Here is a 56264-nt window from a genome sequence, read left to right as displayed (position 1 = left end):
GCGGCAACATCGTCGGCTCGCCATTGACCGGACGTGTCCTGATCGTCGATGACGTTATTTCCGCCGGAACTTCCGTGCGCGAATCAGTCGAACTGATCCGCGCCGCCGGCGCCACCCCGGCAGGCGTATTGATTGCGCTGGATCGCCAGGAGCGCGGACAGGGCGAACTCTCGGCAGTGCAGGAAGTCCAGCGCGACTATGGCATCCCCGTCGTCGCCGTTGCCGGGCTCAAGGACCTGATGACCTTCCTAGCCGAGCGCCCGGATTTTGCCAACCATCGCGAGGCCGTTGCCCACTACCGTGAGCAGTACGGGGTCGATGCCTAAGCGGGCACTCCTTACCCTTCTCCTGTTGCTGGCCACTTCAGCACAGGCAGCCGGAGAGTTCTACTGCTGCCACGATCCGGTCAGCGGTCGCCGGGTCTGTGGCGACACGCTGCCCGAACAATGTCGTGGCCGTGCCTATCGGGTCCTCGACAGCGGCGGCAATATCATCAAGGAAGTGGGGCCACCGCTCACGCCTGAGCAAAAGGCCGAGCAAATCGTTGAAAACCGTCGCAAGAAACAGCTTGAAGATGCCAGCCGCGAGCAACGCCGCCGGGACCAGGCGCTGCTCGATACCTACACGACGCCTGAAGATATCGACCTGGCGCAACAAAAAGCCGAGGCCGACGTGAACTTCGCCATTCTGTCGACCATTGCCCGCATTGATGCTGCCCGCACCAAGCGCAAAAAGTTTGCTGATGAAGCCGAGTTTTACAAGAAAAAGGCACTCCCCGCCGAACTCGACAAGGAACTGCGCGCCATTGACCACGAAATCAGGCTGCAGCAGGAACTGCTCGATATCAAGAAGAAGGACTTCGAGTCAATCAAAGCCAAGTACGATGCGGACCGCAAGCGCTACTTCGAATTGACCCGCCGACCGCCGGCTGCGCCTTACAGTGGCGCGGCGCCAGCAACTCGCTGATTAACCCGCCAGTTTCTGCTTCAGCAGGTCATTGACCTGCTGCGGGTTGGCCTTGCCCTTGGCTGCTTTCATCACTTGGCCAACCAGCGCATTGAACGCCTTTTCCTTGCCAGCCTTGAATTCAGCCACGTTGGCAGCATTGGCAGCGAGCACTTCGTCCACCAAAGCTTCGATGGCGCCAGTATCGGTAATCTGCTTCAAGCCTTGCTTGTCGATGACCTCATCTGCCGTCGCCCCTTCGCCATTCCACAAGGCTTCGAAAACCTTCTTGGCGATGTTGTTGGAAATGGTGCTATCGGCAATCCGCTGGATCAGACCGGCCAGTTGAGCCGCTGAAACCGGCGAATCGGCAATATCCTTGCCATCCTTGTTGAGACGGGCCGCCAGATCGACCATCACCCAGTTGGCACAGGGCTTCGCATTGGCCTTGCCGGCAATCGCGACGACAGCCTCGAAATAATCGGCAATTTCCTGACTTGCCGTCAGCGCGCTGGCATCGTAGGCGGAAAGACCCAAGTCGCCGGCAAAACGCTCGCGTCTCTGCACTGGCAACTCTGGCATTTCACCTTGAACGCGGGCGATCCATTCGGCCGGAATCATCAACGGCAATAGATCGGGGTCTGGGAAGTAGCGGTAATCGTGCGCGTCTTCCTTGCTCCGCATCATGCGCGTCTCGCCGGTATCCGGGTCGAACAGCACTGTGGCCTGCTGAATCTTGCGGCCTTCCTCGATTTCATTGATTTGCCACTGGACTTCGAAATCGATGGCTTCCTTCATGAACCGGAAGGAGTTGAGATTCTTGATCTCGCGGCGAGTGCCAAATTCGGCCTGGCCTTTCGGGCGCACCGAAACATTGGCGTCACAGCGGAAGGAGCCTTCCTGCATGTTTCCGTCGCAGATGCCGATCCAGCGGACCAGCGCATGCAATGCCCGGGCATAGGCGACCGCTTCGTCGGACGAACGCATGTCCGGTTCGGAAACGATTTCGAGCAATGGCGTACCAGCCCGATTCAGGTCGATACCCGACTTGCCATGAAAATCTTCATGCAGCGACTTGCCGGCATCTTCTTCAAGATGGGCACGGGTCAGACGAACGATTTTTTCGTATGCCTTGTCGCCCTGCCCGACCTGCAGCGTGATGTTGCCGCCAACCACCACCGGCAGGTCCATCTGGCTGATCTGGTAGCCCTTGGGCAGATCCGGATAAAAGTAGTTTTTGCGGGCAAAAACGGACTTCTGCGCCACCTCGGCACCAATCGCCAAGCCAAAGCGGATGGCGCACTCGACTGCTTTCTTGTTCAACACTGGAAGAACGCCGGGCAGCGCGAGATCAACCGCGCAAGCCTGGGTATTCGGTTCGGCACCAAACGCCGTCGAGGCGCCGGAAAAAATCTTCGAAACCGTCGAGAGCTGCGCATGCGTCTCGATGCCGATTACCACTTCCCACTGAGTCATAGCTTCATCCGTTTTAGAAACATTGCCCGCTCTTCGCCTCGACCATGATCGGCCAGAGGTAGTCGAAAGCCTTTCCCTCGCAGGACTTGGGGCAACTGTTGAATGCAATCGTTACTTTGGGACCCTGCTCCCACATGCGAACCAGGCAATCCGACTGCTTCTTGTGGCGCAGCAGCGCCTGCGGCAGCTTCTCGACCTGCTCGAAGTCGTCCAAGTTGAAGCGACAGGTGCCGTAGCCCTTCATGCTGACCTGGGCATCGAATTTCTTGACATCGGCCTCCTTGACCAGCAGATCGAGCCGGGTCTGGGTGCCGATCGCGTCCTTGTGCGAGCAGCGCGAACGAACGTTGAGCGGGCGCGTCGGTTGCGGCTTGAGGTTGCGGTTAGCCAGGTACTTCAGGGTCGAATTCTTGAATTTCGGTGTCTCTTCGGCAGCCGCCGGCTTTTCGGCACTCGATTGCGCCGCAGGCTCCTCCGGAGTTTTGGGCGTTTCTGCGCAACTGACCAACATCAGCGCAGCCAGCAGAGTCCAAAGGAGGCGCATCTTATTCAATGCCACCCGGGCGACGTTGATGCCAATCGGTCGCCTGTTGATAGCGATGAGCGACATTGAGCAAGCGGTTCTCGGCAAAATAATTGCCGATCAGTTGCAGGCCAACCGGCAAACCACCGACAAAACCACAGGGAATCGACATGCCGGGCAGGCCAGCCAGATTAACCGCAATCGTATAGATGTCCGACAGGTACATCTGTACTGGATCAGCAGCCTTTTCACCGAGCTTGAAGGCGGTCGAAGGTGAGGTTGGGCTCATGATCACATCGCAATGCTTGAAAGCCTCGACGAAATCGTTGGCGATCAGACGGCGAATGCGCTGAGCCTGCAGATAATAGGCGTCGTAGTAGCCATGCGACAGCACATAGGCACCGATCAGGATGCGGCGCTTCACTTCTGCACCGAAGCCCTGGGCTCGGGTTTTCATGTACATGTCGTCCAGATTGCCGTACTCCGGGGCACGATAGCCATAGCGCACACCGTCGAAACGCGACAGGTTGGAACTGGCCTCGGCCGGTGCGATCACATAGTAGGCTGGCACCGACAAGTGGGAATTGGGCAGAGAAATTTCGACGCAGGTCGCACCGAGCTTCTCGTATTCGGCAATCGCAGCACGCACGGCGGCCATCACCTCGGCATCACAACCTTCGCCAAAGAATTCCTTGGGCAAACCGATGCGCAAACCATCAAGCGGCTTGTCGAGATCGCGGGCATAGTCTTCGACCGGACGCTCAAGCGAGGTCGAATCACGTTCGTCGAAACCGACCATCGTGTTGAGCAGCAGGGCGCAATCCTCAGCGCTGGCCGCCATCGGACCGCCCTGATCAAGCGACGAGGCAAAAGCGATCATCCCATAGCGGGAAACCACGCCATAAGTCGGCTTCAGACCGGTCAAGTTGCACAGCGCGGCTGGCTGGCGGATCGAGCCGCCAGTGTCGGTGCCGGTGGCCGCCGGAGCCAGACGGGCGGCAACTGCCGCGGCCGAACCACCAGACGAACCGCCCGGTACGCGTTGGGTATCCCAGGGGTTACGCACTGAACCGAAGAAAGAGGTTTCATTCGACGAACCCATGGCGAATTCGTCCATGTTCGTCTTGCCGAGCGACACCAATCCGGCTTCGGCGTGCATCTTGCGGATGACCGTCGCATCGTAGGGCGAGACGAAGTTGGCCAGCATTTTGGAGCCGCAGGTGCTCAGCCAGCCCTCGGCGCAGAAGATATCCTTCTGGGCGATGGGAATGCCGGTCAATGGGCCGGCCGTGCCGGCAGCGATGCGCGCATCCGCGTCGCGGGCCATTTGCAGGCTTTTCTCGCGATCAACCGTCACGAAGGCATTCAGAGTCGGATTCAGACGCTCGATGCGATCGAGGAACAACGACGACAATTCGACGCTGGAAACCTTCTTCGCGGCCAAGGCCAGCGACAATTCTTTCAGGCTGGCGTTGATCATTCGATCACCTTCGGCACAAGGTAGAGCCCTGCTTCGATTTCCGGGGCGACGGCCTGATAGGCGGCACGGCGATCACCCTCGGAAACTGCATCTTCACGCAGGCGCTGGCTGACATCCTGGGCATGCGCCATCGGCTCGATACCAGTGGTATCAACCGCCTGCATTTGTTCGATCAACTGGAAGATGCCGTTGAGGTGGCCCTGGGTGGTCAAGGCCTCGTCATCACTGATCTCGATTCGGGCGAGATGGGCGATGCGCTTAACCTGTTCTAATGTGAGCGACATGGGTGCCAAAGACTTTTTTGCAGTGCACAAAGTCTTAAAATGGAAAGCGTTATAAGGTATCATAAAAGTTTTCCCTACCGCACCCCCCAAGCGGAGCATACATGTTTGGTTTCCTCAGCAAATACTTCTCGAACGACCTCGCCATTGACCTTGGTACTGCCAACACGCTGATCTATGTGCGTGCTCGCGGCATCGTTCTGGACGAGCCGTCGGTCGTCGCCATCCGCCTCGAAGGCGGCCCCAATGCCAAAAAGACCATCCAGGCCGTCGGCCGGGAAGCCAAGGATATGCTTGGCAAGGCACCGGGTACCATCACTGTTATCCGCCCGATGAAGGACGGCGTGATTGCCGACTTCACCGTCACCGAGCAAATGCTCAAGCAATTCATCAAAAAGGTGCACGACTCGAAGCTGTTCAGCCCGAGCCCGCGCATCATCATCTGCGTTCCGTCCGGCTCGACCCAGGTCGAACGCCGCGCCATCCGCGAATCCGCCCTCGGCGCCGGTGCCAGCCAGGTTTACCTGATTGAGGAGCCGATGGCGGCTGCGATCGGTGCCGGCCTGCCGGTTTCCGATGCAACGGGCTCCATGGTCGTCGACATCGGCGGCGGCACCACCGAAGTTGGTGTCATCTCGCTCGGCGGCATGGTCTATGCCGGTTCCGTGCGCGTCGGCGGCGACAAGCTGGACGAAGCGATCATCAATTACATCAGCCGCAACTACGGCATGATGATCGGCGAGAACACCGCCGAAAACATCAAGAAGAACATCGGTTCCGCCTTCCCGGGCGCCGAGGTCAAGGAAATGGAAGTTTCCGGCATCAACAAGGCCGAAGGCATCCCGCGCAAGTTCACGATTTCGTCCAACGAAATCCTTGAGGCGCTGACCGACCCGCTGAACCAGATCGTTTCCGCCGTGAAGTCCGCGCTGGAAAAGACTCCGCCCGAACTCGGTGCCGACATTGCCGAAAAGGGCATGGTATTGACTGGCGGCGGCGCCCTGCTCCGCGACCTCGACCGTCTGCTGATGGAAGAAACCGGCCTCCCTGTGATCGTTGCCGATGAGCCCCTGACCTGTGTTGCCCGCGGTTGCGGCATGGCACTGGAAAAGATGGACAAGCTGGGCAGCATTTTTGCCTCGGACTAAACCTTGATCGCAGCAAGGCAGGATTGAACGATGGCCGGCCTCGACCACGCGCCTCCACCGTTCTTCAAGCGAGGGCCAGCACCGCTGGCCCTTCTGACTTTCTACATCGCCGTTTCATTGGCGATTTTTGTGCTCGACCTGCGCTTCAAGAGCCTTGAATTACTGCGCCAGAGCATCGCTCTGGTCATCGACCCGGTGCAGCGCGTTGCCCAGACACCGGGTAGCCTGGTCGACTACGCGGCCAGTTATCTGCAAGGCCTGCGCGCCCTGCAACTAGAAAATGGCGAGCTAAAACACAATCAGCTGACAACCGCGCCCAATCTGCAGCGCTTGGCCCAACTCGAAGTTGAGAATGAGCGGTTGCGCAAGCTGCTGGCGGTCAAGGAACGCGAAAAGGCCAACGGTCAGGTTACCCAGATTCTGTACACTGCCCGCGACCCGTTCTCGCGCAAGGTCATTGTGGACAAAGGCCAGCAGGCTGGTATTGTCGCCGGGCAACCCGCCATTGATGAGGCCGGGGTAGTCGGTCAGGTTACCCGCGTTTTCCCGTTCTCGGCTGAAATCACCCTGATTACCGACAAGGATCAGGTCGTGCCGGTCCAGGTTGTGCGTAGTGGCCAGCGCTCAGTCGTTTTCGGCCTCGGCAACGGCCAGCTGGAATTGCGTTACATGCCCGCCAACGCCGACATCCAGATTGGCGATATTCTGGTCACCTCCGGACTGGACGGCATCTACCTGGCCGGCTTCCCGGTCGCCAAGGTCGTCGATATCGAGCGCGACAGCGCCTATTCCTTCGCCCGTATCTTCTGCGTACCCATTGCTGGCGTCGAAAATTTTGGCGAAGTGATGGTGCTTGACCCGCGCAAGGCGCTGCCGCCGGCACCGCCAGAGTCATCCGGACGTCCGGGCAGTTCCGACAAACCAAGCCTGCGCAAGAAAAAGAAAACCGCTGGAAAAGAACACTGATGCAACCAACCTTTTCCTCATCCCGCATTCTGTTGCCGGTCCGGCCTTGGTTCATATTCTTCAGCCTGATCGCCGCCGCGCTCCTCAACTTCCTGCCAACGGCACACTGGCCAGGGATGCCGGACTGGATTGCACTGGTCCTGTGTTTCTGGAGCGTTCGAGAGTTCCGCAAGGTCGGCATGGGCTGGGGCTTCGCACTCGGTCTGCTGATGGATGTCGCCGATGGCGCGGTGCTTGGCCAGCATTGCTTCGCCTACGTGATACTGGCCTACACCGCGGCCTCGCTGTCACGGCGCATCCTCTGGTTCCCGCTCGTCCAGCAGGCCCTGCAAATCATGCCGCTCTTACTCGCGGCGCAGGTATTGCAGGCCTTGATGCGCCTTGCCGTGGGCGCCGACTTCCCCGGCTGGGGCTATTTCGTGGGCCCGTTGATCGCTACGCTGCTCTGGATTCCCGCCACCTTCATCCTGCTCCTGCCGCAGTACCGGCCGGTCGAGCAAGACCCCAACCGCCCGATTTGATGCTAAGGCAGGCTGCACGTGGGTGATTTCAATAATCCGGAAGCCGATCTCGACCGTTTTCGGTTTCGGATCGGTTTTGCGGCGGTAACCGTCCTGCTGGCCTTTGGCGTGCTGATTGGCCGCTTCGTCTGGCTACAGGTCATCCAGCACGATTTTTACCAGACCCGCGCCGAAGACAACCGTATTGCGCTGATCCCCATTGTGCCCAACCGTGGCGTCATCACCGACCGCAACGGTGTAGTGCTGGCCCACAACTATTCAGCCTTCACACTGGAAATCACGCCATCCCAAGCCGGTGACCTCGAGGCAACCATTGATTCGTTGGCAGAAGTCATCGATATCCAGCCCAAGGACCGCAAGCGCTTCAAGCGCCTGCTCGACGAAGCCAAGAATTTCGAATCGATCCCCATCCGCACCCGCCTGACCGATGGCGAAGTCGCCAAGTTTGCGGCACACCGCTATCGTTTCCCCGGTGTCGAGGTCAAAGCCCGACTGTTCCGGCAATACCCGTTGGCCAACATCGCCTCGCACGCCATTGGCTACATTGGGCGAATCACCGAACGCGACCTGAAATGGATCGAGGAGTCGGAAAAGCAGGCCAATTACAAGGGCACCGATCACGTCGGCAAGACAGGCCTCGAACAGCATTACGAATTTGAACTGCACGGCGAGACCGGCTACGAGGAAGTCGAAATCGATGCCGGTGGCCGGGCCCTGCGCAGCCTGAAACGAATTCCCCCGGTTTCCGGCAATAACCTGGCACTGACGCTCGATGCCAAATTGCAGGAAATCACCGAGCTAGCCTTCGGCGAGCGCAAAGGCTCTCTTGTGGCCATCGACCCGTCAACCGGCGGCATTCTCGCGCTCGTCTCCAATCCGACCTACGACCCCAACCTGTTCGTCGACGGTATTACACCGGACAACTGGAAGGAACTGAACGAGCACCCCAGCAAGCCAATGGTCAATCGAGCGATCAACGGAGCCTATCCGCCAGGCTCGACTTTCAAGCCCTTCCTTGCACTGGCTGCGCTGGAAATGGGCAAGCGCACGCCGAATCAAACAATCAACGACCCCGGCTATTTCAACTTCGGCAATCACCAGTTCCGCGACGACAAGAAGGGCGGCCACGGGAGCGTGGACATGTACAAATCCATCGTCCATTCCTGCGACACCTACTATTACATGCTGGCCAACGACATGGGGATCGACAACATCGCCAAGTTCATGGGCTCGCTCGGCCTCGGCCAGCGCACCGGCGTCGATCTCGGCAAGGATGATTCCGGTGAATCCAAAGGCGTCCTGCCCTCGCAGGAGTGGAAGAAGCAACGTTTCAAAAAGCCTGAACAGCAGAGATGGTATGCCGGCGAGACGATCTCGATCGGCATCGGCCAAGGCTACAACGCTTACACGCCGATCCAGCTGGCCCAGGCCACCGCGACTATCGCCAATAATGGCGTAATGTTCCGGCCGCACCTGGTGCATTACATCATAGACACCAAGACGGGCGAAAAGCGGCAGGTCGAACCAAAGCCGATCCGCGACCTCAATCTCAGGCCGCAGAATATCGATGTCATCCGCCGCGCCATGGTTGGCGTAAACAAGGAAGGCACGGGCGCCCGGGCCTTTGCCGGCGCACCTTACGAATCAGCCGGCAAGACCGGCACCGCGCAGGTCTTCTCGCTAAAGGGTGCCCAGTACAAAGAAGGCGGCATGAAAAAAGAACTGCGCGACCACGCGCTGTTCATCGCCTATGCCCCGGCCGACAAACCGAAAATCGCCTTGGCTGTACTGGTTGAGAACGGCGGCTTCGGCGCCCAGTCAGCCGCGCCTATCGCCCGCATGGTCATTGACTACTATCTGCTCGGCAAGTTGCCGGGCGGTGCCGCCAAAGATGACCCAGCCGCCATCGAAGAGGATAGCGAGGAATGATCGACATCGTTGGCACCCTCCGCCGCAGTTGGCAGCAGTTGATCGCCCACATCGATTTTCCGCTGCTCTTCATCACGCTGACCATCATGGCGGTCGGCCTCGCCACCGTCTATTCCGCGACCTTCGACGGCAACCAGCGAGTGCTCTCCCAGTTGGGCAACATGGGCGTGGCCATGACCATCATGTGGTTCGTTTCCCGACTACCGCCCCAGAAACTGATGCGCTTTGCCATTCCGCTCTACGTCCTGGGCGTTGTGCTGCTTGTCGCCGTCTTCCTGTTCGGGATCAAGGTCAATGGCGCCAAGCGCTGGCTACCACTTGGCTTCACACGCATCCAGCCATCCGAGATCATGAAGATCGCCATGCCGCTGATGCTGGCCTGGTATTTCCAGAAATATGAAGCAACCCTCAGGTTCAAGCACTACATTGGCGCAGGTCTTTTGCTGCTCATCCCTTTTGCCCTGATCGCCAAGCAACCCGACCTCGGCACGGCCTTACTCGTCGGTGCTGCCGGCTTCTACGTGATCTTCTTTGCCGGCCTGCCATGGAAGGTCATCGCCGGCCTGGTCATCGCCGCCGGGTCTGCCGCTCCCCTGATCTGGAGCATGATGCACGACTATCAACGTAAACGCATCCTGACCCTACTCGACCCGACCACCGACCCACTGGGTGCTGGCTATCACATCATCCAGGCCACCATCGCCATCGGTTCGGGCGGCGCCATTGGCAAAGGCTACTTGAATGGTACGCAGACGCATCTCGAATTCATCCCGGAAAAGCATACCGACTTCATCTTCGCCGTCTATTCCGAGGAATGGGGGCTGATCGGCAACGCGACGCTGGTTTTCCTCTACACCCTGCTCATCGGCCGCGGCCTGATCATCGCCTCGGCGGCCCCGACGCTATTCACACGCCTTCTGGCCGGCGCCATCACCCTTGGCTTCTTTACCTACGCCTTTATCAACATGGGCATGGTCAGCGGCATCCTGCCCGTCGTCGGTGTCCCGCTGCCCTTCATGAGCTACGGTGGCACGGCTTTGGTTACACTCTTCCTTGGCATTGGGATTCTGATGTCGATCCATACCCACCGGATGCTGGTCAAGAAATGAGTCGTTTTGTCGCCCCGTTGAGTCTTGCGCTGCTGCTTGCCGCCTGTGGCGGCCCCAGTCCGATTCGCGACACAACGGTTGACGGGCAAAAAGGATCTGTTTCAAAGTCGCCGACGCCGACCAGGAAGCCGACAGCCGTCCTCAAACGGGGTGGTGGTTTCTACAAGGATGACGGCCCGGCGGAAGACATTCCGGACGGCCTCGATGACATTCCCGACGCCGAACCGAAGTGGGAACCACTGCACAAGCCGGCGACCAAGCCCTATGTCGTGCTTGGCAAGGAATATGTTCCGAACACCACCGTCAAGCCCTACAAGGCACGCGGTATCGCCAGCTGGTATGGCAAGAAGTTCCATGGCCAGAAAACCTCGATCGGCGAACCTTATGACATGTTCGCGATGACCGCCGCCCACCCCTCGCTGGCCCTGCCGTCCTACGTGCGGGTAACCAGCGTACAGAGCGGCAAATCAGTGGTCGTCCGCATTACCGACCGCGGCCCTTTTCATGCCGACCGTGTCATCGACCTTTCCTACACTGCCGCCTACAAACTTGGATTGATCAACGGCGGCAGCGGCCAGGTCGAAGTCGAAGCGATTATTCCAGGCGACCTGGCCGGCACGACCTATGCCCAGACCACATCACCGCCCCGCGTCACCAGTACCACGAACGGGGACGATATCGAACAGCTGGCCAAACGCATGGCGCTCGAAGAACGGCCGGTCCAAACCGCAGTAATGGCTGGCATGAGTGGCGATACGGGCATACAAAAAGGGATTTATCTGCAGCTTGGCGCCTTCTCAAATGTCGAGAACGCCGAAAATCTGAAAAATCACCTGCTGCGCGAACTCGACTGGCTGACCGAAACGATGCGCGTCAATCCAGGCAGCGGCATACATCGCCTGCATCTCGGCCCTTATGCCAACCGCGGTGACGCTGACCGGGTGGCCGAAAAAATCAGCGCCGTACTAGGCTTCCGACCAACCGTCATTACCCGTTAAACGTCAGCAATTGACCTTGGCAACGACGATGTTGCCGCGCCCCTGGTAGTCGAGCGCCGAGAAACTCATCATCTTGGCCATGGCAATACCTCGACCGTTCGGGTCGAAGGCACGATCCGGGTCGAAGCTCAGGAATTTGTTCCATTCAAACCCATCGCCCTGATCGGTAATGGTAAACGCGACACTGTCGGCATTACGCTCGACCCTGACCGTGGCAAAACGATCACGGAACTGTGGCAGGGCAAGGCGACGTCTGATTTCCTCCTCCCAGTCCCCCTCCCACTTCAGCAGTGACTTTTCCTGATAGGTCACCCCCAGATTGCCGTGCTCGACCGCATTGACCATCAAATCGGACAAACCGGGTGCAGCGACATCCGGCACCGGGCACATGCTGGCCAGCACCGGAACCAGGCAACTGACATCCTCCAGCGTCACAAAGCGGTATTCGACACTCTGAATCAGCTTCTGGGTCTCTTCCAGACGAGCTGCACGGGTGCGTAGCTGACTGCGTCCCCGCCTATCCTCCATGGCGGCCCGGACGATGGAAATCAGCGCTTCGGGCTCGTAAGGCTTGGTCAAATAATAGTATGCCCCCGCCTCCAGACCTTCCCGAACCTGATCGGGAGAAGAAGCGGCCGTCTGCATGATGACCGGAATGTCGGCAAAGCGAGCTTCCCGCTTCATCCGGCGCAACAATTCCATGCCATCCAGTTCGGGCATCATCCGGTCGAGCACGACCAAGGAGAAATCACTGTCCGCTGCACTCAGGCTGGCCCAAGCCTCAAGCGGATTGCTGTGCATTTCCAGTTCGATGTCTTCCTGCTCGAGAAACTCCTCGATGATGAAGAGATTCAATTGCTCATCATCAACAACGAGGACACGTTCCTTGTTCATTCCTCAACCTTTCTCAATGGCCAGACACACGACTGGCGGGGCGCTTTTGGCGAAAGAGCAGTAAAACATGCCCCTCACTGTGGCCGATTACTGGCCACAATAATACCGTAATGAAGGCCAATGTAGCCTGGCACGAGCGATGGCTTTGACTAGGATCAATGGCGTTCCTGCAACGCTGGCTATACTCCGGCACTTGCTATTCAGGATGCCTCCCATGAGCTCCTTGCCCGATCTCGTTTGTCCGGCCGGCAGCCTGCCGGCACTCAAAGCCGCCGTCGATAACGGCGCCGACACTGTCTACCTCGGCTACAAAAACGACACCAATGCGCGCAACTTCGCTGGCCTGAACTTCGACACCAAGACCATGGCCGAAGGCATACGCTACGCCCATGCCAAGGGTCGCGAAGTACTGATGGCGATCAACACCTTCCCGCAGACCGGCCGGGTCGCCGATTGGCACAAGGCCGTCGACGGTGCCGTTGACCAGGGCGTGGACGCCATCATCCTGGCCGACATCGGCCTGCTCGACTACGCCCGCCAGCGCCATCCGCAACAGCGCCTGCATCTTTCCGTGCAGGGCTCGGCGACCAGCTACGAAGCGATCAACTTCTGCCAGCGTGAATTCGGCATTCGTCGCGCCGTATTGCCGCGCGTGCTGACGCTGGCCCAGGTCGAACATGTGATCAAGAACACCACAGTCGAAATCGAAGTCTTCGGCTTCGGCAGCCTGTGCGTGATGAATGAAGGCCGCTGCTGGCTGTCTTCCTACGCCTGCGGTGAATCCCCCAATACCGTCGGCGCCTGCTCGCCGGCCAAGTACGTCAAATGGGACAAGAAGCCGGGCACCATGGAAACCCGTCTCAACGGTGTCCTGATCGACCGTTTCGGCGACGACGAGCCAGCCGGCTACCCAACGCTGTGCAAAGGTCGCTTCGACGTGCAGGGAGACACCTATTACGCGCTGGAAGAACCGACCAGCCTGAACGTGCTGGAAATACTGCCGGACATCATCAAGATCGGGGTCAAGGCCATCAAGGTTGAAGGCCGGCAGCGTAGCCCGACTTATGTTGCACAAGTCACCCGTACGCTGCGTGCCGCGCTCGATTCGCTCCGCGATGGCAGCGAACGCTTCCACGTAAAACCAGCCTGGCAGGCGGAGCTGTCCAAGGTTTCCGAAGGCAGCCAGGCGACGCTCGGCGCCTACAGCCGGCCATGGCGCTAAAGGACAAAGCAGCATGAAACTTTCGCTTGGCCCCCTGCTCTATTTCTGGCCCAAGGGCGAGGTCATGGAGTTCTACGCCGAGATGGCTCAGAACCCCGCGCTCGACATCATCTACGTTGGCGAAGTGGTCTGCTCGCGTCGCCAGCAATTGCGCACCACTGACTGGATCGGCCTGGCCCGCGACCTGACCGATGCCGGCAAGCAGGTCGTCGTCTCGGCACAAGCCCTGCTCGAATCGGAAAGCGACCTCAAGGCCCTGCGCCGGCTGATCGACGACGCAGGCTGCTGGCTCGAAGCCAATGACCTTGGCGCCGTCAACCTCGTGCACGGCCAGGATTTCGTGGCCGGCCCGCATCTGAATATCTACAACGAGGCAACGCTGGCTTCCTTCGCCCGCTTTGGCCTGAAGCGCTGGGTGCCGCCACTGGAAGGCTCACGGAGCATGATCGAGGCGCTACACCGGAAAAAGCCGGCCGATGTCGAGACCGAGGTTTTCGCCTTCGGCAAGATTCCGCTCGCCTTCTCGGCCCGCTGCTTCACCGCCCGCCATTACGACCTGAACAAGGACGACTGCCAGTTCAAATGCCTTGATCATGCCGAAGGTTTGACGCTGAAAACCCGCGAAGGGCAAGATTTCCTGACCATCAACGGCATTCAGACCATGTCGGCGCAGAGTTACAATCTGCTGCACGAAATGCCAGAAATGCTGAAGATGGGTATCGACATCGTGCGCATCAGCCCGCAGAAGCAACACATCAACGAAATCATCGCGGCCTTCGATGCTGCCCGACTTGGCGAGGCGGTGCAGGTCGACAGTCGGGACTGGAGTACCAGCGGCCTGGTGGACGGCTACTGGTTTGGCGATGCCGGCATCGTCCAGCGCCATACGCAGGCCCTTGCCCAGTTGGGCGCATGAAACACGGAGCATGAACATGACCGGCAACTTCACCATTCCAAAATTCAAGCTGCCTGACTTCGTTGCCAACCTCGGCCAGAAGCTGCCGCAATGGCCCCACGCGCTGGTACTGGTGGGCGGCTTGAACGCAGCACTGAAAATGAAGTTGCTACCGGAAAGCGAGTTGGCGCTGCTGGAGGACAAGCTGTTCCGCGTTCGTGTGCTGGATACTGGCGGCGAAGCCTCCTATACCTACCGGGATGGCCTGTTCCGCCCGGTTTTCCGTCCTGAGCGCGAACCCGACCTGGCCTTTGCGGCCAATCTGTCGGCCTACCTGCAGTTGCTGGCCCGTCAGGAAGACCCGGATACGTTGTTCTTCAACCGCGAACTGGAGATCACTGGCGATACGGAGCTCGGACTGATCATCAAGAACATGCTGGATGCCGTGGAGTGGCCGAAGTTTTCAAGCCGGCTGCCACTCCTTCGCCACTAGTCACTTCCTGCCGGACAGTCGATGACCAGCATCGACATGTCGTCATGGGCGTTACTGCCCTTCAAATGCTGCTGCAAGGCCTGTTGCAATGCATCGGTCAATTCAACACCGGGTAGCCGCTGCTCGACGACCCGTATCAATTGCTTGTCACCAAAAGCGACGTCATCTGAGTTACAGGCCTCGACAATGCCATCCGAGACCAGCAGCAGCTGGCAGGCGTGAATCCAGTTGAAGCGCTCGATACCCTGAACACCGTCACTGGTCTTGACGATACCCAATGGCAAATTGCTCGACGCGATGCGCCGCTCCAGCCGACCGGCGCGGTCGAACATCAACACATCCGGCACCCCACCCACCCATATTTCCCCTTCTTTGGCAGCTTCGTCCAAAGTGACGAAGGCAGCGGCGACGAAGCGGCCGAGCGGCAAGGAATTGGCCAGCAGAAAATTGATCGACTCGATCAGCGTACTCAGCGGTGATGACAGTTCGACCAGACGATAAAATTCCTGGACCATAGGCAGGACGCTGACCGCAGCCGAAAGGCCATGGCCGGTCGCATCGGCCAGGATGGCGTACATGCGGCCGGATGGTGAGCGAGCAGCAAGGACCATGTCCCCCGAAAAATTGCTGGCAGGAATGACCGAATACTTGACCCCGGCCTGTTGCATCAGATCGCCACGAATCTGGTGGTCAAGAATACGTCGCGCCAGTTCCGTCTCGCGTTCCTGTTCGTCGAAATGGGCCTTCAGGATGCTGGCCTGCTCCTGCACCTTGATCTGGGCAATATGTCTTTCAGTGGTATCGCGCAGGGTCTCGACGACAGCAATCAGTTTGCCGGACTCGTCAAACACCGGCCCGGCATCAATTGCCAGATAAAGGTGCTGACGACGACGCGGCATCCAGCACCAATTCTCGGCATGCACGCCAAACGACGGGTGGCTCGGGTCGTCGGACGCAGTATATAGATCGGAAATCTGCTCAAGGCTGGAAGTGGCGAGCAGATCGGCCAGACAGGGCCTGGGCTCTTCATAGAAAGCGCGCCAGTGGTTACGTGTGCCAAGCACCTCCGCAGCGGGAATATCGGTCAGGCGCTCACAAGCCCGGTTCCAGATCAGTACATTTTGATCCGCATCGAGCACGAAGGTGGGAACCACCAAGTGTTCCATCAGCGTAATCGCAAATGAAATAGGGTTTTCGTTGTGCGCAAGCGCCTTGCTGATCTGGGAAACGATTTCTTCGGACATAAAACTCTCCCCACCTGGCGCCTATGGCCAACTATTTCGAAGAGAGCATACCCCAATGCCGTCCAATTCTGATTCCCGTGGCGCAGCGAAGCCTTTTCCGCTCACGGACGGAATCCCCGGGGCAAATAAGCAGAAACCCGCTTACTCCCCACCGATCGGCACGATACTAAGGACTTCCTCCAACTCGATCGGTGTCGCTAAGCCCTGCAATTCACCAATGCTGCGAGGACCAAGAAATACGGCCACACCAGGCAGTAAATCTCCACCCGACGACATCAGATAATCACGTATCGCCGGAAATTCATGGCCAACAGCGGCAAGAACCTCACCGACGGTGTCGCCACTGGCGGTAATTTCATCATGACCACCGGAAAAACTGCGGAGTGCCAACGGAATATGAACGGAAACAACGGGAGAGTCGAACATGGCAGGTCTCCTTTCTGTCTGTGTCCGTAAGACAGACGGAGTCAGGCATGGTTCAGGAAACGGGGTGACAGGAATCGGCCGATCCAGCGTATCCGTCGTTCCCCTAAAAAAACAGTCAATTCGTTCGTCAAATAAAAAAGGAGGCCGTAGCCTCCCTTTCTCCTTCAAGCAGAATCGCCTTTAGGCTTTCTTCTGGGTATCCAGACGGAACTTGACGTAAGAACCCGGTGCATCTTCGATGACCGCCAGCTTGCCGTCTTCCGGCTTGCGGGCCTTGACCTTGGCCGAGCCACCCGGCAGGCTGGTAACCCACTGATTCCAATGGGTCCACCACGAACCGGCGTTCTGCGTGGCACCGGCCAGGAAGTCTTCCGGGCTTTCCGGCAGGTTGCCATCGGTGGCGTCATTGGTCCAGAAACCGTACTTGTTGGCGGCCGGCGGATTGACGATACCGGCGATGTGGCCGGAACCACCCAGCACGAACTTGGTCGGGCCGGACGGCAGGCGGGCGCCCATGTAGGTGCTCTTCCACGGTGCGATGTGGTCTTCGATCGTGGAGATGAAGTAGCACGGCGTCTTGACCTTGCTGATGTCGATCTTGACGCCGCCCAGCGTGATGCCGCCCGGTTCCTTGAGCAGGTTGCCGAGGTACATGTTGCGCAGGTAGAAGCTGTGCATCGCGGCCGGCATGCGGGTGGAGTCGGAGTTCCAGTAGAGCAGGTCGAACGGGAACGGATCCTTGCCCATCAGGTAGTTGTTGACCACGAAGGACCAGATCAGGTCGTTGGCACGCAGCATGTTGAAGGTGCCGGCCATTTCCGAACCTTCGAGGAAGCCGCGTTCGGCCATCTTCTTTTCCAGACCGGCGACGGCGCCTTCATCGAGGAAGATGCCCAGTTCGCCCGGCTCGGAGAAATCGAGCATGGTGGTGAAGAAGGTGGCAGAAGCAGCACGCTTGTCCTTCTTGGCAGCCATGTAGGCCAGCGTGGTCATGGTCAGCGTGCCGCCCAGGCAGTAGCCGGCCAGATTGACGCTGTCTTCGCCGGTGTGGGCGCAGACCTGGTTGATGGCTTCCAGCGAACCTTCGAGCAGGTAGTTCTCGAAGGACTTCTTGGCCAGCTTTTCGTCCGGGTTGATCCAGGACATGATGAAGGTGGTGTGACCTTGGTCGGTCGCCCACTTGACCATGGAATTCTTCTCGCGCAGGTCGAGGATGTAGTACTTGTTGATCCACGGCGGGACGATCAGGAAGGGCTTCTTGTTCTGATCCGGGGTCGTCGGGTTGTACTGGATCAGCTGGAACAGTTCGTTCTGGAAGATCACCTTACCCGGCGTCGTGGCAACGTTCTTGCCCATTTCGAAGGCCGAGGTGTCGGTCATCCGGATGCGCAGCTGGCCATCGCCGGATTCGACGTCGTGCAGCAGGTTGTTCAGGCCCTTGATCAGGTTCTGGCCGTGGCTCTTGACGGTTTCGCGGAAGACTTCCGGATTGGTCAGGGCAAAATTGGACGGCGACAGCGCATCGATGTACTGGCGGGTGAAGAAGTTGACCTTCTGCTGGGTCGCTTCATCCAGACCTTCGGTACCGGCGACGGTGTCATGCAGGTGACGGGCGGTGATCAGGTAGGATTGCTTGACGAAGTCGAACAGGAAATGCTGTTCCCAGTCTTCGTCCCTGAAACGATTATCACCCTTTTTCGGGGCAGCGACGGGGCCAGAACCAGGCACGCCCATCATCTTCATCATGGAGCCCTGCCACAGGGAGAAGTAATCCCACATCATGTTCATCTGGGTCTGGGCCAGCTTGTACGGATTGGCCATCAGACGGGCGGAAAGGTCCATGAAGGCTTTGGCAACGCCCAACTCGTCGGCCGGCGCGTCAACGCCGTCCTTTGCCTTCTTTTCCATGAACTGGGTGATCAGCCGGGAGGCGCGCTGGGCGACTTCGGCATAGGTCTTAGCAATTTCGGCCGGGTTCGGCAGATTCATGCTCTGGTCTTCGGTTTGCTGCGACATCTTCAAACTCCCTCTGTCAGTGCGCGGCGGGTCAATACCGCAACCGCGAATAGCGAATTACCCCATCGGCGTCCATGCTACGCGACAACCGACCAGCTTGTTCAAGGTAGTTCAGATGGGCGATCGCTTCGCCCATCGCGAACATGGTTTGGTGTGTGTCGAGCGCCCGATTGAACAGGACATCCAGCAACTCGGCGGCGCTCTGTGGCGCTTGTTCACAGCTATTTTCCAGTGCTTGCAGTCGCTCTTCGTGATGCGCATGCAATGCCTGAACCCTCTCTTGCACCCCGGTGAAGGGCAACCCGTGCGAAGGCAGCACGAGCGTCTCTGCCGGAATATCTCTCGCCATTTCGTCCAGCGAATCCAGATACCAACGCAAAGCATCAGCTTCCGGGGTCGCCGCGAAAACGCTGACGTTAGTCGAAATTCTTGGCAATAGCATGTCGCCCGAAATTAACACGCCGAGTTCGGCGCAGTAAAGTGCCAAATGTTCGGGGGCATGACCATGACCAATTAGAATTTGCCATTTTTTACCATCAATGCGCACGATGCCCCCGGCCATCAGCCGATGGTAATACTCCGGCAAGGCTGGCACCGCGCGCCGATAGCCAGATCCGCGCTGCTCGAATTTGGCCAGATGCTCGGCATCCAAGCCATGCTGGCGGAATTGTTCGACCATGAAACGCGCCCCATGACCGCCAACTTCATGCCAGACGACATGGGCGGTCAGGAACTCCCCGGTCGTCATCGACAGCGGCGCACCGGTTTTTTCCATCAACCAGGTGGCCAGACCAAGATGATCGGGATGGAAATGGGTGACGATCAGGCGCGTCACCGGGCCATCGAGCCAGTCAAGAATCTGTGTCCACATCGCCCGAACTGCATCATCGGGAAAGCCCGTGTCGATGATCGTCCAGCCCTCGCCATCACGCAGCAGCCAGAGATTGATGTGATCGAGCTGGAAAGGCAACGGCATGCGCAGCCAGTAAACACCGGGCGCAACTTCGGTCAGCTCGCCAGCGGCGGGCGGATGGGCATGGGGAAAATGCAGGGACATGGGAAAACCCGGAAATAGGGGCAATCAACTTACCATACGGTAGCGGATTGAAAAAAGCCCCCGCTTCTGATTTACTCTGCCGCACTATCAGGAGACAAAATGAGCCAGACGGCCATCACCTTCGCTATTTCCGACCTGGCTCGGGAATTCGGCATCACGCCACGTACCATCCGCTTTTGGGAAGACCAGGGCATCCTGTCGCCGGAGCGTGAAGGCAGCAAACGCATCTTCAACCGCCGCGACCGGGCTCGCCTGAAGATGGCCCTGCGCGGCAAGCGTCTCGGCCTGTCGCTGGCCGAGATCAAGGATTTGATCGGCATGTACGCGTCGACCGAGGACGAAACGCCCCAATTGCTCGAATGCCTGCGCGTCATGGAAAAGCGCCGCGCCGCACTGGAACAGCAACGCGAGGACATCGAAGCGATGCTGGCCGAAATCAGCCAGTTCGAAAACCAGTGTCAAAAGGAACTGGCTCGCCGCAGTGGCAGCTGATAATTTTTGACGAGCCAGTTGACGTTAACGTAAACGTAAATACAATCCGCAACAGGAGGATTTTCCCAATGAGCATCCACGCCCACGATCCCGATTTCGCCGAACGCGTCCACGCCAGCTTCGCCAAGCAGCACGCCATGGACCTGATCCAGGCCACGCTGCCGGTGGTGGAACCGGGGCGCACGGAAATCCACCTGCCGCACTGGACCGGTGTCGAGCAGCAACACGGCTTCGTGCATGGCGGCGTGGTCGGCATGATCGCCGACTCGGCGGCGGGCTATGCGGCAATGACCCTGGTTTCGGCCAGCGCTTCGGTGCTGACGGTCGAATACAAGATGAACCTGGTCGCCCCGGCCGATGGCGAGAAGCTGATCGCCCGCGGCAAGGTGGTGCGCCCCGGCCGCACGCTGGTCGTCACGCAGGCGGAGGTTTTCGCGGTGAAAGACGGCAAGGAAACGCTTTGTGCGCTGATGCAGCAGACCATCATGGTCATGCATGGCAAAACCGAAAAGTAGTTCAAAAAATAAACCTGGAACGGAGACAAACCACATGAATATTCCCAGCCTCGACTTCGGCCTCGGCGAAGACATCAACCTGCTGCGCGATGCGGTGAAGGCCTTTGCCGATGCAGAAATCGCGCCGCGCGCCGCGGAAATCGACCGCGCTAACGAATTCCCGGCCGACCTCTGGAAGAAATTCGGCGATATGGGCCTGCTCGGCATGACGGCCGGCGAAGAGTACGGTGGCACCAACATGGGCTACCTGGCCCACATCGTGGCGCTGGAGGAAATCTCCCGCGCCTCGGCCTCGGTCGGTCTGTCCTACGGCGCCCACTCGAATCTGTGCGTTAACCAGATCCGCCGCAACGGCACCGAAGCCCAGCGCCAGAAATACCTGCCCAAGCTGATCTCCGGCGAACATGTCGGCGCCTTGGCCATGTCCGAACCAAATGCCGGCTCCGACGTCGTCTCGATGAAGCTGAAGGCCGAGAAGAAGGGCGACCGTTACGTCCTGAACGGTTCCAAGATGTGGATTACCAACGGCGGCGATGCCGACACACTGGTCGTCTACGCCAAGACCGACCTCAACGCCGGGGCCAAGGGCATGACTGCCTTCATCGTCGAAAAGGGCATGAAAGGCTTCACCCACGGCACGCACCTCGACAAGCTGGGCATGCGCGGCTCCAACACCTTCCCGTTGTTCTTCGACGATTGCGAAGTGCCGGAAGAAAACGTGCTGGGCGGTGTCGGCAACGGCACCAAGGTGCTGATGTCCGGCCTCGACTACGAACGTGCGGTCCTCTGCGGAGGCCCGCTCGGCATCATGGCCGCCTGCATGGACGTCGTCGTACCTTACCTGCACGAGCGCAAGCAGTTCGGCCAGGCGATCGGCGAATTCCAGCTGATGCAGGGCAAGGTCGCCGACCTCTATTCGACCTGGCAGGCTACCCGCGCCTACGTCTATGCCGTCGGCCGGGCCTGTGATGCGACGGACCATTCCCGCACCCTGCGCAAGGATGCCGCCGGCGCCATTCTCTACTCGGCTGAAAAGGCAACCTGGATGGCCGGCGAAGCGATCCAGACGCTGGGTGGCGTCGGCTACACCAACGAGTATCCAACCGGCCGCTTGTGGCGAGATGCCAAGCTCTATGAGATCGGGGCAGGCACCTCGGAAATCCGTAGAATGCTGATTGGTCGCGAACTCTTCGCTGAAACCGCATAACACGCTCCTGCCGGCGCTCCGGACAGGAGCGCCGCAACATGGAGCTAAACAGCATGACCGTTACCCTACGCACCCTCACCGCCAACGATAGCGAAGCCCTGGAGCAGGTTCGCCAGTACTTCCGCAACTATGCGGCCTGGCTGGGCGTCGACCTGTCGTACCAGAACTTCGATCAGGAAATGGCCTCGCTGCCCGGCACCTATGTCGCACCGCAGGGCCGCCTGTTCTTTGCCGAGGTTGATGGTCGCCCGGCCGGCTGTGTCGGCGTTCGCCCGCTGCCGGACAGCGATGGTGTCTGCGAAATGAAGCGCCTCTATGTCGATCCGGCCGAACGCGGCCACGGGATCGGTGCCGCGCTGGCGCTGGCCGCGATCAAGGCGGCCAAGGAAATCGGTTTCCGCAAGCTGATGATCGACACCCTGCCCAACATGCGTATGGCCGTGAAGCTCTACCGCGAACTGGGCTTCACCGAAGCACCGAACTATTACCAGACGCCAGTCGAAGGCACGATGTTCCTCGCCCTCGATCTGGAAAACTGGTCGGAAGAGGAAATCCGCAGCGAAAACCTGTCGCACCTGTTCGACTTCAACCGCGCCTGGGCCCGCCAGATGCAGGAAGTTGACCCAACCTACTTCGACCGCCTGTCCCACCTGCAGACACCGGAATTCCTGTGGATCGGCTGCTCCGATTCGCGCGTCCCGGCCAACCAGATCGTCGGCCTGCTACCGGGCGAGGTCTTCGTCCATCGCAACGTTGCCAATGTCGTCGTCCATACCGACCTCAACTGCCTGTCGGTCATCCAGTACGCAGTCGATGTGCTGAAGGTCAAGCACATCATGGTCGTCGGCCATTACGGCTGCGGCGGCGTCGGCGCAGCATTGCAACGGGACCGGGTCGGCATCGTCGACCTCTGGCTGCGTCACGTTCATGACGTGCATAACAAGCATCTGGCCAACGTCAACAGCCTGCCGGAAGCGCAACGCCACGACCGCCTTTGCGAGCTGAACGTACTGGAGCAGGTGGTCAATGTCTGCCACAACCCGGTCGTCCAGGATGCCTGGAGCCGCGGCCAGCAACTGACCGTCCACGGCTGGGTTTACGGCCTGAAGGACGGCCTGATCCACGACCTCGGCATCACGATCGATTGCCCACAGGATTTGCCTTCCCGCTACGACGCCGCACTCAAAGCGTTGGACGCCTAGTTACAACAACCACTCAGGAGAAATCAGCATGAATGACCCGATCGTTATCGTTTCCGCCGCCCGTACCGCCATGGGCGCCTTTCAGGGCGGCTTTGCCGGCCTGACCGCCGCCAATCTCGGCGCCGTGGCCATCAAGGCCGCTGTCGAGCGCGCCGGCATCGACGCCAACCTGATCGAAGAAGTGCTGATGGGCTGCGTGCTGCAAGCCGGCCAGGGCCAGGCTCCGGCCCGCCAGTCCGCGCTGCAGGCCGGCCTGCCCCTCTCCGCCGGTTGCGCCACCATCCACAAGGTTTGCGGCTCAGCCATGAAGGCGACCATGCTCGGCCACGACGGCATCCTGGCCGGTTCCTACGGTGCGGCCGTGGTGGGCGGCATGGAGTCGATGACCAATGCCCCCTACCTGCTGCCCAAGGCCCGCGGTGGTTACCGCCTCGGCCACGGCCAGCTGATGGACCACATGTTCCTCGATGGCCTGGAAGATTCTTACGGCAAGGAAACCCGCGGCCGCCTGATGGGCACCTTTGCCGAAGAATGCGCTGCCAGCTACGGCTTCACCCGTGAAGCGCAGGACGAATTTGCTGTCCGCTCGACCACCCGTGCCATCGAAGCCAGCAACAACGGCAGCTTCGCCTGGGAAATCGCCCCGACCACCGTCGCCGGCCGCAAAGGCGACGTCGTGATCGACAAGGACGAAGGCCCGTTTGCCGTCAATGTCGAAAAAATCCCGACCCTGAAGCCGGCTTTCAAGAAAGATGGCACGGTCACCGCCGCCAACTCCTCGTCGATTTCCGACGGCGCCGCCGCGATGGTCCTGATGCGCGCCTCGCAAGCCGCCAAGCTCGGCCTGCAACCGATTGCCCGCATCGTCGGCCATACGACGCATGCCGGTACGCCCGCCCTGTTCCCGTCGGCCCCGGTCGGCGCCATGCAGAAGCTGTTCGCCAAGACCGGCTGGACCGCTGAGTCGGTCGATCTGTATGAAATCAACGAAGCCTTCGCCGTCGTCACCATGGCCTCGCTGCATGACCTCAAGCTCGACCCGGCCAAGGTCAACATCCACGGTGGCGCCTGCGCGCTGGGCCACCCGATCGGCGCCTCCGGTGCCCGCATCGTCGTCACGCTGTTGGGCGCCCTGAAGAAGTACGGCAAGAAGCGCGGCGTGGCCAGCCTGTGCATCGGCGGTGGCGAAGCAACGGCTCTCGCGGTGGAAATGCTGTAATTGCCGCAAAAGGCCCTTTCGCTCACTTACGCCAAACTGGTCGCTGCGATGTTCATGTGGGGAGGCACCTGGATCGCCGGGCGCATCATCGCGCAGGAGCTATCGGCGCCGCTGGCTGTTGCCTCGATTCGCTTCGTGGTGACGGCGCTGGCGCTGGCCGGTTTCGCGCTACTCACGGGTAAAGGCGCTCCGGCGCCGAAAACTACCCGTGAGTGGGGCGTGGTGAGCGGTTTGGGCTTTTTCGGCATCTTCCTTTACGGCCTGTGCTTCTTCTTCGGCCTGCAGCACATCACGGCCGGACGCGGCGCGCTGGTCGTGGCGCTCAACCCGGTCGTCATCGTGCTGGCCGCCTGGCTGTTCGGGCATGAACGGATGAACCGGCGCAAGGCGCTGGGTAGCGCCATTGCCCTGGCCGGCTGCCTGACGGTGATCGGCAATGGCAATCCGCTGGCGCTGGTCGAAGGCACGGTCGGCATTGGCGAGTGGCTGATCGTCGGTTGCGTGATGAGCTGGACGGCCTACACCTTCATCGGCCGGATGGCGACCAGGACGCTGTCACCGCTGGCCACGACGCTCTACGCCAGCCTGATCGGCGCCCTGCTGCTCGGCCTCGCCGCCCTGGTCCAGGGCGATATCGCGCCGGCCAGCTGGTCATGGCGGGTGTGGACCGGCCTGTTTTTCCTCGCTATTTTCGGCACGGCCATCGCCTACACCTGGTTCACCGAAGCGGTGCACACGCTGGGCGCGGGGCATGCCTCGGTATTCATCAATCTGGTCCCCGTCTTTGCCGTGCTGCAGGCGGCGCTGCTGCTCGACGAGCGCCTTGGCCTGCCCGTGCTGTTCGGCGGCCTGCTGGTCATCGCCGGTGTCTGGCTGACCACGAAACAAAAGATTTCTTTGGAGATAAGCAAATGATTCTGACCCAAGAACAAGAAATGATCCGTGACTCGATGCGCGCCTTCGCGCAGGAGCGCCTCGCCCCCTTCGCCGCCGAATGGGACAAGAACCATACCTTTCCGGCCGAGGCCCTGAAGGAACTCGGCGAACTGGGCGCCATGGGCATGGTTGTGCCCGAGGAATGGGGCGGTGCCGGCATGGATTACATGTCGCTGGTGCTGACGCTGGAAGAAATCGCGGCTGGCGACGGCGCCACCTCGACCATCGTCTCGGTCCAGAATTCGCTGGCCTGCGGCATTACTGCCAAGTACGGCACCGACGCGCAGAAGGAAGAATGGCTGAAGCCGCTGGCCCGTGGCGAAAAACTGGGCTGTTTCTGCCTGACCGAGCCGCATACCGGCTCCGACGCCGCCGCGATCACCACGCGCGCCGACCGCGATGGCGACCATTTCGTGCTGAATGGCGTCAAGCAGTTCATCACCACTGGCAAGTACGCCCACATGGCCATCGTCTTTGCCGTCACCGACAAGGCCGCGGGCAAAAAGGGCATCTCCTGCTTCCTGATCCCGACCGATACCAAGGGCTTCATCGTCGGTCGCACCGAGGACAAGATGGGCCAGCACGCCTCCGACACCGTACAGATCATTTTTGAAGACTGTCGTGTGCCGGCTTCCGCCCTGCTCGGCAAGGAAGGCGAAGGCTACAAGATCGCCCTGTCCAATCTCGAAGCCGGCCGCATCGGCATCGCTTCGCAAAGCATCGGCATGGCCCGCGCCGCCTTCGAAGCAGCGGTGCGTTACGCCAAGGAACGGGTCACCTTCGGCGTGCCGATCATCGAGCACCAGGCCGTCAATTTCCGTTTGGCCGACATGAACACCTTGCTCGACGCGGCCCGCCTGATGGTCTGGCGCGCCGCCATGCTCAAGGATGCCGGCAAGCCCTGCCTGAAGGAAGCCTCGATGGCCAAGATGTTCGCCTCCGAAGCTGCCGAGAAGATCGCCTCCGACGCCATCCAGATCCACGGCGGCGTCGGCTACACCAGCGATTTCCCGGTCGAACGCATCTATCGTGATGTCCGCATCTGCCAGATCTATGAGGGCGCCAACGACATCCAGCGGCTGGTCATTGGCCGCAGCATCGCCAGCGAGTAACAAATTTGGGCGCTGGAGAATGGGCTCAGCACCCAATCTCCAGCGCTAGCACCTTCAGAAAATTCCGGAGAGCCAATGGCCAAATACGAAACAAACGATACCTCGCCCCGCCGACTCGCTGTATTAATCGATGCAGACAACGCGCAAGCTACCGTTATCGAAGGCTTATTGGCTGAGGTCGCCCGTTTTGGTGAGGCGACGGTTAAACGTATATATGGCGACTTCACTTCGCCTAGCAGTTCCCAATGGAAGAAGGTTCTGAACCAGCATGCGATCAAGCCAGTTCAGCAATTTGCCTATACAACAGGGAAAAATGCGACGGATAGCACGATGATTATCGATGCGATGGATTTGCTATATACGCGCCGATTCGATGGTTTTTGTCTTGTATCAAGCGATAGTGATTTTACCGGACTCGCACTGCGTATCCGCGAAGAAGGGCTGACTGTCCTGGGTTTTGGTGAGGAGAAAACCCCTGATGCTTTCCGCAACGCGTGCCACAAATTCATTTTCACCGAAATATTACGCCCACTTCCTGCTGTCGAGACCGTAGAGTCTTCAAGGCCAGCAGCCATCGAAAAACTCGACCCGCAAATCCCCCACCCACCATCGACTCCGGTCAAAAACAGTGCGGCCAAGAAGCCACTGCCTATCCAGTTCGTCGTACAGGCACTTGATCAGGCTGAAGATGATGATGGCTGGGCCAATTTGGGCGCTTTCGGCAGCTACCTGACAAAGCTGCAACCGGATTTCGATCCGCGACTATATGGCTTCAAAAAATTGAGCGATTTGGTTAAGTCCAAACCACACGTCTTCACGGTTGAAGAACGCCCCGTTGCCGGAAGCAACATCAAGGTTGTCTACGTTCGTCGAACACCAAGCAAATCAGGTCACTGATCCCAACAAAACAAACACTGTGAGACAAAGATATGTCAGAACCTATTGATTTCTACTTCGATTTTTCCAGCCCCTACGGCTACCTGATGAGCGAGAAGATCGATGCCGTGGCAGCAAAGCATGGCCGCAAGGTGCGCTGGCATCCTGTACTGCTCGGCGTGATTTTCCAGGCCACCGGCTCCCGCCCCCCGGCTGACGGTGTCAGCAGCAAGAGCACCTACATGTTCCACGATTTCCACCGCTCGGCCCGCCACATGGGCATCCCCTACAACCCGCCGAGCCGCTTCCCGCTGCCGACGCAGAACGCCGCCCGCGCCTACTACTGGCTGCACGGCCAGGACTGCGCGCTGGCCCGTCAGTTTGCCCACGCCGTCTATCGTGGCTTCTTCGTCGACGACCTCGATGTGTCCTCGCCGGACACCGTGCTCGACATTGCAGCCAAGCTCGGCATCGACCGTGCCCAACTGGCTACCGCGCTGCAGGCGCCCGAGATCAAGGCCCGCCTCAAGGACGAATGCGACAAGGCACTGGCCGCCGGCGTCTTCGGTTCGCCGCACGTGATCATCGACGGCGAAGCCTTCTTCGGCGCCGACCGTCTGCCGCAGATCGAACACTGGCTGGAAACAGGCGGTTTTTAAGCGGCAATTGTCCGAGACAACCATGAAACGAATCTGCGTCTTCTGTGGCTCCAACGCCGGCCACAACCCGCTCTACCGTACCGAGGCGGAAAAGCTCGGCCGCTTGCTGGCCGCGCGCGGCATCGAACTGGTCTATGGCGCCGGCAACATCGGCCTGATGGGCGCGGTGGCGGATGCCTGCCTGGAAGCCGGCGGCACGGTCATCGGCATCATTCCGGAAGCCCTGATGGGCAAGGAAGTGGCCGGGCGCGCTGTCGATCACCGGGCGCTGACGCGGATCGAAGTCGTCGATTCGATGCACACGCGCAAGGCCCGGATGGCCGAGTTGTCCGATGGCTTCATCGCCCTGCCCGGCGGCTTCGGCACCTTCGAGGAATTCTGCGAAATCCTGACCTGGGGCCAGCTCGGCTTCCACGTCAAGCCGATGGGCCTGCTCAACGTCAATGGCTTCTACGACCCGCTGCTCGGCCTGTTCGACCACGCGGTGCAGGAAGGCTTCCTGCGCGCCCAGAACCGGGCGATGGCGTTGGCCGATACCGATATCGAACACCTGCTCGACGCGATGGCCGCCTACCAGCCGGAGCCAGTCAGCAAATGGCTCAAAGAGGAAAAGCAGTTGTAGCGCTTTTCAGGAATTCAGAAATTCAGGCAAACGGAAACAAATAAAAGCGAGGAGACATGACCGTACTGAAAACCCAACTCAACCCGCGCTCAGCCGATTTTCAGGCCAACGCGGACGCCATGCGGACGGTGGTTGCCGACCTGCATGAAAAGGTCGACAAGATCGCCCTCGGTGGTCCGGAAGCTGCCCGCCAAAAACACCTGGCGCGCGGCAAGTTGCTGCCCCGCGAACGGGTCAGCGGCCTGCTCGATCCCGGCACGCCCTTCCTCGAAATCGGCCAGTTCGCTGCCTACGGCATGTACGGTGGCGATGTGCCGGCCGCCTCGGTGATCGCCGGCATTGGCCGCGTGCATGGGGTCGAATGCATGGTCGTCGCCAACGATGCGACCGTGAAGGGTGGCACCTACTATCCGCTGACGGTGAAAAAGCACTTGCGGGCGCAGGAAATTGCGCTCGAAAACCACCTGCCCTGCGTCTATCTGGTCGATTCCGGCGGTGCCTTCCTGCCGATGCAGGACGAGGTCTTCCCGGACAAGGAGCACTTCGGCCGCATCTTCTTCAACCAGGCCAATTTGTCGGCCAAGGGCATCCCGCAGATCGCCGCAGTGATGGGTTCCTGCACCGCCGGTGGCGCCTACGTGCCGGCCATGTGCGACGAGTCGATCATCGTCAAGAACCAGGGCACGATCTTTTTGGGCGGCCCGCCGCTAGTGAAGGCTGCGACCGGCGAAGTAGTGTCGGCCGAAGACCTCGGCGGCGCTGACGTGCATACGCGCATTTCCGGCGTCGTCGACCATCTGGCCGAGAACGATGCCCATGCGCTGGCCATCGCCCGCCGCATCATCAAGGACCTGAACTGGAAGAAGCAGCCACCAGTCACCCTGACCGCACCGGCCGAGCCGCTCTATTCGGCCGAGGAACTGTACGGCGTAATCCCGACCGACAGCAAGAAGCCTTTCGACGTGCGCGAAATCATCGGTCGCATCGTCGATGGCTCCGATTTCGACGAATTCAAGGCCCGTTACGGCACGACCTTGGTCTGCGGCTTTGCCCGCATCTACGGCTATCCGGTCGGCATCGTCGCCAACAACGGCATCCTGTTCAGCGAATCCGCCCTCAAAGGCGCGCATTTCATTGAACTCTGCGCTCAGCGCGGCATTCCGCTCGTTTTCCTGCAGAACATCACCGGTTTCATGGTTGGCCGCAAGTACGAAAATGGCGGCATCGCCCGTGACGGCGCCAAGATGGTGACGGCCGTCGCCACCGCCAAGGTGCCGAAATTCACCGTCGTCATCGGCGGCTCGTTCGGCGCCGGCAACTACGGCATGTGCGGCCGCGCCTACTCGCCGCGCTTTTTGTGGATGTGGCCGAACGCCCGCATCTCGGTGATGGGCGGCGAACAGGCGGCCGGCGTGCTGGCCACCGTCAAGCGCGACGGCATGGAAGCGACCGGCAAGACCTGGAGCGCCGAGGAAGAGGCCGCCTTCAAGGCACCGATCCGCGAACAGTACGAGACGCAGGGCCACCCCTACTACGCCTCGGCCCGCCTGTGGGACGACGGCATCATCGATCCGGCCGATACCCGCCGGGTGCTTGGCCTCGGTCTTTCCGCCTCGATGAATGCGCCAGCCGAAGAAACGAAGTTCGGCATTTTCCGGATGTAAGCGATGTACCTGCCCAAGCACTTCGCGGAAACCGACATTGGCACCCTGCACGCGCTGATGCGCGAGTATCCGCTCGCCACGCTGGTCAGTCATGGCCCGGACGGTCTGAACGCCAATCACATCCCGCTGCATCTGGATGCTGGCGCCAGCCCGAACGGAACCCTGCAAGGCCATATCGCCCGAGCCAATCCGCTGGCCAAGGCGTCGGCCGTCGACGGTGAAGTCCTGGTCATCTTCCAGGGACCCGAGGGTTATATCAGCCCTTCCGGCTACGCGACCAAGGCCGAGCACGGCAAGGTGGTGCCGACCTGGAACTACACGGCGGTCCATGCCTATGGCCAGTTGCGCCTGATCGACGATGCCGACTGGGTGCTGGCTCAGGTTTCAGCCCTGACCGCCGCCCACGAAGCCAGCCTGCCGCAGCCCTGGTCAGTCAGCGATGCGCCAGCCGATTACATCGAAAAAATGCTGGGTGCCATCGTTGGCATCGAAATCACGATTGACCGCCTGGTCGGCAAATGGAAAGTCAGCCAGAACCAGCCGGCGACCAATCAGGCCAGCCTGATCGCGGCAATGGAAGGCCAGCCGATGGCCGATCTGATCCGGCAACGACAACAATAATTGGAGCGAGACATGTTCACCGCACTAGAAATCGAACTGAACGGCCCGGTCGCCACGATCTGGATGAACCGGCCCGACCTGCACAACGCCTTTGACGAAACCCTGATCGCCGAACTGACCGCCGCCTGCGTCGCGCTGGATCAGGATGACGACGTCCGCGTCGTCGTCCTCGCCGGTCGCGGCAAGAGCTTCTCGGCCGGGGCCGACCTCAACTGGATGAAACGGGCCGCCAACAATGGTCTCGACGACAACCTGAACGATGCCCGGGCGCTGGCCAAGATGCTGCGCACGCTGGCTGAATTGAAGAAACCGACCATCGCCCGCATCCAGGGCGCCGCCCTCGGCGGCGGGATGGGACTGGCCGCCGCCTGCGACATTGCTGTCGCTTCGAGCAAAGCGGTTTTCGCTACCTCGGAGGTCAAGTTCGGCATCATCCCTTCGGCCATTTCGCCCTACGTGTTGCGCGCCATCGGCGCCCGCCAGGCAACCCGCTACTTCCAGTCGGCCGAGCGCATCGACGCTTTCCGTGCCCGTGAGCTGGGGCTGGTCCATGAAGCCGTCAGCCCGGAAGACCTGGATGCCAAGATTCAGGAAATCGTCGCCACGCTGCTGCAAGGCGGCCCGCTCGCCCAGGCTGCCGCCAAGGACCTGATCCGCGCCGTCGATAGCCGACCGATCAACGACAACCTGGTCGAGGACACCGCCCACCGCATCGCCCACCTGCGCGCCACGCCGGAAGCCCGCGAAGGCATCGCCGCCTTCCTCGACAAACGTCAGCCCAACTGGATTGGGGAATAAGCCATGTTCACCAAGATTCTGATCGCCAACCGCGGGGAAATCGCCTGCCGCGTCATCAAGACCGCCCACCGCATGGGCATCCGCACCGTCGCCGTCTATTCCGAAGCCGATGCCAATGCCCGCCACGTCCGCCTCGCTGACGAAGCTGTGCTGCTCGGCCCGGCCGCTGCCCGCGAGTCCTACCTCGTGGCCGACAAGATCATCGACGCCTGCAAGCGCACTGGTGCCCAGGCCGTGCATCCGGGTTACGGCTTCCTGTCCGAAAATGCCGACTTTGCCGATGCGCTGGCTGCCAGCGGCATCGCCTTCATCGGCCCGCCGGCTTCGGCCATCCGCGCCATGGGCTCCAAGTCAGAAGCCAAGAAACTGATGGGCAGTGCCGCCGTGCCGCTGACGCCGGGCTATCACGGCGATGATCAAACCCCCGCCCTGCTCCACAAGGAAGCCGACGCCATCGGCTACCCGGTGCTGATCAAGGCGGCCGCCGGCGGTGGCGGCAAGGGCATGCGCCTGGTCGAGAAATCGGAAGATTTCCCCGATGCGCTGGCCTCCTGCAAGCGCGAGGCGATTTCCAGCTTCGGCGACGACCATGTGCTGATCGAGAAGTACATCACCAAGCCGCGCCACATCGAAATCCAGGTCTTCGCCGACACGCTGGGTAACTGTGTTTACCTGTTTGAGCGCGACTGCTCGGTGCAGCGCCGTCACCAGAAGGTGTTGGAAGAAGCCCCAGCCCCGGGTATGCCGGAAGAACGCCGCCGCCAGATGGGCGAAGCCGCGGTCGCCGCAGCCAAGGCGGTCGGTTACGTTGGTGCCGGTACAGTCGAGTTCATTGCCAACCAGGATGGCTCGTTCTATTTCATGGAAATGAACACCCGCCTGCAGGTCGAACACCCGGTCACCGAAATGATCACCGGGCAGGATCTGGTCGAATGGCAGTTGCGCGTCGCTTCGGGCGAGCCGCTGCCGCTGCGCCAGGAACAACTGCAGATTCGCGGCCATGCGCTGGAAGCACGTATCTACGCCGAAGACGCCAGCAAGGGTTTCCTGCCCGCTACCGGCAAGCTGGTTCGCCTTGCCCCACCGGCCGAATCGCTGAATGTCCGCGTCGACACCGGCGTCGAAGAGGACGACGAGATCACGCCCTTCTACGACCCGATGATCGCCAAGCTGATCGTCTGGGACGAGCATCGCGACGCCGCGCTGGCCCGCATGCGCAAGGCGCTGGCCGACTATCAGGTGGCCGGCGTCACGACCAATATCGATTTCCTGTCTCGCCTTGTCGCCTGCCCGGCCTTCGCTGGCGCGGACCTCGATACCGGCCTGATCGAGCGCCAGAAGGAATTCCTCTTCCCCGAAACGCAAGCCGTGCCACGCGATGTGCTACTGGTCGCCACGGTCGGCGAACTGCTCTGGGAACAGCACGAGGCCAAGCAGGCCGCCAGAGCCAACGGCGATCCCTATTCCCCGTGGCATGCCCGTGACGGCTGGCGAATGAACCTGTCTTCAGCCCGCACCATCAGCTTCCGGGATGGCGAAGCGCTGGTCGACACCCAGGTCCGCTATCAGCGCGACCAGTGGCAGATCACGCTGAATGGCGAAACCACCCTGGCCCGCGGCAAGAAGCTCGACGGCGACCGCTTTGCCGTCGAATTCGACGACCGCCGCCTGATCGCCAGCGTCGTGGCTGTCGCCGACAAGCGCAGCATCTTCCTGCAAGGCACCACCTTCACGTTGCTTCGCGACGATCCGCTGCATCGCGTCGATGCCGGCGACAGCCATGGTGGCGGCCTGACCGCACCGATGCCCGGCAAGGTCGTCGCGATGCTCGCCCAGCCCGGCCAGAAGGTCGAAAAAGGCACGCCACTGCTGATCCTCGAAGCGATGAAGATGGAGCACACCATCACGGCACCGGCTGCCGGCACCGTCAAGGCCTTCTGCTACGCGGCCGGCGAACAGGTGACCGACGGCGCCGCGCTGGTCGAGTTCGAAAGCGAGGCATAATGACCCACGCTTACCGACCTCTCTCGCCAGCCTGACCATGAACGATCTGCGCAGAAAACTGATTCTTGTCGGCGGCATGGCCGCGATCCCGATGGCGACCGGCTGCTTCACCAGCGCCCTCGTCCAGGATGCGACCACCCCAGACCGTACGGTCTATGCCGAAACCGTGTCATCGATTCTGGTTTCCGGTGACGGCAAGGCGCTGGTCGTCGTGGGCGAGAAGTACCATTACATCTTCGATGCTCCGGAAACGGTCAAAGCGACGCTGCAATCGGATTTCCGCAAGATCGTTGAAGTCGGCTTCGACCGGTTTGTCGTCGATACCTCGCAGCGCATCACCGGCACTTACCGGCTACGCATCGACAAGAATGCGCCGGCCGAACAAAAGGAAAAGGCTTTGGCAGCCGGCTTCAAGGCGCTACCCACGGGCGAACTGGTCGCCAGCGGCAGCGTTACCGGCAAGCGCTACGCGGCCAATGGCATCCAGCCCACGGACGCCAGCCAGAGGCTGCAAAAGGAATACCAGGTTTCCATCGCCGAAGAGAAAGCCCTCGGGGCGAAACCGGCCAAGCTGCTGCTGACGCCGATTACCATCGCCGTCGACGGCGTCCTGTTCCTCGCCGCAATACCGCTGCTGGCGCTGGTTGCCTTCGCATCCCAGCGCTGAGCCCCTCCATCCGGCGTCACGTCGCGACCAAACGAATCATGATGCAACGAGTCGAACAACAGGCAGAAACCGGATTGCATACCCTGGAAGCAAGCTCCATCACCTTCGGGACACAGCTGCCGCAGATGGGCAACCGAAACCATCGGGGGCAGCCAAGCATTTACCACTTGATCCACTTGTCGTTACAGGAGCCGCGATGTCCAACCAAAGCCTAGTCGGCAAGCGAGTGCTCATTACCCAGGCCGATATGTTCATGGGGCCAGTGCTCTGCGAGGTATTTGCCCGGCATGGCGCAACGGTCATTGCCAATACGGATGCTCTGCTTGCGCCTGATGCCCCGGCCACCGTGGTCGCACAAGCAGGTCAGATTGATGCGCTGGTCGCCAATCTGGCCATGCCGGCACCGACGACAGCAGCCACGGAAGTCTCGGATGAGGAATGGCGTGACACCTTCGCCATCCTCGTCGATCCGCTGGCCCGATTGCTCCGTGCGGCCCTGCCAGCCATGATAGAGCGGCGGTCTGGCAAGATTCTGGTGATGGGCAGCGCGTCGGCCCTGCGCGGGATGAAGCGTGCGTCCACCTACAGCGCTGCACGCGGCGCCCAGCTGGCCTACGTTCAGGCGGTCGGTGTGGAAGTCGCGCCGCACAACGTTCAGGTCAATGCCATTGCGCAGAATTTCGTCGATAACCCGACTTATTTCCCGCCCGAAGTTCAGGCCAACCCGCGCTTCCAGGAGCGCCTGAAGCGTGAGGTTCCGCTCGGGCGTCTGGTCGGCGCCGATGAAGATGCCGAGTTTGCGGCTTATCTGTGCAGCGATTCGGCGAATTGTTTTGTCGGGCAGGTCTTTCCGGTTTGCGGCGGCTGGGTGATGCGCTAGCGAAGCCTGATCCCGCTGCTTTAAAACGAATAGCGCCTGCTTTTGTTTAACCAAACCTCTCAAAATCCACTGCCGAGCATTCGCCATGTCCCTCCCCGCCAAAGTCAAAATCGTCGAAGTCGGCCCGCGTGACGGACTGCAGAACGAAAAGCTGGTCGTCCCGACCGACATCAAGATCGAACTGATCAACCGACTGGCCGATGTCGGCCTGAGCGTCATCGAGGCCACCTCCTTCGTATCGCCGAAGTGGGTGCCGCAGATGGGCGACAACGCTGCCGTGATGCAGGGCATCAAGCGGAACCCGTCGACCATTTACACAGCCTTGACGCCAAATCTGCAGGGATTTGATGGTGCCGTACAGGCCGGCGCCAACGAAGTCGCCATTTTTGGTGCGGCATCGGAGAGTTTTTCCCGAAAAAACATCAATTGCTCGATCGCCGAGAGCCTGAAACGCTTCGAACCCGTCGTTTCAGCCGCTTCGGCACTGGAAATCCCGGTCCGCGGCTATGTATCCTGCGTTGTCGGCTGCCCCTACGAGGGTGCGATCGATCCGCACAAAGCCGCCGATGTGGCGAAAATCCTGTTCGACATGGGCTGCTACGAAGTCTCGCTCGGCGACACCATCGGTGTTGGCAATCCGGCCACCATCCAGCGCATGATCGAGGCCTGTGCAAAACATATCCCGATCAGCAAGCTGGCCGGGCACTATCACGATACCTACGGCATGGCCATCGCCAACATCTACGCTTCGCTGGAGATGGGCATGGCAGTTTTCGACAGTTCCATCGCCGGCCTCGGCGGCTGCCCCTACGCTAAAGGGGCCTCCGGCAATGTGGCGACCGAAGACGTCGTTTATTTATTACACGGCCTGGGCATTGAAACCGGCATCGATCTGGCTAAACTGGCAGGTATCGGCGACTGGATTTCCAGCGCCATCAATCGCCCGAATGGAGCCAAGGCCGGCCGGGCCCTTTGTACCGGGAACGAGTGAGCCTTTTTTCTGCTGTAAGCGATTTTCTCAAGCCTGACCCGCCACTGGATTCATCCGTCCAGAAAGCACTGGACCGGGTCGCCGAACTCGTCGACCCGCTGCTCAAGCTGGCCCCGGGCTTTGAAAAACACTTGAAGGGACCACTTCAGCATGCGCTCGGCTATTGCGATGGCCTGGTCGCCTCTTTGCCCGGCCCCATCGACATCAACCGACAGGCTTTCGCCAACGACCCGCTGGTCCACGCGCTGTTTGCCACGGCCAATGACATTGACCAGATGCTTGGGCGCAGCCAGGCGGTGCGCGACTTTCTGGCCACCCCCTGCAGTTGGGAGAGCGATCATTTCTACGCCATGTTCGCTGCCCGCCGTCAGCAGAAAACGCAACTCGGCATGGAACAGCAGGGCGAGGTCATTCGCAACGACGTACCGCAGTTAGTCCTTTACTTCTCCGGGCAAACGCTGATCGAGCCGAGCTGCCAACTCGAAACCACGCTCCATGGCTTGCGCTGCAAGGCACTCGAAAGCCTGCTGCATACTTTTCATTCCCACCTCGATGTTCTCCGCCGCGAACGCGAAGGCTTGCGTACCGATGTTTCAATCGAACGGGCGCATCTGACCACCTTCCGCAGTGCGATGGGCGGCCACGAGATCGAGGTCGGCACCCGACATCTGGCCGAACTCGACGCCAAGCTGCGGCACAGTGCAGAAGCCATGATGCCAGAGCATCTGCTCGCAGCGCTGGCCGACTATCTGCAATCGCCGGAACCCGCCCTGCGCCTGACTCCGGTCAGCATTACCGTCGACCGGCTGGGCATCGTCAAGGATGCGCCGACCGGGGACATCAACACCCACACCATCAACTTCCCGGAACTTACTGCCCGCGACCGGCGTCTGCATCTGGCCATGCTCGCCAGAATCAGCCGCGACGAAGCCCTCGAAGCGGTTGAGATGGTGCGCGATCAACAACACCGTTTCATGCTCATCTGATGGTTCCCTCGCCCTGCATCAACGTCTGCCAAATGGAGGCGAACAACGGCCTGTGTCGCGGCTGCTTGCGCACCATTGAAGAAATTACCGTCTGGTCGCGCCTCGACGACACGGCAAAAATAAACATCCTTGCCGCTGTCGCCAGGCGCCGGCAGGAGTACGATCCCTGTGAAAGCGAATTGCGCTGCGACTGCAATCGAAATGACTAGCGAACAAGAAGACCTCTATCAATGCGTCGGCGTCTGCATGTCGGATCCCGACTCCGGCTACTGCCTCGGCTGCGGCCGCCCGCCGCTCGGCGAACCCGGCATCGTGGCCGAATTGACCCAAGCCACAACGGCAGTGCCCAGCACGCATGGTGACCCGGACACACCTGAATGACCGTCAAGCTCCCTGGCAGCATGCAGGTTCTCGAACGTGGCTGGCTGTCGGCCAACAACATCCTGTTTTTCGATGGCGAGAAGGCGACGCTGGTCGACAGCGGCTATGTCACCCATGCCGGGCAAACCGTCGAGCTGGTCCGCCACTCGCTGGCCGGCCGGCAACTCAGCCGGTTGATCAACACCCATTCCCATTCCGACCACATTGGCGGCAATGCGGCCCTGAAGGCCGCCTTCGACTGCGAGATCATCGTTCCAGCCGGGCTGCACGCGGCGATTGCCGACTGGGATGAAGATGCCCTGCTTCTCTCACCGCTCGGCCAGCAGAATGCGCGCTTCCAGCACGACAGCCTGATCGGCCCCGACAACGAGATCGAGATGGGCGGCCTCAACTGGCAGGCCCTGGCTGTTCCCGGCCACGACATGGAAGCGTTGGCCTACTACAACCCGGAGCAGCGCATCCTGATCTCCGGCGACGCGCTGTGGGAAAACGGCTTCGGCGTCATTTTCCCGGAACTGCTCGGTGAAGCAGATGGCCTGGCTAGCACCCAGGCGACCCTGGAAATGCTTTCCCATCTGGCCATCGACACAGTCATCCCCGGTCACGGCCGACCGTTCTCCACCGTTGATGCTGCATTCGAGCGCGCTTTCCGGCGCCTCAACCAGTTCCAGAACAATATCGAACAGCTGGCCTGGCACGCCATCAAGGTCATCGTCGCCTTTGCCATGATGGAAAAACGGCGGATCGTGAAAAACGACTTTCCGGCCTTTGTCCTCGCCCTGCCCTTCGCCGTTGACGTCAATACCCGTTTTCTCAGCATGGCAGATGACGCCCTGGTCGCCAAGATCGAACGCGAATTGCTACTGGTTAACGCCCTTAGGCTTGAAGACGGCATGATCCTCGCCGGTTAAATCGGCTGGCTTGCCAAGAACCGACCAGCACAATCAAGCCCTTAATTAAACCAGGGGTTTTCCATCAGTTTCCGTCACCGCTTGTTGCTGGGGACCGCCCTGATCATGGCGGCCTTCATCTCGGCTGTTGTCGCGGCCAATAGTGGCCTGCGCAGCACGTGATGCGGCTGCCCGTTCCGCCACCACCCTCAACGAGTTTGGCGACGCGCTCTCCCGCCTTGGCCCGCTGGCCAAAACCCTGACCACAGCTCAGGCCGAGGTCATGATCGCCGTCAACGCCGGGAATGTCGATGAAGCCAAAGCACTGATCAACAGCAAGGAAACATCGGCCTGGCGAGGCATGAGAAAGGCGCGGTTCGACGATATCGATGGCGCCAGCAAGGCCGGACGCCTGGAGAACATGTCGGGAGCGCTGCCCCAGCATGTTTCCCGCTTCACGCTCTAAGCGATCCTTTAATTTCCCGCACAAGGGCTTGCGACGTTCACCTTCGCCAGCCTTTTTTGCGTGCAGTCCAGTCCGAGGGATAGGGGGCGTAAAAACTGCGCTTCCTTCCCGCTGAACCGGTGCCTCTCTGTTTGGTGCAGAAACAGATTCTGGCGGGAACAGTCCGTTGCACCCCAAAAGTGCAGCTGCACTAAATCAATGCAAGGCCCAAGGTGCCACCAACGAAAGCAGCAACAGATAATCCTCAGAAAATCAATGAACTAGACAGAACCTAACCACTGGCACCAATCATGCTCAGTAAAAAGCGGCAGTATTACTCAATGGAAATTTCGTAATACCAAACTTTGACAGGAGCTCATGATGAACACCCTCAAGTCCGCAAGTCGTACCCGGCGCTGGCTAACCCGACTGGTCCTACCCGTCGCTGCTGCCTTCAGCCTCACCGCCCAGGCGGCCCAACCCCTGAAAATTGGCTATAGCGACTGGCCGGGCTGGGTGGCCTGGCAGGTTGCCATCGACAAAGGCTGGTTCAAGGAAGCGGGCGTCGATGTCAAATTTGAGTGGTTCGACTATTCGGCCTCGATGGATGCCTTCGCCGCCGGGAAGATCGACGCCGTGACGATGACCAATGGCGACGCACTGGTGACTGGCGCTGGTGGTGCCAAGAGCGTGATGCTGATGCTGACCGACTACTCCAACGGCAACGACATGATCGTCGCCAAACCGGGCATCAAGTCGATCAAGGATCTCAAGGGCAAGAAGGTCGCCGTCGAGCAAGGTCTGGTCGAACACCTGCTGCTGCTCAATGGTCTGAAGAAGGCCGGCATGAAGGAATCGGACGTCACGCTGGTCAACGCCAAGACCAACGAAATGCCCCAGATGCTGACCGCCAAGGACATCGCCGCCATCGGCGCCTGGCAACCGGTATCCGGTGAGGCCATGAAGGCTGTACCGGGTTCGAAGCCGATCTATACCTCGGCCGACGAAGCCGGCCTGATTTACGACGTGCTCGCCGCCAACCCGGCCAGCGTCAAGGCCCGCCGCGCCGACTGGCAGAAGGTGGTCAAGGTTTGGGACAAGGTTGTCGCCTATATCGAGGACCCGAAAACCCAGCCCGACGCCGTGAAGATCATGGCCGCCCGCTCCGGCATCAGCCCGGTCGAGTACCTGCCGCTGCTCAAGGGCACCAAGCTGCTCTCCCTGGAAGAAGGCAAGAAGATCTACGTCAAGGGCGATGGCTTCAAGACGCTCTACGGCTCGACCAAGATCGTCGACTCGTTCAACGTGGCCAACCAGGTTTACAAGGCCCCGGAGAAGATCGACGGCTATCTGGATTCCTCCTTCACCAACGGCAAATAAGCCGGCATCCATCACCAGGACGGCACAGCAATGAGCGCTCCCACCCTCTGGCTTAATGCTCCACAACGACGACGGGCGTTGCTGACAGTGGGTTCATTCCTGCTGCCGATCCTGGTCTGGTGCCTGGTCAGCTACCTGCCGTTCGTCTGGCACCCGCAAGTCCTGATCGATGAACCCGGCGGCGTCGATTACTTTCAAACTGGCATGCGCGTCGACCGCAGCGACTTTGCCGACCAGCTGGCCGACATGGCACAACAGGGCCTCCCCCTGCCCAGCGGCTCGCCAGCCAACCCGATCTATCTGCCGGCGCCGCATGAAGTGGCCAAGGCCTTCTACAGCGGCTTCACCTCGCCGCCCGAACAAAAGAATGCACCCTGGCTGCATGAAAGCCTGTGGCACAGCATCCAGATCATTTTCTGGGGCTTCGTCATCTCGTCGATCGTCGGCGTACCGCTCGGCATCCTGGCTGGCACCTACGCCAGCCTCGGCCGCCTGAGCGAACCCTTCATCGAATTCTTCCGCTATCTGCCCGCCCCGGCCTTCGGCGCGCTGGCTGTCGCCGTACTCGGCATCTATGACGGCCCGAAAATCGCAATCATCGTCATCGGCACCTTCTTCCAGCAGGTGCTGATCATCGCCAACACCACCCGCAAACTCGAAGCGACGCTGATCGAAGCTGCCCGCACCCTCGGGTCGCGTGGCTGGCGCCTGATCGCCCGGGTGGTCGTTCCCGGCATCCTGCCCAACCTCTACCAGGACCAGCGCATCCTGCTCGGCTGGGCATGGACCTACCTGATCGTCGCCGAACTGATCGGCACCAGCAGCGGCATCACCTGGTACATCACTCAACAGGCGCGCTACCAGCATTTCGACAACGTTTACGCCGCCATCATCATCATCGGCATCATCGGCTTCGGCAGCGACCTGCTGCTCGCTCGCCTGGGCCGCAAGCTTTTCCCCTGGGATAGCGGCCGGGAAAAAGGCTGAGGACACGACCATGAACGCCCCCCAGAACAGCAGCCTGCCCAGCTATCTCGACCAGACCGCCGAGGTCCGCGAACGCTTCCAGCGCATTTACGAACGCGAAACGATTCTCGAGGTGCGCCAGCTGAGCAAACGCTACCAAACGCCCCAGGGCGAGACGGAAGCCCTGCGCGGCATCGACTTCAAGGTCCACCGCCGTGAGTTCGTCTGTGTCATCGGACCATCGGGCTGCGGCAAATCGACGCTGATCCGCATTCTGGCCGGTCTCGACAAGCACAGCGATGGCGATGTCCTGCTCGATGGCAAGCCGGTCAACGGCCCCGGACGCGACCGCGGCATGGTCTTCCAAGGCTATTCGCTGTTTCCCTGGCTGACCGTCAAGGAAAACGTCATGTTCGGCCCCGAAATGAGCGGTCACACCCGCAACACCGCGGATAACCAGGCGCGCCAGTGGCTCGACCTGGTCGGCCTGAGCAAGTTTGCCGATTCATACCCGCACCAGCTTTCGGGCGGCATGCGCCAACGCGTGGCAATTGCCCGGGCGCTGGTCAATGAGCCGCGCATCCTGCTCATGGACGAACCATTCGGCGCCCTCGACGCCCAGACGCGGGCCAAGATGCAGCATCACCTGCTCGACATCTGGAAGAACCTCGACATCACCATTCTCTTCATCACCCACGATCTCGACGAAGCAGTCTATCTCGCCGACCGCATCCTCGTTCTCAAGCCGCACCCTGGCGAAGTCCAGGAGATCATCGAGGTGCCGGTGCCCCGCCCGCGCACTCCCGGGCAGTTCGACAGCCCGGTGTTCCGGGCGACCAAGGCACGCATCGAAGCCCTGATCCACCCACCGGTCGAGTCCGGCGAAGACGAGGAAAACAACCCCGAGGCCGGCCCGATGATCCGCTTCACCAACGTCACTGACAACGTCGAGTAAACCCATGCTCTGGAACGACCTGACCTGGCAGGAACTGCCTGATGTCCTCGCCGCCTGTGGTCACGCCGCCATCCTGCCGGTCGGCGCCACCGAGCAGCACGGCCCCCACCTCGGCTGCGGCGTCGACACCGTGATCGCCGACCAACTGTGCCGCGCGGTGGCCAAACGGACCGGCGTGCCGATGCTGCCGCCCTTGCCCTACGGCTGCTCGCTCGGCCACAGCCGGCGCTGGCCGGGCACCATCGCCGTGACACCGGTGGTCCTGATTGAATTCGTCAAACAGATCGGCGATTGGGCCTACCACAGCGGCGTTCGCCGGCTGTTCATCGTCAATGCCCATGTGACCAACGCAGCACCACTGCGCTGCGCGCTCGAAATGCTGCGGGCCGAGCACGACGACCTGATGGTGGCGGTCATCAACACCGCCAGCCTCAGCCAGCGCGTCCGCGAATTCCACGCCGCCGACGGCGACGACTGGCACGCCAACGATGCAGAAACCTCGTTGATGCTGGCCATTGCCCCCGAGGGAGTTCGCCCGGAAAAACTGCCCGAAGCCGACGATCCGGACCGCACCGGCTGCTGCGTCTTCGCCCATCCGGTCAACCGGACCAGCCGCAACGGCGTCACCGGTCAGCCAAGCGCCGCCACGGCCGCCAAGGGCGAACAATGGTTCGCCTGGCTGAGCGACGATCTGGCCGAACTGATCGCGCGCGGTTGCCAGGAAACACCTCCCCTCGATTTTTCCTATTTCAGTCAGGCCTGACGAAATACCTCTGCCCCCCATCGCTCTCAAGGATCGAACATGAACAGCAAAGAAGATCTCGCCCGCCTGCAGCAGGAACTGGAGGCCAAAGGCGTCAAATACTGCATCGGCGCCTACGTCGACATCCACGGCGTGCCCAAGGCCAAGGTGGTGCCCATCCACCATCTCCTGCACATGGCCAAAGGCTCCGAACGCTATACCGGTTATGCCCTCGACGGCCTCGGCCAGGCGCCGAACGACGATGAACTGACCTCCATCCCGGACTTTTCCCGGCTCATCCAGCTGCCCTGGGAACCGAAAATCGCCTGGATTCCGTCCGACAATCATTTTCAGGGCAAGCCCTACCCCCTGAACACGCGTGTTGCCCTGCAAAACCAGCTGGCCGAAGCCGCCAAACTGGGCTTCGGCATGAATCTCGGCATCGAATGCGAGATTTTCCTGCTCCGCCAGAACGCCGATGGCAGCCTGAGCGTACCCGACCCCGAAGACAAGCTGGCCAAGGCCTGCTATGACGTGCGCGGTTTCACCAACAATTTCAGCTGGCTCGACAAGGTGGCGACGGCGATCAACGATCTCGGCTGGGATCTCTATTCCTTCGACCACGAGGACGCCAACGGCCAGTTCGAGTTCGACTTCCAGTACGCCGACGCGCTGACCACCTGCGACCGCCTGACCTTCTTCCGCTACATGGCCAAGCACTATGCCCGCGAGGAAGGTCTGCTGGCGACGATGATGCCCAAGCCCTTCGCCGACAAGACCGGCAACGGCGCGCATTTCAACATGTCGCTCTATGATCTGCAGGATGGTCGCAACCTGTTTGCCTGCGATCCCAAGGACGACCCGAACGGCATCGGCCTGACCAAACTCGGCTACCACTTCGTCGCTGGCATCCTGAAGCATGGTCGGGCACTGTGCGCGGTCTTCGCGCCGACGGTCAACAGCTACAAGCGCCTGGTCCGCCGTGGCGCGATGAACTATTTCTCGTGGGCGCCGGTATTCAACTCCTACGGCTCGAACAACCGCACCAATTCGGTCCGCATTCCGTCCGGTGGCGGTCGTTGCGAGTCACGCAACGCCGACGGCGCGGTCAATCCCTACCTGGTGGCGACGCTGGTGCTGGCGGCCGGCCTCGAAGGCATCCGCGAAGGCCTCGATCCGGGCAAGCCGAACGAGGACAACCTGTATGCGATCAGCGAAGCCGAACGCCACGCCCGCGGCATCGAATTCCTGCCGCAGACACTGCAGGAGGCCGTCGCCGCCTTCGCCGCCGACCCGCTGGTCGAGCAGACCCTCGGCAAGGAGTTGCGTGACGAGTTCATCCGCTACAAGAGCGAAGAATGGGAGGCGTATCATCTGACCGTCAGCCAGTGGGAAATCGACCGCTACAGCTACATGTTCTGAGCCGCCACACCCACACAGGAGCCTGCCATGGCCGATGAGGATAAGAATACATCCGTCAGTCGCATCAGCATCTCGCTGCCCCCCGCCCTGCTCGACGAGCTGGACACGATGGTGGCGAGCCGCGGCTATGGCAGCCGCTCCCAGGCCATCGCTGACATGGTTCATTACCAGTTGGCCGAGCACAAGCGCAAGCTGGGCAACGACGTCATGGTCGGCACCATCACCCTGCTCTACGACCGCTCGACACGCGGTCTGCAAAAGGGCCTGTCCGACATCCAGTTCAAGTACATCGACGAAGTGATCAGTTCGCTGCACGTGCACCTCAGCCACGACCAGGTGATGGAAGTGATCCTCGTCCAGGGCCATGCCCACGATATCCAGGAAATCGCCAACGAACTGATCACCCAGCGCGGCGTGATCACCGGCCAGCTGCAGTTGATGGCGGCCGTCATTCCGCCGCTGCAGGCCCCGGGCGATTTATAGAAGCAGGCCAACTAGCCGGGCTAGACACACCGCCGGCACCATCCGGCAGCCGGCGGCATCGCGCCCTCTCAGGAATTCCGGCTGGCCAGCCAGGCCCGCCAGCCACCGAAGGCCGTAATATCCTCGGCGCTGGCCACGGCAGCCCCCTCGCAGATGAAGCCGCAGACCTCACTGCCGTCTTCGAGGCGTACTTTGCCGATGCCCAGCGGTGCCGGGATACCGGCGACGAAATCGCCGAAGCGCTCGCTCGGCAATTCCCAGACCTCCATGTCGATGGCGCTGCCGCCTTCATTGACCCGGACCATGCCCGGACGCAACGGCGGCCCGCCGGCCAGTGCGTAGAAACAGTAGTCCGGTGCCGAGCGGCAGACCGAGATCAGGCGCCCCCCGCGCTGCGTCAGCTGCCAGTTGAGCGGTAGCCCCGACAGGTGTGCCCCGCACACAGCGACACGAACGCGGCCACCGGCCGTCGGATCGACATCCAGCCCGGCCGCCACCTTTGCCGTTCCCTCCGAGGTGCCCAGTGGCAGGGCGCTGTCCGCCTGCCAGCGCGCCGCCAGTTCGAGCAACGGGATATCCTGATGCGCCGGGGCGAACAGGGTCACGCCAAAGGGTAGCCCGTCCGGCCGGAAGGCAGCCGGCACGGCCACCGCCGAGTAGTCGAGCAGGTTCATGAAATTGGTGTAGTAGCCGAGATCACTGTTCAGGCGGATCGGGTCGGCCTCGACCGCAGCAATGGTCGGGTGGAAGCCGGCGGTCGGCGTGATGATCAGATCCAGATCGGACCACACGGCATCGCAGCTTCGCTTCAGTTCGCGCAGTCGATAGGCGGCAGCGAAAGCCTCGACCGCCGTTGCCCGCCCGCCGGCCAGCGTGATCTCGCGGGTCACCGGGAAGAGTGATTCAGGCTGGCGCTCGATGAAATCCTTGATCGCGTGATAGCGCTCGGCCACCCAGGGGCCGCCGTAGAGCAGACGAGCCGTTTCGAGGAAGGGCGCGAAATCGATCTCGCAGCGCTGCCCGCCAAGTCGCTCCAGACGGGCAACGGCGGCCGCGAACAGGGCGGGATTGATGGTATCGCCGAAGAAGGCCAGTTGATCGTCCCGCGGCACGCCAAAACGGAAGGCATCGCCGGCCGGAAAGCCACGGCCATGCGGCTGCAGCGGCCGGCTGAAGGGATCGGCGGCATCGTAGCCGGCGGCGGCAGCAAAGACCTTGGCCGCATCCCCGGCACTCAGGGTGAAGATCGACACCGTATCGAGCGAACGGCAGGCCGGCACGACTCCGCGCGACGATAGCAGGCCGCAACTCGGTTTCAGGCCAACCAGATTATTGAAAGCCGCCGGCACCCGCCCAGAACCGGCCGTGTCGGTACCCAGCGCGAAGCTGACCTGGCCGAGCGCCACCGCGACCGCCGAACCGGAACTGGAACCACCAGAGATATAGGCCGGGTCGAAGGCATTGCGGCAAGCGCCAAAAGGCGATCGCGTGCCGTTCAAGCCAGTGGCGAACTGGTCGAGGTTGGTCTTGCCAAGGGGGATCGCCCCGGCCGCCATCAATTTGGCAACGACCACGGCGCTTTCGCCTGGCAAGTAGGCATAGTCAGGACAGCCGGCCGTCGTCGGCATTGCATCGAGATCAATGTTGTCCTTGACGGCAAAGGGAATGCCATAAAGCGGCAAAGTCGCCGGATCGCGGCCTTCCAGCGCATCGGCCAGGGCGAGCAGGCGCTCCTCAGGCAACAGGCTGATCCAGGCTTGGTGGGTGTCGTCCTGTGCAAGGCGCAACAGGTGGCGGAACAGGTCACGCGGTTTCAGGCCGGCCCGGTAGGCGGCGGCCAGGCTGGCGAAATCGAGTTGGGCGGGAATCATGATCTCTCCTCAGGTGGTCTTGAGAACCAGCAGATCCTGACCGGCGGCAACCGGGCTGGCCTCCTGGCAAAGCAGTTGCAGGACTTCACCGTCCTCCGGGGCGGGGACAGTGAATTCCATCTTCATCGACTCGACAATGACCAGCGGTTCGCCCGCCTTGACCCTCTGGCCGGGCGTCACCAGGATCTTCCAGACATTGCCGGGAACATGGTTCACCACCAGGCTGGCGCCCTCAGGCAGGTCGAGCTCGCTGTCGGTGCCGGCGGCAGCAATGTCGCTCTCGCTGATGTATTCCGCTTGCCCTGCCTCTTTCCAGCGCTCACGCTCGGCCTCGAAAGCCGCCTGCTGCCGGGCTTTGAAATCGCCGATGGAAGCTGCGTTATCGGTCAGGAATTGACGGTAGTCGGACAACCGGAAGCTGCCTTCCTCGATGCGAACACTGGCCCGGCCGGCCAGAAAGTCCTGGCGCCAGCGCACCAGTTCCTGTTCGCTGACCGGCGTGAAGCGTACCTGGTCGAAGAAGCGCAGCAGCCAGGGCTGGGCGAACTGCGCCGTACCCCGCGCCCCATGGTTCCAGCGATTCCACATCTGTACCGTACGGCCGACGAACTGGTAGCCGCCGGGCCCTTCCATGCCATAGACGCACATGTAGGCGCCACCGATGCCGACGGCGTTTTCCGGCGTCCACGTCCGGGCCGGGTTGTACTTGGTCGTCACCAGGCGATGCCGGGGATCGACCGGCGTCGCCACCGGCGCACCAAGGTAAACGTCACCAAGGCCGAGCACCAGATAGCTGGCCTCGAAGACCGTAGCATAGACCTGCTCGATCGACTCGAGACCATTGATACGGCGGATAAATTCGATGTTCGAGGGACACCACGGCGCATCCTTGCGCACCGACTGCATGTATTTTTCGATCGCCAGCTTGGTCGCCGGGTCGTCCCAGGACAGGGGCAGCCACACCGTCCGGCTCGGTACGACCATGTCGTCCACCGCCGGCAGCGCCTGTTCTGCCGCCAGCAGCATGGCAAGCAGCACAGCCCGATCACAACGACGGGCATCGAAATGCACCTGCAGCGAGCGGATACCAGGTGTCAGGTCGAGGATGCCCGGCTGCGGATTGGCCTTCAGCCAGTCCATCAGGGCCTGAACCCGGAAGCGCAACTCGATGTCGAGCACCAGCGGACCGTACTCAACCAGCAGATAGGCATCGCCGGCCTGACGGTAAACCACGCGCGGCCGGTCGCCAAGCGCCGGCAACTCGGCCAGGACAGGCGTGCCGAGCTCCGCCACGGCGCTTGGCAAGCGCGTCGTCAAAGGCGCAGCCAGGCTGGCCACGGCCTGATCGACTTCGCTCAGACGACATGCAGCACTGGCCGCACTGATCGGCAGGAAACGCACCGTATCGCCCGGCCGCAGCTGGCCGAGCTTCCACAATTCCGCCTGAACCACCACGGCCGGGCAGACAAAGCCGCCGAGGCTGGGGCCATCCGGCCCGAGAATGACCGGCATGTCGCCGGTGAAATCGATGGCACCAATGGCGTAGGCGTTGTCGTGAATGTTCGATGGATGCAGCCCGGCCTCGCCGCCGTCAGTCCTTGCCCACGCCGGTTTCGGACCGATCAGCCGGACGCCGGTGCGGCTGGAGTTGTAATGCACCTCCCAGTCAGTCGCGAAGAAGGTTCCGATATCGCCATCGGTGAAGAAATCCGGTGCCCCGTGCGGGCCGTAGAGCACCCCGATTTCCCAATGATGCTCATAGACCGGCGCCATTTCGGCCGGCAGCTCGACCATCGGCAAGGTTTCTGTCGCCTCGATGTGCAGCACATCGCCCAGCCGCAGCGTGCGTCCGCCGTGGCCGCCAAACTGGCCTAGCGTAAAGGTGGATTTGCTGCCCAGATAGTCGGGAACGTCGATACCGCCCGCCACCGCCAGATAACTGCGGCAACCGGCATCGCGGATGGCGCCGACCTTGAGGATACTGCCGGCCTTGACGGCATGCGCCTGCCAGAAGGCCAGCGGCTCGCCATCGAGGGTCGCGGCAGTTTCGGCCCCGCTCAGGGCAATCACCACCGGGCAATTGAACTTGAGCGTCGGGCCGGTCATAGTGCATTCCAGACCGGCCATGCCCTCCGGATTCCCAACCAGCCGGTTGGCCGCCCGCAAGGCCAGGTCATCCATCGGCCCTGAGGGCGGCACGCCGACATCCCAGTAGCCGACTCGACCCGGCCAGTCCTGTACCGAGGTCTGGACGCCGGGCTCCAGAACATCGATGCTCGCCGGCTGGTAATGGAAGGCATTGAGGTAGCGCGTCGTCTGTTCTCCGGCACGGAAAACACTGCCGGCCAGAATCTGGCGCAGGTACTCGCGATTGGTCTCGATGCCGGCGACTCGCGTCGCGGCCAGCGCTGCCGCCAGCTTGTCGACAGCAGCCTCGCGGCTTTCGGCATGAACAATCAGCTTGGCGACCATCGGGTCGTAATACGGCGGCACCTCGGAGCCGGTCTTGACCGCCGTCTCGACCCGCACGCCCTCGGGAAAAGTGACCTCGGTCAGCAGGCCGGAGGAAGGCTGGAAATTCTTGTTCGGATCTTCGGCATAGAGGCGCACCTGGATCGACGCACCCCGCGGCCTCGGTGCCGTGGCCGGCAATCGCAGGTCACCGGACGCGAGCAGCACCATCCAGGCAACGAGATCGACGCCGGTCACCTCTTCGGTCACGCCGTGTTCGACCTGCAGGCGGGTATTGACCTCGAGGAAGTAGAAGGCGCCGGTCGCCGCATCCATCACGAACTCGACCGTCCCGGCCGAGCGGTAGGACACCGAAGCCATCAGGCGTACCGCCGTTTCGGCCAGACCCTGGCGCTGGGCATCGTTCAGGCCGGGAGCCGGCGTTTCCTCGATCACCTTCTGGTTACGGCGCTGCACCGAACAATCCCGCTCGCCGAGGGCGAGCACCTTGCCCACCCCGTCGCCGAACACTTGCACTTCGATGTGCCGCGCCGATTCGACATATTTTTCGAGATAGATGCCGGCTTCCTTGAAATTTGCCCGGGCCAGCCGGTCAACCGAGGCGAAGGCTTCGGCCAGTTCATCCTCGGCCCAGATCAGGCGCATGCCGATCCCGCCGCCGCCCGCCGTACTCTTCAGCATCACCGGATAGCCAATGCGCGCCGCCTCGCCGCGGGCGTGGCCGACATCGCTCAGCAGGCCGCTGCCCGGCAGCAGCGGAACGCCAGCCGCCTCGGCCAGTTCGCGTGCCGTGTGCTTGAGGCCGAAAGCCAGCATCTGCGCCTTGGTCGGGCCAATGAAAGCGATGCCGGCAGCCTCGCAGGCATCCGAAAAATCGGGGTTCTCCGACAGGAAGCCGTAGCCAGGGTGGATCGCCTGAGCCCCGGTCTGCTGCGCTGCCTCAAGAATCCGCTCAGCCTTCAGGTAGCTCTCCGCGGCCGGAGCCGGGCCGATACATACGGACTCGTCGGCCAGCGTGACATGCAAGGAATTGGCATCAGCCTCGGAATAGACCGCGACCGAGGCAATCCCCAGCTTTTTCAGGGTACGGATGATCCGGCAGGCGATGGCGCCACGATTGGCGATAAGGACTTTGCTGAACATGTTGTCGTCTCTCGTTTGACGGGTCGTCCCGCCGGATTCTTTTGCCTCCGGGTCGTCCCGGAAGCTGTTGCCGGCTTCAGTCCCAGATCAGGAACTGCACGGGCGTCGGGTTGTAGGCGTTACAGGGGTTGTTCAGTTGCGGGCAGTTCGAAACCAGTACCAAGAGGTCCATTTCGGCGCGCAATTCGACGTACTTGCCAGGGCCGGACACGCCATCGTCGAACTTCAGATCGCCTTCGCCGGTCACCGGCACGTTCATGAAGAAATTGACGTTGGGCACCAGATCGGCCTTGCCGAGACCGCTGTCCGACTCCTGGATGCACAGCATGTAGTTGTCGCGACAGCTGTGCATGAATTTCTTCGCCAGCGCGTAGCGGACGGTATTGCTTTCGGCGGCGCAGGCTCCGCCAAGGGTGTCGTGACGGCCGCAGGTATCGGCCACGATGCTAAGCATCGGATTGCCATCGCTCGAATAGAGCACCGAATCGGTCGTCAGGTAGATGCCTCCCTGGCGCAGCATGGTTTCGGTCGCGCTGTAGTGCTCGTCGGTATCGTGGCGGTTGAAGAAAATCACGTCGGCGGCCTGATTGCCGTCAAGATCGACGATGCGCAGCGTCTGACCCCGCTTCAGTTCGTGCAGCCAGGGCTCGCCGGAAGGGAGGGTGACGTCGTGGATGGCATTGGCCGCTTGCAGCTCACTTTCCCGGACGCGGATGGCGGTAGTCGTCATGGTCATCTCCTCAAGCCAGGTATTGCAGGTCGCTGTTGTACAGGGCACGCGCATTCTCGGGACGAAAGGCGCGGCAATAGTCGTCGGCCGGCGCCACACCGCTGCGCCAGACAGCCACCCCGACGGGTGACGGGGCATACTCGGAACGCGGGTCGAGCGGGTGCGGTGCAGCCGAGACGGCAACGATGACGTCCATGTCCAGGCGCAGATCGACCGATGCCCCGGCTGGCGCATGTTGCGGCACGAAATGGAAGCAGCCGTCGTCATCGACCGTCACCTTGGAGAAGAAATTGACCGGAGCGATCAGGTCGCGGCGGCTCAGGCCATATTTGCCGATTTCGATCAGCAGGCCATCTCGACCCGAGCGGTACATGCCATTACGGAAGCTCTGGTAATCATGAGTGCCGTATTTTTCGTGCAGGCGTCGGGCATCGAGCAGCAGGCCGAGCGGGTCGTGCCAACCCAGACTGTCGCCGATGATTGAGGCCATTGAGCGCCCCATGTCGCTCATCAGCACATGGCCGCGGGTGTAGTGGGCAGTATGCTGGGCCTTCAGCGAATCGGGCATGTTGTAGCGCTCAAGCTTTTCGCGAGCGGCGTAGAGCACCAGCGACAGGTTGGCCCCGGGCTGCAGTGCCGTCAGGCGCAGTGCCGTGCCACGCGGCAAGGTCCACGACCAGTGGCAGCCGCCGGGAATCACCTCGGAAAACAGCAGCTTCGCCGGATCAAGATCGGGCGCGAACTGCTGCCAGCGGGTATCGACATCAACGGGCGAGTCAAGCATGGCCACACCCGGCGAAAGACGGAACGGTGTTGCTTGGAACGAGGATCATGACAGTCTCCATGTTGGGTTGCGACGCGAGAGGGCGCTTCGATAAGCGATCCTCCCGGGCTTTTATCCCTCCGTGGAGCTCTGACACACCGCGGCAATCACCCACGGCAGACAGAACCGGCAGCTCTTGGACCAGACATTTCCGACGAAACCGGAACCCTAGCCGCCCATTAAAGAAGCGAATGCCTTACTCATCCGCACCTCTCTAATGAGAATTAGCAAGGAGCGTTCCAGATGCTCAGCATCCGCCTTGAGACGCTTGGGAGCGGCTAACTTGCCAGCCTCTGATGACCAGGCCCCGTCGCCATGGCATGCCTGATGCCGCCTCAAGGTGCGGACAAGCTCAGAATGCACCAAAATCGTGCCCAAAACGACCGGTTGAAACATCCGGGCACCAAGGTGCGTCCCGAAGTGGCCTCGCTACGGCACATCACGCTTGAGTGCTGTACTACGTCACACGGTACGAAACTTGCTCAATTTCATTGTCACCAGCCACAGGAGGCAGAGATGAAATTTTGTCTAAGCGTGCTTCAGTATTTTCTTCGCGCCATGAGCCTCAGGCATCATGACACCATGTCGGGACGACTATCGACCATGCCCAGCGGCAATCACACGAATCGAAAATCAGCGTAGCCAGCGCCGAACCAGATTTACCCAGTAGCTCGTACCGAGCGTCAGCAGTTCGTCGTTGAAATCGTAGTGCGGGTTGTGCAGCGTGCAGCCGCCGGTACCCGGCCCATTGCCGAGCCAGACGTAGCAGCCGGGCTTTTCGTTCAGCATGTAGGCAAAATCCTCGGCGCCCATCGACGGCAGGATGTCGGTCAGCACCTTGTCCGACCCAAAAACCTCGGCGGCCACCTGCTGACAGAACTTCGCCTCGGCGAGGCTATTGACCGTCGGCGGGTAGCGATGATCAAAGCGGACACTGATCTGCGCCCCGTTGGCCGCTGCGATGCCGCTGCACAGACGCTCAATGGCCCGCTCGACGGCTTCCTGAACCTCCGGCTTGAAGGTGCGAATCGTACCGCGCAGCACCACTTCCTCGGGAATGATATTCCACGCCTCACCGGCATGGAACTGCGTTACGCTGACCACGGCAGACTCGCACGGATGCAGGGTACGCGCTACCACCGTCTGAAGCGCCTGGACCAATTGGGCTCCGGCGACGATGGAATCGACCCCCTGATGCGGCATGGCCGCATGGCAGCCATGGCCACGCACAAAAATCTCGAAAGCGCAGGTTCCCGCCATCACTGGCCCCGGCATAACCATCATTTCACCGACCGGGATGCCTGGCCAGTTGTGTAGACCGAACACTGCCTCAACCGGGAAGCGCTCAAACAGGCCATCCTCGATCATGACCGCCGCCCCGCCTTCCGACTCCTCGGCCGGCTGGAAAATGAACACGGCGATGCCGTCGAAATCGGGCTTTTCCGCCAGATAGCGCGCCGCGCCGAGCAGCGTCGCCGTATGGCCATCATGGCCACAGGCGTGCATCTTGCCGGCATGCTTCGAGTGGTGAGGGAACTCGTTCAACTCGGCGAGTGGTAGCGCGTCCATATCGGCGCGCAGGCCAATCATGCGCTGCGCAGTACCGGCTCGCAACACCCCGACGACGCCAGTTTTGGCGATACCGCGATGCACTTCCAGGCCGTAACGCTGAAGTTCGCGCGCCACGATATCGGCCGTCCGGTTCTCGTCAAAAGCCAGTTCCGGATGGGCATGAATATCGCGCCGCAGGGCAGTCAGTTCGGCCAGAAAAGGCAGATCGAGCAAAGGTGGGGTCGGGGGCATGATCGTCTCCTGTTTTCTTTATATTATGCCGTGGGTTGATACGATGCGCTGCGTTGATTATGCTCCGCTTCATGGAACTTATTCTGATTAGTGGCCTGTCCGGATCCGGCAAATCCGTCGCCCTGAATCTTCTGGAAGATTCAGGCTATTACTGTGTAGACAACCTGCCGGTCGTCATGCTGACCGTACTCATCGGCATGCTGAAGGAAGAACATGTCCATAAAGTAGCCGTTGCCATCGATGCCCGATCCGGCCACGGTATCGATCTGCTCCCCGGCAAGCTCGACAAGTTAAAAAGGTCGGGCATCAACCTGACCTTCCTGTTCCTTTTCTCCCACGAAGAAACCCTGCTCAAGCGTTATTCGGAATCCCGTCGACGGCACCCGCTGGCTACTAAAGGCCAGACGCTGGAAGAAGCCATCCGGGCCGAACGCGCGCTACTCGATCCGATTTCGGACCTCGGTCACCGGATCGATACCAGCGGCATGAAGGCTAATGCGCTACGTGAATGGGTCCGCCAATTCATCGAGGCCGAACCCGGGCAGGGCCTGACCCTGATGTTCGAATCCTTCGGCTTCAAATACGGCATTCCGCTCGATGCGGACCTGGTCTTCGATGTCCGCTGCCTGCCCAATCCGCACTATGATCCGGAGCTCCGTCCATTCAACGGCAAGGACAAACCAATCATCGATTTTCTCGAAGGCGAGGACGAGGTCTGCCGCATGCGTGACGACATCGCCCGCTTTGTCGACACCTGGCTGCCTTGCTACATCCGCGATAACCGCAACTACCTGACCGTCGCCATCGGCTGCACCGGCGGCCAGCACCGCTCGGTGTACATCGCTGAATGGCTGGCCGGAGAATTTGCCAACCGCGCCCGCGTTCTGGTTCGCCACCGCACCCTGGCCGGCACCTGATGTCTTGGCTGGCGCTGCTCCGGCCCGGTGACTGGCTGGTCATCCTCGGCAGCGCCGCGCTGGTCGGCAGCAGCATCCCCGTCTTCTGGCAAGGCGGCCTGGCCGACCGTGCCATCATCCGCCAGGAAGGCCGGGTTTTCGCCGAGATCGATCTCAAGGCCCGCAAGCAGTTCGAGGTGGGCGGACCACTGGGCACCACACTGGTTGCGGTCGAGCCGGGGCGGGCCCGCATCGTTTCCGACCCCAGCCCACGCCAGTATTGCGTCAAACAGGGCTGGCTGATGCGTCCCGGCGAAATCGCCATCTGCGCGCCCAACCGGGTTAGTGTCCAGATCATGGGCCGGACCAAGGTATATGACTCGATCAGTTATTGAGCTCAAGGTGAGCGACGAAGACCGCCGTGTCGCCTGGCTGGCAACAGCCGCCGTCGGTCTGTCGCTGGTCGACGCCGCGATCCCCTCGCCGCTGCCCGGCGTCAAGCCTGGGTTGGCCAATATTGTGACGCTGGTCGTCCTCGCCCGCTATGGCTGGGCCAGCGCCGTCTGGGTCAGCGGCCTGCGCGTACTGGCCGGCAGCCTGCTACTCGGCTACTTCCTTGCGCCCGGCTTCTTCCTGTCGCTAACCGGCACGATCCTCAGCCTGCTCGCCCTTGGGCTAGCCCGCCATTTGCCCCAACGCTGGTTTGGCCCGGTCAGCCTCTCCATACTCGCAGCCTTCGCGCACATCGGTGGCCAGTTGCTGCTTGCCCGCCTGTGGCTGATTCCACACGACGGTGTCTTTCTGCTCACGCCAGTTTTTGCCGGTGCCGCGCTGGTGTTCGGTACCATCAACGGCCTGATCGCGGCTAAACTGCTGGCTGAACCCGCGCCTTCGGAAATGCCCTGATGTCCAAGACTATCTGCCTCGCCCTGACCGGTGCCTCCGGGATGCCCTACGGCCTGCGCCTGCTCGAATGCCTGCTCAACGCCGGCTGCAAGGTACAGCTGCTCTATTCGCAGGCGTCACAGATCGTTGCCCGCCAGGAACTGGATTTCGAACTCCCCTCCCGCCCGGCCGATGCCAAAAGTGCGCTGCTCGCCCGCTTTCCGTCGATCTCCCCGGAAAACCTGACCGTCTTTGGCCGCGAGGAGTGGTTCGCCCCGGTTGCCTCGGGCTCCAACCCCCCCGATGCCATGATCATTTGCCCCTGTTCGATGGGAACGCTGGCCGCGATCGCCCAGGGCTTGGCCGACAACCTGATCGAACGTGCTGCCGATGTGGTCATGAAAGAAGGCCGAAAACTGGTGCTCGTGCCACGGGAAACGCCTTTCTCGGCCATCCACCTCGAAAACATGCTGCGCCTGTCGCGAGCAGGGGCTGTCATTCTGCCGCCCAGCCCCGGCTTCTATCACCACCCACAGAGCGTGCAGGACATTGTCGATTTCGTTGTCGCCCGCGCGCTCGACCAGATCGGCGTGGCGCACAAGTTGATGCAGCGCTGGGGCGAGGAGCGCTGACATGGGCTGGTTTGACTTTATCCGTTCCCCATCCGGCAATGCGGTCGAAACGCTGCGCATCCCCCTCTTCCCGCTCAGCACGGTACTCTTCCCTGGCAGCATGCTGCCGCTGAAAATCTTCGAGCAACGCTACCTCGACATGGCTGCCGCCTGCATGAAGATCAACAGCCCCTTCGGCATCTGTCTGATCGAAAAAGGTAGCGAAGTCGGTGAGACGGCCGTTCCCCACCCTATCGGCACGCTCGCAACAATCAGCAACTGGGAGATGGAG

Annotated in this window: 58 protein-coding genes and 1 riboswitch (2 of these 59 only partly in view); of the genes, 44 read left to right on the top strand and 14 right to left on the bottom strand. The window is 61.1% G+C overall.

Annotated elements, in window-relative coordinates:
- Positions 1-326 carry the 3' portion of an orotate phosphoribosyltransferase gene (gene pyrE, locus DARO_RS00670; RefSeq protein WP_011285891.1) on the top strand. The gene continues 316 nt to the left of window position 1, outside the view, so 326 of the gene's 642 nt are visible here — the last part of the coding sequence; the start codon falls outside the window, past its left edge; its stop codon occupies positions 324-326.
- Positions 301-966 carry a hypothetical protein gene (locus tag DARO_RS00665; RefSeq protein WP_198134083.1) on the top strand — a complete coding sequence of 222 codons (666 nt, stop codon included), beginning with the start codon at positions 301-303 and terminating at the stop codon, positions 964-966. The genes pyrE and DARO_RS00665 overlap by 26 nt, the downstream gene beginning before the upstream one ends.
- Here DARO_RS00665 and gatB read toward each other — a convergent pair whose 3' ends face one another.
- Genes gatB through gatC form a run of 4 tightly spaced genes read right to left on the bottom strand, consistent with a single transcriptional unit; the run spans position 967 to position 4708 of the window.
- Entirely contained in the window at positions 967-2421 is a 1455-nt protein-coding gene (gatB, locus tag DARO_RS00660; protein WP_011285889.1) for an Asp-tRNA(Asn)/Glu-tRNA(Gln) amidotransferase subunit GatB, read from the bottom strand. It lies immediately after the preceding gene.
- Positions 2422-2434: 13 nt separating this feature from the next.
- Positions 2435-2965 carry a hypothetical protein gene (locus tag DARO_RS00655; RefSeq protein ID WP_011285888.1) on the bottom strand — a complete coding sequence of 177 codons (531 nt, stop codon included), beginning with the start codon at positions 2963-2965 and terminating at the stop codon, positions 2435-2437.
- 1 nt (position 2966) lies between these two features.
- Positions 2967-4424, bottom strand: a complete 1458-nt coding sequence (gene gatA, locus DARO_RS00650) for an Asp-tRNA(Asn)/Glu-tRNA(Gln) amidotransferase subunit GatA (RefSeq protein WP_011285887.1) — start codon at positions 4422-4424, stop codon at positions 2967-2969.
- On the bottom strand, positions 4421-4708 hold the full coding sequence (gene gatC, locus DARO_RS00645) for an Asp-tRNA(Asn)/Glu-tRNA(Gln) amidotransferase subunit GatC (protein ID WP_011285886.1): 288 nt from the start codon (positions 4706-4708) through the stop codon (positions 4421-4423). Before gatC ends, gatA begins: the two co-directional genes overlap by 4 nt.
- A gap of 101 nt (positions 4709-4809) precedes the next feature.
- Between gatC and DARO_RS00640 the strand changes: the two genes are divergently transcribed.
- From DARO_RS00640 to DARO_RS00615, 6 genes are read left to right on the top strand one after another with little or no spacing between them, the layout of a single operon-like run.
- Complete coding sequence (locus DARO_RS00640; RefSeq protein WP_011285885.1) at positions 4810-5853, top strand: rod shape-determining protein; 1044 nt, start codon at positions 4810-4812, stop codon at positions 5851-5853.
- A gap of 30 nt (positions 5854-5883) precedes the next feature.
- Positions 5884-6819, top strand: a complete 936-nt coding sequence (mreC, locus tag DARO_RS00635; protein ID WP_011285884.1) for a rod shape-determining protein MreC — start codon at positions 5884-5886, stop codon at positions 6817-6819.
- Entirely contained in the window at positions 6819-7340 is a 522-nt protein-coding gene (gene mreD, locus DARO_RS00630) for a rod shape-determining protein MreD (protein ID WP_011285883.1), read from the top strand. Before mreC ends, mreD begins: the two co-directional genes overlap by 1 nt.
- A gap of 18 nt (positions 7341-7358) precedes the next feature.
- Positions 7359-9269 (top strand): penicillin-binding protein 2, encoded by a 1911-nt coding sequence (gene mrdA, locus DARO_RS00625; RefSeq protein ID WP_011285882.1) that lies wholly within the window; start codon positions 7359-7361, stop codon positions 9267-9269.
- On the top strand, positions 9266-10378 hold the full coding sequence (gene rodA / locus DARO_RS00620; RefSeq protein WP_011285881.1) for a rod shape-determining protein RodA: 1113 nt from the start codon (positions 9266-9268) through the stop codon (positions 10376-10378). The genes mrdA and rodA overlap by 4 nt, the downstream gene beginning before the upstream one ends.
- Complete coding sequence (locus DARO_RS00615) at positions 10375-11376, top strand: septal ring lytic transglycosylase RlpA family protein (protein ID WP_011285880.1); 1002 nt, start codon at positions 10375-10377, stop codon at positions 11374-11376. Before rodA ends, DARO_RS00615 begins: the two co-directional genes overlap by 4 nt.
- 3 nt (positions 11377-11379) lie before the next feature.
- Here the strand turns inward: DARO_RS00615 and DARO_RS00610 are convergent, their stop codons facing one another.
- On the bottom strand, positions 11380-12270 hold the full coding sequence (locus tag DARO_RS00610) for a response regulator (RefSeq protein ID WP_011285879.1): 891 nt from the start codon (positions 12268-12270) through the stop codon (positions 11380-11382).
- Positions 12271-12484: 214 nt separating this feature from the next.
- Between DARO_RS00610 and ubiU the strand changes: the two genes are divergently transcribed.
- The 3 genes from ubiU to ubiT are packed head-to-tail and all read left to right on the top strand — an operon-like array spanning position 12485 to position 14880.
- Positions 12485-13492: a ubiquinone anaerobic biosynthesis protein UbiU gene (gene ubiU / locus DARO_RS00605; protein ID WP_011285878.1), complete on the top strand. Its 1008-nt coding sequence runs from the start codon at positions 12485-12487 to the stop codon at positions 13490-13492.
- A gap of 13 nt (positions 13493-13505) precedes the next feature.
- The gene (locus DARO_RS00600; protein WP_011285877.1) at positions 13506-14408 is read left to right on the top strand and encodes a U32 family peptidase; all 903 of its coding nucleotides are present in this window, start codon (positions 13506-13508) and stop codon (positions 14406-14408) included.
- A gap of 16 nt (positions 14409-14424) precedes the next feature.
- Complete coding sequence (gene ubiT / locus DARO_RS00595; protein ID WP_011285876.1) at positions 14425-14880, top strand: ubiquinone anaerobic biosynthesis accessory factor UbiT; 456 nt, start codon at positions 14425-14427, stop codon at positions 14878-14880.
- Here the strand turns inward: ubiT and DARO_RS21425 are convergent.
- From DARO_RS21425 to DARO_RS00570, 4 genes are all read right to left on the bottom strand, one after another.
- A complete protein-coding gene (locus tag DARO_RS21425) occupies positions 14877-16124 on the bottom strand; it encodes a SpoIIE family protein phosphatase (RefSeq protein WP_011285875.1) in 1248 nt (415 codons plus the stop codon). The two genes, ubiT and DARO_RS21425, sit on opposite strands and share 4 nt — an antisense overlap.
- A gap of 141 nt (positions 16125-16265) precedes the next feature.
- Positions 16266-16550, bottom strand: coding sequence for a hypothetical protein (locus tag DARO_RS00580; RefSeq protein WP_049758352.1), 285 nt, complete (start codon positions 16548-16550; stop codon positions 16266-16268).
- Between the two features lie 180 nt (positions 16551-16730).
- Positions 16731-18566 (bottom strand): class I poly(R)-hydroxyalkanoic acid synthase, encoded by a 1836-nt coding sequence (locus DARO_RS00575; protein ID WP_011285873.1) that lies wholly within the window; start codon positions 18564-18566, stop codon positions 16731-16733.
- Positions 18567-18597: 31 nt separating this feature from the next.
- Positions 18598-19623 (bottom strand): MBL fold metallo-hydrolase, encoded by a 1026-nt coding sequence (locus DARO_RS00570; RefSeq protein ID WP_011285872.1) that lies wholly within the window; start codon positions 19621-19623, stop codon positions 18598-18600.
- Between the two features lie 99 nt (positions 19624-19722).
- Here DARO_RS00570 and DARO_RS00565 point away from each other — a divergent pair, with 99 nt between their 5' ends.
- The 28 genes from DARO_RS00565 to nikR all read left to right on the top strand — a co-directional run bounded on the left by DARO_RS00565 (position 19723) and on the right by nikR (position 44738).
- On the top strand, positions 19723-20115 hold the full coding sequence (locus tag DARO_RS00565) for a MerR family transcriptional regulator (protein WP_011285871.1): 393 nt from the start codon (positions 19723-19725) through the stop codon (positions 20113-20115).
- Between the two features lie 68 nt (positions 20116-20183).
- The gene (locus DARO_RS00560) at positions 20184-20630 is read left to right on the top strand and encodes a PaaI family thioesterase (protein WP_011285870.1); all 447 of its coding nucleotides are present in this window, start codon (positions 20184-20186) and stop codon (positions 20628-20630) included.
- Between the two features lie 34 nt (positions 20631-20664).
- Positions 20665-21837: an isovaleryl-CoA dehydrogenase gene (locus tag DARO_RS00555; RefSeq protein ID WP_011285869.1), complete on the top strand. Its 1173-nt coding sequence runs from the start codon at positions 20665-20667 to the stop codon at positions 21835-21837.
- 53 nt (positions 21838-21890) lie between these two features.
- Complete coding sequence (gene can / locus DARO_RS00550) at positions 21891-23039, top strand: carbonate dehydratase (RefSeq protein ID WP_041224602.1); 1149 nt, start codon at positions 21891-21893, stop codon at positions 23037-23039.
- 28 nt (positions 23040-23067) lie between these two features.
- Positions 23068-24258 (top strand): acetyl-CoA C-acyltransferase, encoded by a 1191-nt coding sequence (locus tag DARO_RS00545; RefSeq protein WP_011285867.1) that lies wholly within the window; start codon positions 23068-23070, stop codon positions 24256-24258.
- Entirely contained in the window at positions 24259-25173 is a 915-nt protein-coding gene (locus DARO_RS00540; RefSeq protein WP_011285866.1) for a DMT family transporter, read from the top strand.
- On the top strand, positions 25170-26306 hold the full coding sequence (locus DARO_RS00535) for an acyl-CoA dehydrogenase (RefSeq protein ID WP_011285865.1): 1137 nt from the start codon (positions 25170-25172) through the stop codon (positions 26304-26306). The genes DARO_RS00540 and DARO_RS00535 overlap by 4 nt, the downstream gene beginning before the upstream one ends.
- 75 nt (positions 26307-26381) lie before the next feature.
- Positions 26382-27203, top strand: a complete 822-nt coding sequence (locus tag DARO_RS00530; RefSeq protein ID WP_011285864.1) for an NYN domain-containing protein — start codon at positions 26382-26384, stop codon at positions 27201-27203.
- Between the two features lie 32 nt (positions 27204-27235).
- Positions 27236-27841, top strand: coding sequence for a 2-hydroxychromene-2-carboxylate isomerase (locus DARO_RS00525; protein WP_011285863.1), 606 nt, complete (start codon positions 27236-27238; stop codon positions 27839-27841).
- Between the two features lie 22 nt (positions 27842-27863).
- Positions 27864-28463 carry a TIGR00730 family Rossman fold protein gene (locus tag DARO_RS00520; RefSeq protein WP_011285862.1) on the top strand — a complete coding sequence of 200 codons (600 nt, stop codon included), beginning with the start codon at positions 27864-27866 and terminating at the stop codon, positions 28461-28463.
- Positions 28464-28519: 56 nt separating this feature from the next.
- Positions 28520-30127, top strand: a complete 1608-nt coding sequence (locus DARO_RS00515) for a carboxyl transferase domain-containing protein (RefSeq protein ID WP_011285861.1) — start codon at positions 28520-28522, stop codon at positions 30125-30127.
- Positions 30128-30130: 3 nt separating this feature from the next.
- On the top strand, positions 30131-30748 hold the full coding sequence (locus DARO_RS00510; RefSeq protein WP_011285860.1) for an FMN-binding negative transcriptional regulator: 618 nt from the start codon (positions 30131-30133) through the stop codon (positions 30746-30748).
- 12 nt (positions 30749-30760) lie between these two features.
- Entirely contained in the window at positions 30761-31546 is a 786-nt protein-coding gene (locus tag DARO_RS00505) for an enoyl-CoA hydratase/isomerase family protein (protein WP_011285859.1), read from the top strand.
- Positions 31547-31549: 3 nt separating this feature from the next.
- A complete protein-coding gene (locus DARO_RS00500) occupies positions 31550-33550 on the top strand; it encodes an acetyl-CoA carboxylase biotin carboxylase subunit (RefSeq protein WP_011285858.1) in 2001 nt (666 codons plus the stop codon).
- A gap of 37 nt (positions 33551-33587) precedes the next feature.
- Entirely contained in the window at positions 33588-34217 is a 630-nt protein-coding gene (locus tag DARO_RS00495) for a hypothetical protein (RefSeq protein ID WP_011285857.1), read from the top strand.
- A 196-nt stretch (positions 34218-34413) separates the two neighbouring features.
- Entirely contained in the window at positions 34414-35097 is a 684-nt protein-coding gene (locus DARO_RS00490) for an SDR family oxidoreductase (protein ID WP_011285856.1), read from the top strand.
- A gap of 85 nt (positions 35098-35182) precedes the next feature.
- Positions 35183-36088 (top strand): hydroxymethylglutaryl-CoA lyase, encoded by a 906-nt coding sequence (locus DARO_RS00485; protein ID WP_011285855.1) that lies wholly within the window; start codon positions 35183-35185, stop codon positions 36086-36088.
- Positions 36085-37074, top strand: coding sequence for a hypothetical protein (locus tag DARO_RS00480; protein WP_011285854.1), 990 nt, complete (start codon positions 36085-36087; stop codon positions 37072-37074). Before DARO_RS00485 ends, DARO_RS00480 begins: the two co-directional genes overlap by 4 nt.
- The gene (locus DARO_RS00475; RefSeq protein ID WP_011285853.1) at positions 37074-37283 is read left to right on the top strand and encodes a DUF1289 domain-containing protein; all 210 of its coding nucleotides are present in this window, start codon (positions 37074-37076) and stop codon (positions 37281-37283) included. The genes DARO_RS00480 and DARO_RS00475 overlap by 1 nt, the downstream gene beginning before the upstream one ends.
- Positions 37276-37455: a DUF1289 domain-containing protein gene (locus tag DARO_RS00470; protein ID WP_041224142.1), complete on the top strand. Its 180-nt coding sequence runs from the start codon at positions 37276-37278 to the stop codon at positions 37453-37455. The genes DARO_RS00475 and DARO_RS00470 overlap by 8 nt, the downstream gene beginning before the upstream one ends.
- Entirely contained in the window at positions 37452-38366 is a 915-nt protein-coding gene (locus tag DARO_RS00465) for an MBL fold metallo-hydrolase (RefSeq protein ID WP_011285852.1), read from the top strand. Before DARO_RS00470 ends, DARO_RS00465 begins: the two co-directional genes overlap by 4 nt.
- A 142-nt stretch (positions 38367-38508) precedes the next feature.
- Entirely contained in the window at positions 38509-38811 is a 303-nt protein-coding gene (locus DARO_RS00460) for a hypothetical protein (protein ID WP_011285851.1), read from the top strand.
- A gap of 360 nt (positions 38812-39171) precedes the next feature.
- Entirely contained in the window at positions 39172-40170 is a 999-nt protein-coding gene (locus tag DARO_RS00455; protein ID WP_011285850.1) for an ABC transporter substrate-binding protein, read from the top strand.
- A gap of 30 nt (positions 40171-40200) precedes the next feature.
- Positions 40201-41157 carry an ABC transporter permease gene (locus DARO_RS00450; protein WP_011285849.1) on the top strand — a complete coding sequence of 319 codons (957 nt, stop codon included), beginning with the start codon at positions 40201-40203 and terminating at the stop codon, positions 41155-41157.
- A gap of 10 nt (positions 41158-41167) precedes the next feature.
- The gene (locus DARO_RS00445) at positions 41168-42091 is read left to right on the top strand and encodes an ABC transporter ATP-binding protein (protein ID WP_011285848.1); all 924 of its coding nucleotides are present in this window, start codon (positions 41168-41170) and stop codon (positions 42089-42091) included.
- Positions 42092-42095: 4 nt separating this feature from the next.
- Positions 42096-42854 (top strand): creatininase family protein, encoded by a 759-nt coding sequence (locus DARO_RS00440; protein WP_011285847.1) that lies wholly within the window; start codon positions 42096-42098, stop codon positions 42852-42854.
- A gap of 39 nt (positions 42855-42893) precedes the next feature.
- The gene (gene glnT / locus DARO_RS00435; protein ID WP_011285846.1) at positions 42894-44255 is read left to right on the top strand and encodes a type III glutamate--ammonia ligase; all 1362 of its coding nucleotides are present in this window, start codon (positions 42894-42896) and stop codon (positions 44253-44255) included.
- A 27-nt stretch (positions 44256-44282) separates the two neighbouring features.
- A complete protein-coding gene (gene nikR / locus DARO_RS00430; RefSeq protein ID WP_011285845.1) occupies positions 44283-44738 on the top strand; it encodes a nickel-responsive transcriptional regulator NikR in 456 nt (151 codons plus the stop codon).
- 68 nt (positions 44739-44806) lie between these two features.
- Here the strand turns inward: nikR and atzF are convergent, their stop codons facing one another.
- The 5 genes from atzF to DARO_RS00400 all read right to left on the bottom strand — a co-directional run bounded on the left by atzF (position 44807) and on the right by DARO_RS00400 (position 53580).
- Positions 44807-46609 (bottom strand): allophanate hydrolase, encoded by a 1803-nt coding sequence (gene atzF, locus DARO_RS00425; RefSeq protein WP_011285844.1) that lies wholly within the window; start codon positions 46607-46609, stop codon positions 44807-44809.
- 9 nt (positions 46610-46618) lie between these two features.
- Complete coding sequence (gene uca / locus DARO_RS00420; protein ID WP_011285843.1) at positions 46619-50224, bottom strand: urea carboxylase; 3606 nt, start codon at positions 50222-50224, stop codon at positions 46619-46621.
- 76 nt (positions 50225-50300) lie between these two features.
- On the bottom strand, positions 50301-50954 hold the full coding sequence (locus DARO_RS00415; protein WP_083761461.1) for an urea amidolyase associated protein UAAP2: 654 nt from the start codon (positions 50952-50954) through the stop codon (positions 50301-50303).
- Positions 50955-50964: 10 nt separating this feature from the next.
- Entirely contained in the window at positions 50965-51738 is a 774-nt protein-coding gene (locus DARO_RS00410) for an urea amidolyase associated protein UAAP1 (RefSeq protein WP_011285841.1), read from the bottom strand.
- Between the two features lie 98 nt (positions 51739-51836).
- A riboswitch (guanidine-I (ykkC/yxkD leader) is annotated at positions 51837-51960 on the bottom strand.
- Positions 51961-52410: 450 nt separating this feature from the next.
- Positions 52411-53580 carry an amidohydrolase gene (locus tag DARO_RS00400; protein ID WP_011285840.1) on the bottom strand — a complete coding sequence of 390 codons (1170 nt, stop codon included), beginning with the start codon at positions 53578-53580 and terminating at the stop codon, positions 52411-52413.
- A 71-nt stretch (positions 53581-53651) separates the two neighbouring features.
- Here DARO_RS00400 and rapZ point away from each other — a divergent pair, with 71 nt between their 5' ends.
- The 5 genes in view from rapZ to DARO_RS00375 are tightly spaced (at most 1 nt apart) and all read left to right on the top strand, a layout consistent with a single transcriptional unit that may run on beyond the window.
- Entirely contained in the window at positions 53652-54497 is an 846-nt protein-coding gene (rapZ, locus tag DARO_RS00395; protein WP_041224597.1) for an RNase adapter RapZ, read from the top strand.
- On the top strand, positions 54497-54871 hold the full coding sequence (locus tag DARO_RS00390; RefSeq protein WP_011285838.1) for a NusG domain II-containing protein: 375 nt from the start codon (positions 54497-54499) through the stop codon (positions 54869-54871). The genes rapZ and DARO_RS00390 overlap by 1 nt, the downstream gene beginning before the upstream one ends.
- Entirely contained in the window at positions 54852-55382 is a 531-nt protein-coding gene (locus DARO_RS00385; RefSeq protein ID WP_011285837.1) for a Gx transporter family protein, read from the top strand. The genes DARO_RS00390 and DARO_RS00385 overlap by 20 nt, the downstream gene beginning before the upstream one ends.
- On the top strand, positions 55382-55993 hold the full coding sequence (locus tag DARO_RS00380) for a flavin prenyltransferase UbiX (protein ID WP_011285836.1): 612 nt from the start codon (positions 55382-55384) through the stop codon (positions 55991-55993). Before DARO_RS00385 ends, DARO_RS00380 begins: the two co-directional genes overlap by 1 nt.
- Position 55994: 1 nt before the next feature.
- Positions 55995-56264: the 5' end (the start) of an LON peptidase substrate-binding domain-containing protein gene (locus DARO_RS00375; protein ID WP_011285835.1), read on the top strand. It continues 363 nt past the right edge of the window; the window shows 270 of its 633 coding nt (coding positions 1-270); its start codon is at positions 55995-55997; its stop codon lies beyond the right edge, outside the window.

The organism is Dechloromonas aromatica RCB (assembly GCF_000012425.1).
This window is presented reverse-complemented; position numbering and strand designations above follow the sequence as displayed.

Bases quoted from the DNA above. Each gene is read 5' to 3' on its own strand.
- gatB (WP_011285889.1), bottom strand. From the start codon at position 2,421: ATGACTCAGTGGGAAGTGGTAATCGGCATCGAGACGCATGCGCAGCTC.
- DARO_RS00655 (WP_011285888.1), bottom strand. From the start codon at position 2,965: ATGCGCCTCCTTTGGACTCTGCTGGCTGCGCTGATGTTGGTCAGTTGC.
- gatA (WP_011285887.1), bottom strand. From the start codon at position 4,424: ATGATCAACGCCAGCCTGAAAGAATTGTCGCTGGCCTTGGCCGCGAAG.
- gatC (WP_011285886.1), bottom strand. From the start codon at position 4,708: ATGTCGCTCACATTAGAACAGGTTAAGCGCATCGCCCATCTCGCCCGA.
- DARO_RS00640 (WP_011285885.1), top strand. From the start codon at position 4,810: ATGTTTGGTTTCCTCAGCAAATACTTCTCGAACGACCTCGCCATTGAC.
- mreC (WP_011285884.1), top strand. From the start codon at position 5,884: ATGGCCGGCCTCGACCACGCGCCTCCACCGTTCTTCAAGCGAGGGCCA.
- mreD (WP_011285883.1), top strand. From the start codon at position 6,819: ATGCAACCAACCTTTTCCTCATCCCGCATTCTGTTGCCGGTCCGGCCT.
- rodA (WP_011285881.1), top strand. From the start codon at position 9,266: ATGATCGACATCGTTGGCACCCTCCGCCGCAGTTGGCAGCAGTTGATC.
- DARO_RS00615 (WP_011285880.1), top strand. From the start codon at position 10,375: ATGAGTCGTTTTGTCGCCCCGTTGAGTCTTGCGCTGCTGCTTGCCGCC.
- DARO_RS00610 (WP_011285879.1), bottom strand. From the start codon at position 12,270: ATGAACAAGGAACGTGTCCTCGTTGTTGATGATGAGCAATTGAATCTC.
- ubiU (WP_011285878.1), top strand. From the start codon at position 12,485: ATGAGCTCCTTGCCCGATCTCGTTTGTCCGGCCGGCAGCCTGCCGGCA.
- DARO_RS00600 (WP_011285877.1), top strand. From the start codon at position 13,506: ATGAAACTTTCGCTTGGCCCCCTGCTCTATTTCTGGCCCAAGGGCGAG.
- ubiT (WP_011285876.1), top strand. From the start codon at position 14,425: ATGACCGGCAACTTCACCATTCCAAAATTCAAGCTGCCTGACTTCGTT.
- DARO_RS21425 (WP_011285875.1), bottom strand. From the start codon at position 16,124: ATGTCCGAAGAAATCGTTTCCCAGATCAGCAAGGCGCTTGCGCACAAC.
- DARO_RS00580 (WP_049758352.1), bottom strand. From the start codon at position 16,550: ATGTTCGACTCTCCCGTTGTTTCCGTTCATATTCCGTTGGCACTCCGC.
- DARO_RS00575 (WP_011285873.1), bottom strand. From the start codon at position 18,566: ATGTCGCAGCAAACCGAAGACCAGAGCATGAATCTGCCGAACCCGGCC.
- DARO_RS00570 (WP_011285872.1), bottom strand. From the start codon at position 19,623: ATGTCCCTGCATTTTCCCCATGCCCATCCGCCCGCCGCTGGCGAGCTG.
- DARO_RS00565 (WP_011285871.1), top strand. From the start codon at position 19,723: ATGAGCCAGACGGCCATCACCTTCGCTATTTCCGACCTGGCTCGGGAA.
- DARO_RS00560 (WP_011285870.1), top strand. From the start codon at position 20,184: ATGAGCATCCACGCCCACGATCCCGATTTCGCCGAACGCGTCCACGCC.
- DARO_RS00555 (WP_011285869.1), top strand. From the start codon at position 20,665: ATGAATATTCCCAGCCTCGACTTCGGCCTCGGCGAAGACATCAACCTG.
- can (WP_041224602.1), top strand. From the start codon at position 21,891: ATGACCGTTACCCTACGCACCCTCACCGCCAACGATAGCGAAGCCCTG.
- DARO_RS00545 (WP_011285867.1), top strand. From the start codon at position 23,068: ATGAATGACCCGATCGTTATCGTTTCCGCCGCCCGTACCGCCATGGGC.
- DARO_RS00535 (WP_011285865.1), top strand. From the start codon at position 25,170: ATGATTCTGACCCAAGAACAAGAAATGATCCGTGACTCGATGCGCGCC.
- DARO_RS00530 (WP_011285864.1), top strand. From the start codon at position 26,382: ATGGCCAAATACGAAACAAACGATACCTCGCCCCGCCGACTCGCTGTA.
- DARO_RS00525 (WP_011285863.1), top strand. From the start codon at position 27,236: ATGTCAGAACCTATTGATTTCTACTTCGATTTTTCCAGCCCCTACGGC.
- DARO_RS00520 (WP_011285862.1), top strand. From the start codon at position 27,864: ATGAAACGAATCTGCGTCTTCTGTGGCTCCAACGCCGGCCACAACCCG.
- DARO_RS00515 (WP_011285861.1), top strand. From the start codon at position 28,520: ATGACCGTACTGAAAACCCAACTCAACCCGCGCTCAGCCGATTTTCAG.
- DARO_RS00510 (WP_011285860.1), top strand. From the start codon at position 30,131: ATGTACCTGCCCAAGCACTTCGCGGAAACCGACATTGGCACCCTGCAC.
- DARO_RS00505 (WP_011285859.1), top strand. From the start codon at position 30,761: ATGTTCACCGCACTAGAAATCGAACTGAACGGCCCGGTCGCCACGATC.
- DARO_RS00500 (WP_011285858.1), top strand. From the start codon at position 31,550: ATGTTCACCAAGATTCTGATCGCCAACCGCGGGGAAATCGCCTGCCGC.
- DARO_RS00495 (WP_011285857.1), top strand. From the start codon at position 33,588: ATGAACGATCTGCGCAGAAAACTGATTCTTGTCGGCGGCATGGCCGCG.
- DARO_RS00490 (WP_011285856.1), top strand. From the start codon at position 34,414: ATGTCCAACCAAAGCCTAGTCGGCAAGCGAGTGCTCATTACCCAGGCC.
- DARO_RS00485 (WP_011285855.1), top strand. From the start codon at position 35,183: ATGTCCCTCCCCGCCAAAGTCAAAATCGTCGAAGTCGGCCCGCGTGAC.
- DARO_RS00475 (WP_011285853.1), top strand. From the start codon at position 37,074: ATGGTTCCCTCGCCCTGCATCAACGTCTGCCAAATGGAGGCGAACAAC.
- DARO_RS00470 (WP_041224142.1), top strand. From the start codon at position 37,276: ATGACTAGCGAACAAGAAGACCTCTATCAATGCGTCGGCGTCTGCATG.
- DARO_RS00465 (WP_011285852.1), top strand. From the start codon at position 37,452: ATGACCGTCAAGCTCCCTGGCAGCATGCAGGTTCTCGAACGTGGCTGG.
- DARO_RS00455 (WP_011285850.1), top strand. From the start codon at position 39,172: ATGAACACCCTCAAGTCCGCAAGTCGTACCCGGCGCTGGCTAACCCGA.
- DARO_RS00450 (WP_011285849.1), top strand. From the start codon at position 40,201: ATGAGCGCTCCCACCCTCTGGCTTAATGCTCCACAACGACGACGGGCG.
- DARO_RS00445 (WP_011285848.1), top strand. From the start codon at position 41,168: ATGAACGCCCCCCAGAACAGCAGCCTGCCCAGCTATCTCGACCAGACC.
- DARO_RS00440 (WP_011285847.1), top strand. From the start codon at position 42,096: ATGCTCTGGAACGACCTGACCTGGCAGGAACTGCCTGATGTCCTCGCC.
- glnT (WP_011285846.1), top strand. From the start codon at position 42,894: ATGAACAGCAAAGAAGATCTCGCCCGCCTGCAGCAGGAACTGGAGGCC.
- nikR (WP_011285845.1), top strand. From the start codon at position 44,283: ATGGCCGATGAGGATAAGAATACATCCGTCAGTCGCATCAGCATCTCG.
- atzF (WP_011285844.1), bottom strand. From the start codon at position 46,609: ATGATTCCCGCCCAACTCGATTTCGCCAGCCTGGCCGCCGCCTACCGG.
- uca (WP_011285843.1), bottom strand. From the start codon at position 50,224: ATGTTCAGCAAAGTCCTTATCGCCAATCGTGGCGCCATCGCCTGCCGG.
- DARO_RS00415 (WP_083761461.1), bottom strand. From the start codon at position 50,954: ATGACGACTACCGCCATCCGCGTCCGGGAAAGTGAGCTGCAAGCGGCC.
- DARO_RS00410 (WP_011285841.1), bottom strand. From the start codon at position 51,738: ATGCTTGACTCGCCCGTTGATGTCGATACCCGCTGGCAGCAGTTCGCG.
- DARO_RS00400 (WP_011285840.1), bottom strand. From the start codon at position 53,580: ATGCCCCCGACCCCACCTTTGCTCGATCTGCCTTTTCTGGCCGAACTG.
- rapZ (WP_041224597.1), top strand. From the start codon at position 53,652: ATGGAACTTATTCTGATTAGTGGCCTGTCCGGATCCGGCAAATCCGTC.
- DARO_RS00390 (WP_011285838.1), top strand. From the start codon at position 54,497: ATGTCTTGGCTGGCGCTGCTCCGGCCCGGTGACTGGCTGGTCATCCTC.
- DARO_RS00385 (WP_011285837.1), top strand. From the start codon at position 54,852: ATGACTCGATCAGTTATTGAGCTCAAGGTGAGCGACGAAGACCGCCGT.
- DARO_RS00380 (WP_011285836.1), top strand. From the start codon at position 55,382: ATGTCCAAGACTATCTGCCTCGCCCTGACCGGTGCCTCCGGGATGCCC.